The organism is Nitrosospira sp. Nsp11 (assembly GCF_900142705.1).
Lineage (GTDB): Bacteria > Pseudomonadota > Gammaproteobacteria > Burkholderiales > Nitrosomonadaceae > Nitrosospira.
In genome coordinates this window covers 1-57,671 of record NZ_FRBV01000002.1, presented here as the reverse complement: position 1 = coordinate 57,671, position 57,671 = coordinate 1, and the positions used below count along the sequence as shown (strand labels likewise).

At 52.5% G+C, this 57,671-nt stretch carries 55 protein-coding genes and 1 tRNA gene (1 of these 56 running past the window's edge); 17 read left to right on the top strand and 39 right to left on the bottom strand.

Annotation, left to right across the window (positions count from 1 at the left end; genetic code table 11):
* The 6 genes from mutL to BUA28_RS03320 form a co-directional block, all read left to right on the top strand.
* A protein-coding gene (gene mutL / locus BUA28_RS03345) for a DNA mismatch repair endonuclease MutL (RefSeq protein ID WP_072766737.1) crosses the window boundary here: on the top strand, positions 1-1,043 show its 3' portion. 775 nt of this gene lie to the left of the window's left edge; only the last 1,043 of its 1,818 coding nucleotides appear in the window; its start codon lies beyond the left edge, outside the window; it ends in the stop codon at positions 1,041-1,043.
* Positions 1,044-1,190: 147 nt separating this feature from the next.
* The gene (locus tag BUA28_RS03340) at positions 1,191-2,330 is read left to right on the top strand and encodes a cupin domain-containing protein (protein WP_072766736.1); all 1,140 of its coding nucleotides are present in this window, start codon (positions 1,191-1,193) and stop codon (positions 2,328-2,330) included.
* Between the two features lie 339 nt (positions 2,331-2,669).
* On the top strand, positions 2,670-2,894 hold the full coding sequence (locus BUA28_RS03335; protein ID WP_072766735.1) for a hypothetical protein: 225 nt from the start codon (positions 2,670-2,672) through the stop codon (positions 2,892-2,894).
* Positions 2,895-3,363: 469 nt separating this feature from the next.
* A complete protein-coding gene (locus BUA28_RS03330) occupies positions 3,364-3,582 on the top strand; it encodes a hypothetical protein (RefSeq protein ID WP_072766734.1) in 219 nt (72 codons plus the stop codon).
* 176 nt (positions 3,583-3,758) lie between these two features.
* The gene (locus BUA28_RS03325; RefSeq protein ID WP_072766733.1) at positions 3,759-4,046 is read left to right on the top strand and encodes a hypothetical protein; all 288 of its coding nucleotides are present in this window, start codon (positions 3,759-3,761) and stop codon (positions 4,044-4,046) included.
* A gap of 189 nt (positions 4,047-4,235) precedes the next feature.
* Entirely contained in the window at positions 4,236-4,442 is a 207-nt protein-coding gene (locus tag BUA28_RS03320) for a hypothetical protein (protein WP_072766732.1), read from the top strand.
* A 187-nt stretch (positions 4,443-4,629) separates the two neighbouring features.
* Here the strand turns inward: BUA28_RS03320 and BUA28_RS03315 are convergent, their stop codons facing one another.
* On the bottom strand, positions 4,630-5,397 hold the full coding sequence (locus BUA28_RS03315; RefSeq protein WP_072766731.1) for an MBL fold metallo-hydrolase: 768 nt from the start codon (positions 5,395-5,397) through the stop codon (positions 4,630-4,632).
* Positions 5,398-5,628: 231 nt separating this feature from the next.
* A complete protein-coding gene (locus BUA28_RS03310) occupies positions 5,629-7,884 on the bottom strand; it encodes an EAL domain-containing response regulator (RefSeq protein ID WP_072766730.1) in 2,256 nt (751 codons plus the stop codon).
* 650 nt (positions 7,885-8,534) lie between these two features.
* Here BUA28_RS03310 and BUA28_RS03300 point away from each other — a divergent pair.
* On the top strand, positions 8,535-8,945 hold the full coding sequence (locus tag BUA28_RS03300; RefSeq protein WP_072766728.1) for a phage holin family protein: 411 nt from the start codon (positions 8,535-8,537) through the stop codon (positions 8,943-8,945).
* A 233-nt stretch (positions 8,946-9,178) separates the two neighbouring features.
* On the opposite strand, the gene bioD is transcribed toward BUA28_RS03300, so the two are convergent.
* The 5 genes from bioD to bioB are packed head-to-tail and all read right to left on the bottom strand — an operon-like array spanning position 9,179 to position 13,871.
* Positions 9,179-9,853: a dethiobiotin synthase gene (gene bioD, locus BUA28_RS03295; RefSeq protein ID WP_072766727.1), complete on the bottom strand. Its 675-nt coding sequence runs from the start codon at positions 9,851-9,853 to the stop codon at positions 9,179-9,181.
* 13 nt (positions 9,854-9,866) lie between these two features.
* Positions 9,867-10,757: a malonyl-ACP O-methyltransferase BioC gene (gene bioC / locus BUA28_RS03290; protein ID WP_083569880.1), complete on the bottom strand. Its 891-nt coding sequence runs from the start codon at positions 10,755-10,757 to the stop codon at positions 9,867-9,869.
* 7 nt (positions 10,758-10,764) lie between these two features.
* The gene (gene bioH / locus BUA28_RS03285) at positions 10,765-11,571 is read right to left on the bottom strand and encodes a pimeloyl-ACP methyl ester esterase BioH (RefSeq protein WP_072766725.1); all 807 of its coding nucleotides are present in this window, start codon (positions 11,569-11,571) and stop codon (positions 10,765-10,767) included.
* Between the two features lie 43 nt (positions 11,572-11,614).
* Positions 11,615-12,784, bottom strand: a complete 1,170-nt coding sequence (bioF, locus tag BUA28_RS03280) for an 8-amino-7-oxononanoate synthase (protein ID WP_072766724.1) — start codon at positions 12,782-12,784, stop codon at positions 11,615-11,617.
* 55 nt (positions 12,785-12,839) lie between these two features.
* On the bottom strand, positions 12,840-13,871 hold the full coding sequence (bioB, locus tag BUA28_RS03275) for a biotin synthase BioB (protein WP_072766723.1): 1,032 nt from the start codon (positions 13,869-13,871) through the stop codon (positions 12,840-12,842).
* 189 nt (positions 13,872-14,060) lie between these two features.
* Between bioB and BUA28_RS03270 the strand changes: the two genes are divergently transcribed.
* Entirely contained in the window at positions 14,061-14,741 is a 681-nt protein-coding gene (locus BUA28_RS03270) for a ComF family protein (protein ID WP_072766722.1), read from the top strand.
* A 13-nt stretch (positions 14,742-14,754) separates the two neighbouring features.
* Positions 14,755-15,219, top strand: coding sequence for a tRNA (uridine(34)/cytosine(34)/5-carboxymethylaminomethyluridine(34)-2'-O)-methyltransferase TrmL (gene trmL, locus BUA28_RS03265; RefSeq protein WP_072766721.1), 465 nt, complete (start codon positions 14,755-14,757; stop codon positions 15,217-15,219).
* A 40-nt stretch (positions 15,220-15,259) separates the two neighbouring features.
* Here trmL and BUA28_RS03260 read toward each other — a convergent pair whose 3' ends face one another.
* The 5 genes from BUA28_RS03260 to BUA28_RS03240 form a co-directional block, all read right to left on the bottom strand.
* On the bottom strand, positions 15,260-16,261 hold the full coding sequence (locus BUA28_RS03260; protein WP_072766720.1) for an NAD(P)H-dependent glycerol-3-phosphate dehydrogenase: 1,002 nt from the start codon (positions 16,259-16,261) through the stop codon (positions 15,260-15,262).
* On the bottom strand, positions 16,258-16,743 hold the full coding sequence (locus BUA28_RS03255) for an SH3 domain-containing protein (protein ID WP_072766719.1): 486 nt from the start codon (positions 16,741-16,743) through the stop codon (positions 16,258-16,260). Before BUA28_RS03255 ends, BUA28_RS03260 begins: the two co-directional genes overlap by 4 nt.
* A gap of 2 nt (positions 16,744-16,745) precedes the next feature.
* Complete coding sequence (gene secB, locus BUA28_RS03250; protein WP_072766718.1) at positions 16,746-17,237, bottom strand: protein-export chaperone SecB; 492 nt, start codon at positions 17,235-17,237, stop codon at positions 16,746-16,748.
* 174 nt (positions 17,238-17,411) lie between these two features.
* Positions 17,412-17,669, bottom strand: a complete 258-nt coding sequence (gene grxC, locus BUA28_RS03245) for a glutaredoxin 3 (RefSeq protein ID WP_072766717.1) — start codon at positions 17,667-17,669, stop codon at positions 17,412-17,414.
* 10 nt (positions 17,670-17,679) lie between these two features.
* Entirely contained in the window at positions 17,680-18,096 is a 417-nt protein-coding gene (locus BUA28_RS03240; protein ID WP_072766716.1) for a rhodanese-like domain-containing protein, read from the bottom strand.
* A 333-nt stretch (positions 18,097-18,429) separates the two neighbouring features.
* Here BUA28_RS03240 and gpmA point away from each other — a divergent pair, with 333 nt between their 5' ends.
* From gpmA to BUA28_RS03220, 4 genes are all read left to right on the top strand, one after another.
* Entirely contained in the window at positions 18,430-19,179 is a 750-nt protein-coding gene (gene gpmA, locus BUA28_RS03235) for a 2,3-diphosphoglycerate-dependent phosphoglycerate mutase (protein WP_072766715.1), read from the top strand.
* A 120-nt stretch (positions 19,180-19,299) separates the two neighbouring features.
* Positions 19,300-20,532, top strand: coding sequence for a murein hydrolase activator EnvC family protein (locus BUA28_RS03230; RefSeq protein ID WP_256325394.1), 1,233 nt, complete (start codon positions 19,300-19,302; stop codon positions 20,530-20,532).
* Positions 20,533-20,569: 37 nt separating this feature from the next.
* Positions 20,570-22,000: a S41 family peptidase gene (locus BUA28_RS03225; RefSeq protein WP_072766714.1), complete on the top strand. Its 1,431-nt coding sequence runs from the start codon at positions 20,570-20,572 to the stop codon at positions 21,998-22,000.
* A 313-nt stretch (positions 22,001-22,313) separates the two neighbouring features.
* Positions 22,314-23,102 carry a HesA/MoeB/ThiF family protein gene (locus BUA28_RS03220; protein ID WP_072767049.1) on the top strand — a complete coding sequence of 263 codons (789 nt, stop codon included), beginning with the start codon at positions 22,314-22,316 and terminating at the stop codon, positions 23,100-23,102.
* Between the two features lie 423 nt (positions 23,103-23,525).
* Here the strand turns inward: BUA28_RS03220 and slmA are convergent, their stop codons facing one another.
* The 5 genes from slmA to BUA28_RS03190 form a co-directional block, all read right to left on the bottom strand.
* Positions 23,526-24,137, bottom strand: coding sequence for a nucleoid occlusion factor SlmA (gene slmA, locus BUA28_RS03210; RefSeq protein WP_072766712.1), 612 nt, complete (start codon positions 24,135-24,137; stop codon positions 23,526-23,528).
* Positions 24,138-24,329: 192 nt separating this feature from the next.
* A complete protein-coding gene (argB, locus tag BUA28_RS03205) occupies positions 24,330-25,214 on the bottom strand; it encodes an acetylglutamate kinase (protein ID WP_072766711.1) in 885 nt (294 codons plus the stop codon).
* A gap of 762 nt (positions 25,215-25,976) precedes the next feature.
* Positions 25,977-29,111: an efflux RND transporter permease subunit gene (locus tag BUA28_RS03200; protein ID WP_072766710.1), complete on the bottom strand. Its 3,135-nt coding sequence runs from the start codon at positions 29,109-29,111 to the stop codon at positions 25,977-25,979.
* Positions 29,112-29,115: 4 nt separating this feature from the next.
* Positions 29,116-30,279, bottom strand: a complete 1,164-nt coding sequence (locus BUA28_RS03195) for an efflux RND transporter periplasmic adaptor subunit (protein WP_072766709.1) — start codon at positions 30,277-30,279, stop codon at positions 29,116-29,118.
* Positions 30,276-31,466: a TolC family protein gene (locus tag BUA28_RS03190; protein ID WP_256598220.1), complete on the bottom strand. Its 1,191-nt coding sequence runs from the start codon at positions 31,464-31,466 to the stop codon at positions 30,276-30,278. The genes BUA28_RS03195 and BUA28_RS03190 overlap by 4 nt, the downstream gene beginning before the upstream one ends.
* Between BUA28_RS03190 and BUA28_RS16180 the strand changes: the two genes are divergently transcribed.
* Both BUA28_RS16180 and nhaR read left to right on the top strand, forming a co-directional pair.
* Entirely contained in the window at positions 31,444-31,752 is a 309-nt protein-coding gene (locus BUA28_RS16180; protein ID WP_256598219.1) for a hypothetical protein, read from the top strand. The two genes, BUA28_RS03190 and BUA28_RS16180, sit on opposite strands and share 23 nt — an antisense overlap.
* Positions 31,753-32,060: 308 nt before the next feature.
* Positions 32,061-32,996, top strand: a complete 936-nt coding sequence (gene nhaR / locus BUA28_RS03185; RefSeq protein WP_072766707.1) for a transcriptional activator NhaR — start codon at positions 32,061-32,063, stop codon at positions 32,994-32,996.
* Between the two features lie 37 nt (positions 32,997-33,033).
* Here nhaR and htpG read toward each other — a convergent pair whose 3' ends face one another.
* Positions 33,034-34,953, bottom strand: a complete 1,920-nt coding sequence (gene htpG / locus BUA28_RS03180) for a molecular chaperone HtpG (protein ID WP_072766706.1) — start codon at positions 34,951-34,953, stop codon at positions 33,034-33,036.
* A 169-nt stretch (positions 34,954-35,122) separates the two neighbouring features.
* On the opposite strand from htpG, the gene BUA28_RS03175 reads away from it, so the two are divergent.
* Both BUA28_RS03175 and BUA28_RS16040 read left to right on the top strand, forming a co-directional pair.
* Positions 35,123-36,238 (top strand): PQQ-dependent sugar dehydrogenase, encoded by a 1,116-nt coding sequence (locus tag BUA28_RS03175; RefSeq protein WP_072767048.1) that lies wholly within the window; start codon positions 35,123-35,125, stop codon positions 36,236-36,238.
* 207 nt (positions 36,239-36,445) lie between these two features.
* On the top strand, positions 36,446-36,733 hold the full coding sequence (locus BUA28_RS16040) for a hypothetical protein (protein WP_218587217.1): 288 nt from the start codon (positions 36,446-36,448) through the stop codon (positions 36,731-36,733).
* Here the strand turns inward: BUA28_RS16040 and BUA28_RS03165 are convergent.
* The 21 genes from BUA28_RS03165 to pstC all read right to left on the bottom strand — a co-directional run bounded on the left by BUA28_RS03165 (position 36,726) and on the right by pstC (position 57,213).
* Positions 36,726-37,622, bottom strand: a complete 897-nt coding sequence (locus BUA28_RS03165) for an EipA family protein (RefSeq protein WP_178297872.1) — start codon at positions 37,620-37,622, stop codon at positions 36,726-36,728. The two genes, BUA28_RS16040 and BUA28_RS03165, sit on opposite strands and share 8 nt — an antisense overlap.
* Positions 37,623-37,977: 355 nt before the next feature.
* Positions 37,978-39,423, bottom strand: coding sequence for an NADH-quinone oxidoreductase subunit NuoN (nuoN, locus tag BUA28_RS03160; protein WP_072766704.1), 1,446 nt, complete (start codon positions 39,421-39,423; stop codon positions 37,978-37,980).
* A 35-nt stretch (positions 39,424-39,458) separates the two neighbouring features.
* Positions 39,459-40,943, bottom strand: a complete 1,485-nt coding sequence (locus BUA28_RS03155) for an NADH-quinone oxidoreductase subunit M (protein WP_072766703.1) — start codon at positions 40,941-40,943, stop codon at positions 39,459-39,461.
* A gap of 71 nt (positions 40,944-41,014) precedes the next feature.
* Positions 41,015-42,970, bottom strand: coding sequence for an NADH-quinone oxidoreductase subunit L (nuoL, locus tag BUA28_RS03150; protein ID WP_072766702.1), 1,956 nt, complete (start codon positions 42,968-42,970; stop codon positions 41,015-41,017).
* Between the two features lie 60 nt (positions 42,971-43,030).
* Positions 43,031-43,336 (bottom strand): NADH-quinone oxidoreductase subunit NuoK, encoded by a 306-nt coding sequence (gene nuoK / locus BUA28_RS03145; RefSeq protein ID WP_025042016.1) that lies wholly within the window; start codon positions 43,334-43,336, stop codon positions 43,031-43,033.
* A 50-nt stretch (positions 43,337-43,386) separates the two neighbouring features.
* The gene (locus tag BUA28_RS03140; RefSeq protein WP_072766701.1) at positions 43,387-43,992 is read right to left on the bottom strand and encodes an NADH-quinone oxidoreductase subunit J; all 606 of its coding nucleotides are present in this window, start codon (positions 43,990-43,992) and stop codon (positions 43,387-43,389) included.
* A 156-nt stretch (positions 43,993-44,148) separates the two neighbouring features.
* Complete coding sequence (gene nuoI, locus BUA28_RS03135) at positions 44,149-44,637, bottom strand: NADH-quinone oxidoreductase subunit NuoI (RefSeq protein WP_025042019.1); 489 nt, start codon at positions 44,635-44,637, stop codon at positions 44,149-44,151.
* Positions 44,638-44,651: 14 nt separating this feature from the next.
* Positions 44,652-45,752 carry an NADH-quinone oxidoreductase subunit NuoH gene (nuoH, locus tag BUA28_RS03130; RefSeq protein ID WP_072766700.1) on the bottom strand — a complete coding sequence of 367 codons (1,101 nt, stop codon included), beginning with the start codon at positions 45,750-45,752 and terminating at the stop codon, positions 44,652-44,654.
* A gap of 22 nt (positions 45,753-45,774) precedes the next feature.
* Positions 45,775-48,219, bottom strand: a complete 2,445-nt coding sequence (gene nuoG / locus BUA28_RS03125; RefSeq protein ID WP_072766699.1) for an NADH-quinone oxidoreductase subunit NuoG — start codon at positions 48,217-48,219, stop codon at positions 45,775-45,777.
* A gap of 94 nt (positions 48,220-48,313) precedes the next feature.
* Complete coding sequence (gene nuoF / locus BUA28_RS03120; RefSeq protein WP_072766698.1) at positions 48,314-49,591, bottom strand: NADH-quinone oxidoreductase subunit NuoF; 1,278 nt, start codon at positions 49,589-49,591, stop codon at positions 48,314-48,316.
* The gene (gene nuoE / locus BUA28_RS03115; protein WP_072766697.1) at positions 49,588-50,064 is read right to left on the bottom strand and encodes an NADH-quinone oxidoreductase subunit NuoE; all 477 of its coding nucleotides are present in this window, start codon (positions 50,062-50,064) and stop codon (positions 49,588-49,590) included. Before nuoE ends, nuoF begins: the two co-directional genes overlap by 4 nt.
* A 28-nt stretch (positions 50,065-50,092) precedes the next feature.
* A complete protein-coding gene (locus BUA28_RS03110) occupies positions 50,093-51,346 on the bottom strand; it encodes an NADH-quinone oxidoreductase subunit D (protein WP_072766696.1) in 1,254 nt (417 codons plus the stop codon).
* A 3-nt stretch (positions 51,347-51,349) separates the two neighbouring features.
* Entirely contained in the window at positions 51,350-51,967 is a 618-nt protein-coding gene (locus BUA28_RS03105) for an NADH-quinone oxidoreductase subunit C (RefSeq protein WP_072766695.1), read from the bottom strand.
* 7 nt (positions 51,968-51,974) lie between these two features.
* The gene (locus BUA28_RS03100; RefSeq protein ID WP_025042026.1) at positions 51,975-52,454 is read right to left on the bottom strand and encodes a NuoB/complex I 20 kDa subunit family protein; all 480 of its coding nucleotides are present in this window, start codon (positions 52,452-52,454) and stop codon (positions 51,975-51,977) included.
* Between the two features lie 3 nt (positions 52,455-52,457).
* Entirely contained in the window at positions 52,458-52,814 is a 357-nt protein-coding gene (locus BUA28_RS03095; protein ID WP_025042027.1) for an NADH-quinone oxidoreductase subunit A, read from the bottom strand.
* A gap of 74 nt (positions 52,815-52,888) precedes the next feature.
* Positions 52,889-52,973, bottom strand: a tRNA-Leu gene (locus BUA28_RS03090).
* 81 nt (positions 52,974-53,054) lie between these two features.
* On the bottom strand, positions 53,055-53,408 hold the full coding sequence (secG, locus tag BUA28_RS03085; protein ID WP_072766694.1) for a preprotein translocase subunit SecG: 354 nt from the start codon (positions 53,406-53,408) through the stop codon (positions 53,055-53,057).
* 18 nt (positions 53,409-53,426) lie between these two features.
* Entirely contained in the window at positions 53,427-54,188 is a 762-nt protein-coding gene (gene tpiA, locus BUA28_RS03080; RefSeq protein ID WP_072766693.1) for a triose-phosphate isomerase, read from the bottom strand.
* Positions 54,189-54,419: 231 nt separating this feature from the next.
* Complete coding sequence (gene pstB, locus BUA28_RS03075; RefSeq protein WP_072766692.1) at positions 54,420-55,229, bottom strand: phosphate ABC transporter ATP-binding protein PstB; 810 nt, start codon at positions 55,227-55,229, stop codon at positions 54,420-54,422.
* On the bottom strand, positions 55,223-56,149 hold the full coding sequence (pstA, locus tag BUA28_RS03070) for a phosphate ABC transporter permease PstA (RefSeq protein WP_072766691.1): 927 nt from the start codon (positions 56,147-56,149) through the stop codon (positions 55,223-55,225). The genes pstB and pstA overlap by 7 nt, the downstream gene beginning before the upstream one ends.
* 119 nt (positions 56,150-56,268) lie before the next feature.
* Positions 56,269-57,213, bottom strand: coding sequence for a phosphate ABC transporter permease subunit PstC (gene pstC, locus BUA28_RS03065; RefSeq protein ID WP_072766690.1), 945 nt, complete (start codon positions 57,211-57,213; stop codon positions 56,269-56,271).
* Between the last annotated feature and the right edge of the window lie 458 nt (positions 57,214-57,671).

Below are 57,671 nucleotides of genomic sequence, written 5' to 3'. Positions count from 1 at the left end.
GTGACAAATTGATCGCGCATGCGCTACGTGAAGCCTACCGGGATATACTCCATCTGGATCGGCACCCGGCTTTTGTCCTATTCCTCGAAATGAATGCCGAGGGCGTGGATGTGAATGTGCATCCCACCAAGATCGAGGTAAGGTTCCGCGATCCGCGCGCGCTGCATCAATTTATCTTTCATGCAATCGATAAAGCGCTGGCATCGCCGCAGCCCCTATCCGCCGCGTCTTTCCCCGCGGGCGGAAGACGGCAGGAAAGCAGTGACCACAGTGAGACTGGCGCTGGCGCTCCAACCGCCGCGTTTTCCGCTTATTCGCGACAAAATACCATACCGCTTGCTCCGCCTTTAGGCATAGCCCAATCACAGGCGTTCTACCCTGCGCTGTTCGGTGCCGATAGCCGCAACCCAGAATCGGCGGAAACTCCGACAGCACTTCCCGGTACCGGGAAGTGCGACGTTCCGCCATTGGGTTTCGTCTTGGGGCAACTCCTCGGCATTTACATTCTTTCGCAGAATGAACGCGGGTTGCTTATCGTGGATATGCATGCCGCACACGAGCGGATTCTGTATGAGAAACTCAAATCAGCGCTGGATAACCATACGCTCTCGATGCAGCCCTTGCTGATCCCGGCGATATTTCACTCGGATAGCCTGGACGTTGCCGCGGCTGAAGAAAATAGCGCGACTTTACGAGAGCTTGGGTTTGAAATCTCCGCACTTTCGCCAACCATGCTGGTGGTGCGGTCGGTACCGGCCACGCTCAAGGATGCTGACGTAGTGAAGCTTGCACGTGACTTATTGACCGAAATCCGCGAGTTCGGCGCCAGCCGGGTACTGACCAGCAAACGTAACGAGATTCTTTCCACCATGGCTTGTCACGGCGCAGTTCGCGCCAACCGTATATTGACCGTCACGGAAATGAATGCTTTGCTGCGTGAAATGGAAGCAACCGAACGCGCGGGCCAATGCAATCACGGCAGGCCCACCTGGTTCGAAATCAGTCTTGCCGATCTCGATAAGATGTTCATGCGCGGCAGATGAGCCTGATGCCGGCGCTCAGACCGCGTCTCCGCATGGCGCCTCGCCTGGAAAGGCTGGATTGCCAAATTTGCCGGCAGGATGGGGTGCGTAAAGAACAGGAAAACCAGGCCATTTTTATGGAAAGCCTATATCGGATTGTGACCGGTAATGAAAAGTAAGCTGCTGGGGGATATTTCGGTGGGAAATTTTCTCCGGGATTACTGGCAAAAGAAACCTTTGCTCGTGCGCGGAGCCCTGCCAGAATTTCAGGGTCTTCTGACTCGCGAGGACCTTATCAATCTCGCCTGCCATGACGACGCGCAGTCGCGTCTGATAACCCGGAAGAAGGGAAAATGGGGGGTTAGGCATGGGCCTTTCACATCTCGCGTTTTTTCACGTATGCCGGCAAAAGACTGGACGCTGCTGGTGCAGGACATCAACCACTTCTTACCGTCAGCCCGTGAATTGCTACTGAAATTCAATTTCATCCCGCACGCTCGTCTTGATGATTTGATGGTCAGTTATGCCCCTGAGGAAGGGAGCGTCGGGCCTCATTTCGATTCATACGATGTCTTTTTGCTCCAGGGCATGGGGCGCAGAAACTGGCAGATCTCAGCCCAGCAGGATAAAAGGCTGGTGACGAACGCACCGCTAAAAATCCTGCGGGAATTCAGACCTGAACAGGAATGGATGCTGGAACCCGGCGATATGCTGTATCTGCCCCCCAACTATGCACATCATGGGGTCGCTAAAGGCCATTGCATGACCTATTCCATCGGTTTCCGAGCGCCAACCTATCAGGAGCTCGTTATTCAATTTCTCGTTTACCTGCAGGATCACACCGAAGTTGAGGGAATTTATCATGACCCGAATCTTGACTTCCAATCGCACCCGGGACGCATCAGCCCGGATATGTTGCAACAGGTGGAAGCAGTGCTCAGCAAGATCACCTGGGGCTCGACTGATATAGAACGTTTCCTGGGAATCTACCTGACCGAGCCTAAACATCATGTTTTTTTTACGCCACCGTCGAATCCCGTAACTCAACAGGAATTCGCGTATCAAGTTAAAGAAGGAAAGCTGCAACTGAATCTGAAAAGCCGAATGTTATGCAGAGGCAAAAATATTTTTTTGAATGGAGACGCGTATACTGCAGGCGCCGCGGCATGCAGGCTGCTTGGAAAATTAGCCGATCACCTTGCGCTGCCAATGCTGGAAGAGCTCGACGATGAGGCTCTTGCCCTGCTTTACCCGTGGTACCTCTATGGTTATGTCGAAATAGTAAAGGTACCGGCAGACGTGGCATAATTTCACTAGCTTATAGGCTAGCGGAGGAACGGACGAGCTTATCCGGACTACAAATTTTGTAACGGCTGGAGCGTAGTCTGGGCCATCAAAATTTACCGCGCTGTAGAGATAAAAACTGTTGGCCGGCATTCCGCCAAATGCCTGTAAGGCTCGCCCATCGACGATTTGCCGCTATTTCTTGGAGCTCTGAGAGGCAACGACTAGACAACATTTCTGAATTCTGCTATTAAGATAGTGGCTATTAAAAATGGTCGTTTCTCAGATTTATGGTCGTTTCTCAGATATGGCCGAAACGCTCGTATAATTTATTCGTCTAAACCTATAAAGGAGATTAAAACAATGAAATACTCGCTCCTCGCCGCCGCCTTGGTGACACTGACCTTTAGCGCTTGTGATCAAATGAGAGAGAAAACCCCGGGGGAAGGAAAACCGGGGCAATATCCACCCAGCCTTTGGGATAAACGTGAAGGGCAACTTAGTGATGCGGAAATTGATGCGGCACAGAAAGAAAGCGCTGCTGAAGCCGAATCAAAAAAATCCACTGACGACAAGCCCGCAAATTAATCGTAATGGGGCAGAATTGATAATGCCGTCCTCCGGGGCGGCATTTTTCATGTGCGCTAGCATGGGCACACTCTTGTGGGTGGAAGTCCCAGCGTAAGTTGATCACAGCGAACGAGGCGAAGCGCAACCGCGTGAGGGTGACTAAGCGTAGGGAGGAAGGGTGAAGCGAAGCTGCGATCCGATGAAAAAGAACCGGATGGAAGACGCAACCGCCCCAGGCGAACGGGCATGAACCGCGCATCCCCGACGCTGGAGTGATCCGGCTGATCCGGGCGTATCTGAACAGCCGCATCAGGAGTGATGGCGTGGTACAGGAACGGTATCACGGGACGCAGACTGATTTGGCTGCCCCCTACGCCGATCGGTAAATGATTTCCGGAAAACGACCTACTTCGGTATGGCTAGTTTGAATGATCCGGAAGCTTTTGTTACACTACGGTTTCTCTTTGAAACTATAGGATGAATTAATATGAAATACATGCTCCTCGCCGCTGCCGTAACGGCATTGACGCTGACCGCTTGTGACGGCAAAAAACATCCTATGGATAAGCCGCCTCCCTCCGCTTCGGTTGAACGTGACTCAGCGCCCAATTTTGACGAACTTGATAAACCTTCGGCCGACGTTGCGGCGGGCGGTCAGGGCGCGACAAGTGATGGTGATGCAAAAAAAGAAGAACCCGCCAAATAAAAAACTGATGTGATTATTCATCAATAGGGTCTACAAGATCTATGACTCATTCGAAAGCTCGCGGATACCAAACTCAGCCACAGTTTTGAGGTAATTTCGACTTGTTTGGGGGTATTTTTGCTATATAATATGATCCGCGACAACCTATTTCTATTTTTATTAAGGACTCCCCGATAATGAAACTATCACTTCTTGCCGCTGCTTTGATGGCACTTGCTCTCACAGCGTGCGACAGACCAAAACAAGCCTTGCCTGAGAATTCCACTACATATGGAACCAGAACAGAAGAAGGCACGACGATGGATCAAGAACGTGCCGCTGCCGGTACCCCAACTGAACAAACTGCCGCTGCTCCGGATGGCGAGGACGAATTCTCAGGCCAAGCCGTTCTCCCCGGGCACGCGCTTGATGGCAATGGCAACCCCATAAAGGAAGGTCAAAGCGCCATCCCAGCCGCTCACTAATAAAGTGCGCAGGCAAAAAAAAGCCATCCTCAGGATGGCTTTTTTATTGATCAGAAAGCGCACTGGATAACCTCGCATCAACCTCCATATCATCCATTTGCGGAACTTGTTGTCCGGCCTGCGCTTGAGAAGCAAAACGTTTTGCCACATTAAGTTTAAGTTTTAAATCAACTTGGAGAGAATTAGATAATGAGACTCACATTCCTTGCTGTAACCTTTGCGGCACTCGCCATGACCGCCTGTGGCAAGCCAAACCAGGCGCTTCCCGAACAGGAAAAAGATAATTTCGCCAAGATTATATCGCAATCCGCCGCCCCTGCTGAGCCGGATTCCGCTGCTGGAGAAAGCACAGGCGATTCTGCTGACAGCGACCCTTCGTCCACCGAAGCCAAATAGATACCAGGGTCGAGTCCGCCCAAGAAAGATAGCGTTATGTTGGCGGCACCGGCGAAGCAAAAAAGATGGTTTTGAATGTGCTGAAGTAAGCAATATCACACCGAAAAAAGCCGCCCTCCACTTGAGATGGGGCGGCTTTTTTCGTTCCACAGGTTGTATCTACAAACTGAACCATGCAATGAGTCTTTCAGATCAGCTGGCGCCAGCTAAAGCCATCGCTTTGATCCGCGACGCCAATCCAGTCTACTTCACAGTTCAAGGCGCGGCTCAGCATTGTTTGCGCAAGCAGCGGAGTATTGTTTTTTTGGCTCAAATGCGCCGCGATCACGTGTTGAAGGCGGCTGCAGTCAAGACTTGCCAGAAGATTCGCTGAGGCAGTGTTCTCGAGGTGGCCCAGACGCCCCCCTACGCGTCGCTTGAGACTTTGCGGATAGTTGCCGTTTGCGAGCATCTGCGCGTCGTGATTGCATTCCAGCACCAGTGCATGACAGTGGCTCAAGGTCGCCTCGATGTGGGGGGTGGAACACCCGGTATCGGTCAGAACGCCCAGCCGCGATGCGCCATCTCCAAATACAAACTGCGCGGGTTCCTGAGCATCGTGTGGAACCGGATAAGGCTCGATCTCGATGTCCCCGATGGAGAAACGCTGGTAGTCCTCTATAACATTAACTCGTGGCAATAACGCAAACGCCTTCTCTGCACTGCGCAGGGTACCGTGCGTAAGCCATACCGGAGTACCAAATTTGCGCGCAAACCGCGCGACTCCACCGATATGATCGTCGTGCTCGTGAGTGACGACAATTGCATCGATCATGCCGGGCTCGAGGCCGAGCCGTGTAAGCCGAATGACGGTTTCCTTCAATGTAAAACCGCAATCCAGCAGCAATCGGGTATCCGCTACTTCGACTACAAGACCGTTACCTTGTGAACCGCTACCTAAACAGGCAAAACGCATGTTTGATCAGAAAGAAAAAGTTTTGAAAAAAAACAATACAGAGACATGAGAGAGCCGTTCGGTCTTTTCGGCATACAGGTCGACCTCCGGATTTGTGCCACCCATTGAACCTGAATCCAGTCGGCCCACTGTTTTCCCCGGGCTGGCAACGAGGCCCGATGATCGAAAGGGATTTTTTGTACCCCGTGAGTTTCGTTTTGTTGGGGTTAGCTTGCTCAGGAGGATTCAGGATTATACGTTAACGGGGGGCCCTGGCTTGAGAACCCTGTTACTACCTGAAAGTAATTCGAATATTTTATCCGGGGGAAGCGGCCGCGCAAAATAATAACCCTGGATTTCGTCGCACCCGCGCTCACGCAAGAAATCGAGTTGTTCCACCGTTTCCACACCTTCGGCTACCACCCTGACATTAAGGCTGTGGGCCATGTCGATAATTGCAGTTGTGATTGCAGCGTCCGCCGAATTTGTAGTAATTTCCATAATAAAGGAACGGTCGATTTTCAACACATCGATAGGGAATCGTTTTACGTAGGCGAGGCTCGAATAGCCGGTCCCGAAGTCATCAATCGAAATCTGGACCCCCAGTATTTTCAATCTCTTGAGAATACCGGTTGTTTTTCTGGCGTGCGTCATCAGCGAACTCTCGGTCAGCTCTAATTCCAGCAAATCGGAATCGATACTGTTCTCCCTCAGCGCTCTTTCTGTTTGCAATTCAAATTCAAGCAATTCCGGATGCACATCGTTCTCCTGCGTCGCCCGAATGACGTCCTCGTTGAGCGTACTCTGAAGGAATTGCCTGCCGGACACATTGACCGATATCGGAATCTCCCCTGCTCCCGCGCGCCGCCACTCCGCGATCTGCCTGCATGCACTATCGATAACCCAGGCGCCCACCCGGTTGATCAATCCGGTTTGCTCGAGATCTGGTATGAATTCCGCAGGCGCGACGAAACCGTACCCTGGACGCTTCCATCTTATCAGTGCTTCCACCCCCGTGATCCGGCCCATCGAGAGCTCGACTTTCGGCTGATAATGTAAAACGAATTCATTTCGGTCGAGGGCCTCCCGCAGCGCATTTTCCTTATCCAGCTTCTCGATTGCCCGTGCGTTCATTTCTGCCGTAAAGAAACGATAAGTATCTCTGCCAGCCCTTTTTGACCGATACATCGCGGCATCGCCATTTTTGATAAGGGTGTCCGCATCCATTGAATCCGACGGATAAATGCTGATTCCGATGCTTGCTGTTACTGTGATTTGATGTCCCTGCAAGGTGAAAGGTTGGCGTAATGCTTCCCGGATCTTGCTCGCAACCATGCCCGCATCCCCTGAACCGTCAGGAGTAACGAGTATGCAGCCAAACTCATCGCCACCCAGCCGCGCAACCATGTCGGTGATACGCAAGCACTCCAGTAGACGATGGCTGAACTGACGCAGCAATTCGTCCCCCAACGCATGCCCCAGCGCGTCGTTTATACTTTTGAAATTATCGATACCGATAAATAGCAGGGAGATGATACGGTGATTCATTTCGGCTTGTTTGATGATGTTCTGGACCGATTCATCAAACAGAATACGGTTGGGGAGGCTGGTAAGAGCGTCATAATGCGCAAGCTGCGGTAGCTGTTGGTCAGCCTCCCTGCGAAGCGTAATGTCTTCCATCATCCCTACAACTCGATATACCCCCATCGAATCCTTTATCGGAAAGGTGCGGGAATGCATCCAGCGTATCGTATTATCCGGTAGGAGCAGCCGATAATCATGATCGGCTCCGCCGTGCGGCAACTCGGCCGCTTCACGAATGACTCGTTCCATATCTTCCGGATGAATCGCCTCGAGAAATTTTTCCGGCGTGTCGGAGCGCGCGATACGCCGGCCCGTCATCTTCTCCCAAGCGGGGTTGACGTAACGAAACGTTTTATCATGGATATCCCATATCCAGAAGATTTGAGGGAGGTTGGCGGCAAGCTGATCGACCAGCTCTCCCGTTTCGTTCTGGGCAGCCGTCCGCACGTTTTGCGTGGCGTCAAGGCCCGAAATAAATCGTTGCAGCTCTTTCTGCAGCAATTTGATTTCCAGCACATCATGGATATGAGTCAATACGTTGAGGCGGTCAAAGGGCTTGGTGATAAAGCCTTTCGCACCGGCACGCAATGCCCGCTCCTTATGCTCCGGCTGGGCAGTGATCACCAGAACAGGGAGACGTCCGTCCGATTCAAGCCGGGGCCCGGCCTCGCGATCTATTTCTGATTCGACCAGCCTCAGGCCTTCCATTACCTGGAATCCATCCATTTTTGGCATCATCAGGTCGAGCAGAATGAGATCATATCGATTAGCGCGATGGAGATCACAAACTTCGAGCGGATCCACTGTCGAAGCAATTGATGTGTAGCCAGCGGCAGAGAGCATGGCACGGATCAGTTCGACATTAACTCTCCTGTCGTCCACGATCAGGATGCTGGCATTGAGAATATCGGAAGAAGTCGTCATGGAGCTCTACTTAATGTTTTGTCAAAACCATTAGCAATGGTTTATCCGTATTGGTTGCCCATCTTTGGCCCATCTTAACGCTTGATAATTCGATTTATGCTTGTCACCTGTCGCTCGTCACCTGTCTTCCCTTCGCTCGCACCTAGGACGCATCATTCGCTTAATGGATCAAGAAAACGCCCATTTCGAGTGCGGCGCAATAGCTACGCGAACGCATCATAGTCCTGTTCATCGTAAGCAACAATACTGGATGAGAAACATCGAACCATTGAACATGAACGGGGACTGGAACCGGCCTTTAGCCAGAGGATGCACTATTGAACATAAGCAGAATTCGTGCCAAATTCTTAAAGGCACTGTTTCCGGGCATGAAGGGGTTTTTACAGGGGACAGTAATATCTATTGTAAAATTTGCCGATAAGCAATCAGGCCAACGTGGAAATGACATCCTCGTGCAAGTAGCGCCGTCCTGGCCGGTAACCTTCCAATGGAGGACATCTTCTTCCATGTTTGGAGTAGCAAAAAATCAGTATAAACCGAAAAGGTGATAATTGTAATCTCGTCCAAGCGAATATCGGCACTCTCGCTCATCCTCATCCGCCAGCAAAGCGTACGATATACTACCCGTCGAATAAATTCCGGACCGACCCATGCTACACAACATAACTGTATTTCTGGCACACTGGGCAATAATCGCGATCTCGCTATGGCTAACGAGCTTTCTCTTTCACGGCATTTCGTTTACAAGTAAAAAATCCCTACTCATATCGGCGCTGCTGTTAGGTTTTGCTAATGCTGTCATCAGACCTGCCGTCATCGTTTTAACAATTCCATTGACACTGATCACATTTGGTTTTTTTTTGCTGGTCATCAATGCCCTCATGATGCTTCTGGTATCGACGCTCGTCCCGGGGTTCAAGATTTCCGGCTTTTGGACCGCATTTTTTGCGAGTATCGTCGTAACGATCATTAGCATATTCGCAGGTATGATTATTTTCCCATCAGAAGATACGCTGCTCAATGTCCCCGCGGTCCCCGCCCCTCAAGGCATAATGATCTGAGACAGCAGAATGTGAGTGGATGGGTATGTGTACATTATCCATCCACTCCGAATAAAGTATGAACGAGAGTTCTGGCAGCCTGTCGGACTAAAGAATGGCAGCGAAAAAGTGACTGGATGAGGGCAGATTTTGAGGATTTTGAAGGCCAATAGTTATTCTATTGGCTGAAAAAGCGGCAGAATATAAAACCAGCCAGACGCTTTTGCAGCCGATTTCTTAAGTCAGACAGGCTGCTAGGCTTCCGCCTCCATCTCCGCAACGTTCAGCAACATCGACAATTTTTCGGTATCGGCATTGGGCTCAAATGGCAGAACGCCCAAAAGTGGGCAGCCCAGCCGCTGCGTTAAGGCGGACACATTCTCATCGAGCGCGGTCATTTGGAAGTCGATCTGGTTCGCCACCCATCCAACGAGCGGCAGCCCAGTCGCTCGCACAGCCTGGGCGCTCAGCAGCGCATGGTTAAGGCAGCCAAGCTGCATCCCTACGACCAGAATCACCGGTAAACCCAATGCTTTCGCCATGTCGGCACTGTCTTGATGGTCATTGAGCGGTACGAGAAAACCGCCGACGCCCTCGACAATCACTACATCGGCAATTTTTTCCAGTTCCAGGCAGGCTTGAAGAATGATATCGATGTCGATGTCGATGCCCGCCCGGCTCGCCGCAATATGCGGTGCAATCGGTGGGACTAATGCGTAAGGGTTTATCTGTTCGCGTGATGCGGTGACATTGCTTGCGGCTGCAAGTAATTCCACATCCACCCATTTACCGTTCTCACAACCCGCCGCCACCGGTTTCATGCCTATAGCAGTTTTGCCCTGTGCCGCAAAAGCATGCAGCAACGCGCAACTAACCAGGGTTTTGCCCACACCCGTCCCGGTACCGGTAATGAAATAACCTTTTGACATAAGAAGTCGCCGCTCAGGCAAGGCCGAGTTGCCGTCTGAGCTCAGGTGTAACGATGGTTGTTCGCGGCTGGGGTTTCCAGGCATGGCCATAAACTACTTCAAAGGTCGCGGGTAATTTTCCTTCTTTCCGCAAAATCTCGTACTGGCTTATCGCTTTTTGCCACGCGTTTTTCCCGGTTAACCCCCTCCGCCTTCCCTGGGTGACATTATGGGCGCCGATGGCTTTGAGATCGCGCATTACGCCGATCACGTCATCATAGGTCAACGTAATATATTCCATATCCATGACAGGCGTAGCGAAACCGTTATGTACCAGCATGTCGCCGATATCGTGCATGTCCGTGAAGCGATTGACATGATTGTAGTCATCCATGTGGCGGAATGCCTGGCGCAACTCTTTCAACGTATCTGGACCAAAGGTGCTGAACATGAATAAACCGCCGGTTTGCAGGACTCGACGTACCTCGGCAAATGTCTGCTTGAGGTCATTGCACCATTGCAGCGCCAAGTTGGACCAAACAAGACCCGCACACGAATCCGCCAACGGTATCTGTTCTATGTCGCCCACGATATAGTTGGCATGATGCCCACGCTTGTCTCCAACAGACTTCAATAATTGCCGCCACCAGGGTATCGCAGGCCGGGCCTGCAAATGCATTGCCGGGGCAATGTCGATCGCCAACAGGCGGGCCGCCGGATAGCGCATGAGTAATTCGCGTGTGCCGTAACCCGTGCCGCTGCCGGCATCGAGGATGACATCCGGTTTGTATTTAATGTATTCGAGACGCGCCAGCATACGATGGCAAATTTCGCGCTGCAACACCGCCGCCTGGTCGTAATGCGGAGCTGCCCGTCCAAAAGCGTTGCGCATCTGGCGCTTATCGATGGTATGGTCGTAGTTCACTTGGTTTTCAATGCCCATACGTTAGCGGATGAGCCAGCCGAAGCATGGCGGTCACAAATCGATCGGGATAAGATAAGAACGGGGCATGGCCGCAGCCTGGCAGCATGATCAGCTCCGAATTTTTCAGTTGCTGGTTCATCCATCTTGCTGCATCAGGATGCGTAATGACATCATTCTCACCCTGAAAAAGTAAAACCGGCTGCCTGATATTTCTGATTTTGTCACGCAAATCGCTCGATAACAGAATCTGTAATCCCGCCTCCAACGCGGCATCATCCGGTTTACTGCGTTCGAACAGGCTCTCGCGCAACTGCACCAATGCTGAGGCTGTGCCGCTGCCGCCGCCACTTATCTGCAACGTCAGGAATCTTTTCATGGTAACGGAATAATCCCGTTTCAAATTTTCCGTGAATAATTGCAACGTGGCGGCCTCCATTCCCCATTGCCAGTCGCTATGTCTGACAAAGCAGGGAGTGGTGGAAATCAACGCCAGTTTTCTGACACGTAATGGTTCTCGCAATGCAAGTTCGATGGCTACCTGTCCGCCCAGCGACCATCCGCAAACAATAAAGCTTGCGGGCAAAACATCCGCGAGCATCTCAGCCATGCCTTCAAGCGTAGCACTTTGCGAACCCGGTGCATGAGCCGGACTGGAGTTCCGGCTGAAGCCGTGCCCCGGCAAATCTACCAGATGCAGCCGGAAATGCTGGGCCAGATGATCGGATACGTCCCGCCACATACCGCTGTGCATGGCCCATCCGTGCAGCAGAACAATATCGGGACCCGATCCGATCGATTCAATATGAAGGTTCATTGACCACGGAACCCCCGACCATCGGGAATCATTATTCGACGCTTCACGAGTTGCTATCCAGTTCTCTTAGCGCTTTCCCCAGCCGTGCAACGTCTTCCATTCCATGTGTAGCGGACAATGAGATCCGCAGCCGGGCCGCGCCTTGCGGAACGGTAGGCGGACGAATTGCCGGAACCAGGATTCCGTACGCACGTAGCGCCGCGCTGATTTGCGAGGCCTTTTCGCTTTCGCCGATGAGCAGGGGCTGGATGGCAGTATCCGACGGCAATAGTTTCCAGCGCAACGATTGCATTTCTCGTTTAAGCGCTGCGGTAAGTTGCACGAGGTTCTCGCGCCGCCACTCTTCTCGCTCGATCAACTCCAGGCTCGTGAGCAAGGCGTGGGACAATAACGGGGGAGCCGCCGTGGTATAGATGTAGCTTCGCGCATACTGAACCAGGGTTTCGATAACCTCCGCTTCTGCGGCGACGAAAGCGCCGAATACACCTGCCGCCTTGCCGAGAGTCGCCATATAGATAATGCGCGGCGAACGGATATTGAAGTGTGCCGACACTCCCCTCCCCTGCGGGCCAAGCACGCCAAACCCATGCGCATCGTCGAGCAACAGCCAGGCATTGTATTTTTCGCACAACGCCAACAGATTGGCCATCGGGGCAATATCTCCATCCATGCTGAACACCGCATCGGTCAACACAAGTTTATGTTTCGCCTGAGATGCAGCGAGTTGGCGTTCCAGCACAGCCAGATCAAGGTGCGGGTAGCGGATAAACTTCGCGCGAGAAAGCAGTGCGGCATCGTTGAGCGAAGCGTGATTGAGCTTGTCGGCAAATATCGTATCGCCACGCCCCGCCAATGCTGTGATCACCCCTGCATTAGCCATATATCCAGTGGAAAATAGTAATGCCCGGGAAAAGCCGGTGAAGTGCGCCAGCGCTTCCTCCAGCGCATGGTGTGCCGAGAAATGCCCACTGATCAGGTGGGAAGCGCCTGCGCCGACCCCATATTTCCGGGCTCCTTCGCAGACCGCTGCAATCAACTGTGGATGATTGGCGAGGCCGAGGTAATCATTGCTGCAAAACGAGAGATATTCTCGTCCTTCCACACAGACGTGCGTGTTTTGCGGGCCCTCCAGCGTCAGGCGGCGACGGTACAGCTTTTCCCTCTCCCGGCCGCGTAGTTGTTCGCGCAGGTGTTCAGCGAGGTTGTTGCGCATCTGGGAGGCTTCGCAGCTAAGCGGCAGGAGATCTGCTATTTTAGGGTTGAGGAACCTATATCGCGCTCAACCCCAATTTGTCAAATAACGCCTTGTCGCGTTCGGCTTCCGGGTTGCCGGTAGTGAGTAATTTGTCGCCATAGAAAATCGAGTTGGCGCCGGCAAGAAAACATAGCGCCTGCACGGCATCCGACATCTCCTGCCTACCGGCGGATAACCTTACCATTGCGGTAGGCATGGTAATACGCGCAGCCGCGATGGTACGTACAAATTCCAGGGGATCGAGGGCCGCGGTACCATGAAGCGGTGTACCTTCCACTTGCACCAGATGATTGATGGGAACGGATTCCGGGTAAGGATCGAGGTTGGCCAGTTGAGCTAACAGACCAGCGCGGGCATGACGCGACTCGCCCATGCCGACAATGCCGCCACAGCATACATTTATGCCCGCACGGCGCACTTTTTGCAAAGTGTCCAGCCTATCCTCGTAATGACGGGTCGTGATGACTTCCCCATAAAATTCTGGAGCCGTGTCGAGATTATGGTTATAGTAATCCAGTCCGGCTTGCCTGAGCTGCTCTGCCTGCCCCGGCTTCAGCATGCCAAGCGTGGCACAGGTTTCGAGCCCCAGCGCTTTGACAGCGCTAACCATTTGCGTCATTTTCTCGATGTCTCGCTGCTTGGGCCCGCGCCATGCGGCACCCATGCAAAAGCGGGAGGCCCCCTGTGCCTTCGCCGCCGTCGCTGTTGCCACCACCTCGTCAAGACCCAACATTTCCTGATTCTTGACATCCGTGTGATAGCGCGCTGCCTGAGGGCAATAACCGCAGTCTTCGGGACAGCCACCGGTCTTGACCGAAATCAATGTCGAGAGTTGCACTGCGTTGGCATCGTGATGTTGGCGATGAACCAACTGGGCTCGGTGAATCAAATCGTTGAAAGGTAAATCCAGTAATGCCTCGATCCGGGCAATATCCCATCGCGTTGATTCAGCTGCCGTGCCGGTAAGCTCGTCAGCGAATTTGCCCCCAGTGTTATCCGGACATCGTTCCAGATTAAAGATTACGTTGGAAGTAAGCTGGCTCATACCACATCCTTATCACGTTATATTTTCGTAAGCGTTTGTCCGACTCGCCTACGCTACAATGAACGAAGGAGCGGAAGCGCGGGGGAAGCGCCAAACCAATCCCATCATTCAGAATGACCTGTATCATTATGGATTGCGCTTTTCTTGTCAATTTTTTAATAGAAATTTTTGGACAACAGATTAAATATTATGCAGGCGTTATTCAAAAATAACTGCCTGCTCTGTGGCGCCAGCGCCACTGGCGACTTTTGTGCATCTTGCCGGGACAGTTTGCCTCATTCGCCACCCCATCAGTGTGCCGTGTGTGCATTACCCTTGGCGGAATCTCGTATCTGCGGTGCTTGCCTTGCAAAGCCGCCGGCATTCGATCATAGCGTGGCAGCGATGAGTTATGCCTTCCCGGTGGATGCGCTGCTACACTCGCTAAAATATCAGGCGAACCTTGCCATGGCCTCGGTGCTGGCAGATTTGCTGATAGCGCGGATTGATCCCGATGCACTACCGGACTTCATCGTACCGATGCCGCTGCATCCCGCCAGACTGCGCGAAAGAGGCTTTAATCAGGCACTCGAAATTGCCCGGCGCGTATCGAGAAAATCCGGTGTCGCGTTACTGCCGGATATCTGCCGTCGCATCAAGGATACGCCCTCCCAAACCGGGCTGCCATGGAAAGAACGCGAGAAAAATATTCGTAACGCATTCGCATGCGAGGCGGATCTCCGAGGCAAGCACGTTGCCATGCTGGACGATGTTATGACTACCGGTGCGACATTGAATGAACTGGCGAAGGCACTGCGTAAAAGCAGGGCTGCACATGTGAGTGGATGGGTGATAGCAAGAACGCTTTCCAGCCATGATAAATTTCCATGATTCCCGAACCCGAATGATCGACGTAATCCTGTACCAGCCTGAAATCCCGCCCAATACCGGCAACATTATCCGGCTGTGCGCCAATACAGGTTCGAAGCTGCATCTCATCCAGCCCCTGGGCTTTACTCTGGAAGATAAGCAGTTACTGCGCGCCGGGCTGGACTATCACGAGTTTGCCAGCATGACGGTTCATGCAAGCTGGAAAGCGTGCGCGGAGCAACTAGAGGGTCGCCGCGTTTTTGCTGCCTCTACGAAGGGAAAACATCGCTATGACCTGGCTTCATTCGAGAGCGGAGATGCATTTCTTTTCGGCGCGGAGAGCCGGGGACTGCCGGCTGAGATATTGGAAAGTTTTCCCGAGCAACGCCGCATCCGCGTGCCCATGGTGTCCGGTAGCCGCAGCCTCAATTTGTCCAATACGGTTGCGGTGGTCGTTTATGAAGCCTGGCGCCAGATGGGCTTCGGGAAAGCCAAATAAAACCTGGGTCAAGAAGGGCTTCTACCCACCCTCCAGCGGTTCAATAATTTTCGGTCTTCGGCTCGCGGTTAAGCAGCGCTTCCACTGCTTCTCGTGCCGGCACCCCATCATGAAGTATGCTGCATACCGCTCTGGTGATCGGCATTTCGATTTTCAACTCCTGGCTCAGCCGCAATACTTCCCCCGCTGTATGAACTCCCTCGGCGGTATGTCCTAATTCCCGCAGTATTGCCGGCAACGGACGCCCTGCTGCAAGCGCGAGTCCCACTCGCCGGTTGCGTGACAGATCACCGGTGCAGGTCAGTATCAAATCGCCCAGGCCGGTCAATCCCATGAACGTTTCCATACACCCGCCGAGTTTGAGGCCCAGACGGGCAATCTCGGCCAGACCTCGCGTAATCAACGCCGCTCGGGCATTGTAGCCAAGTGCGAGGCCGTCGCAGATTCCTGTGGCAATCGATATCACGTTCTTGACTGCCCCACCCGTTTCCACGCCAACGATATCGCTGCATGAATAAACGCGCAATCTCGCGGTATGCAATTGGGCCGCAACCCTCCGTGAAAAGTCTACATCATGAGATGCCAGAGTCAAGGCGGCAGGAAGGTTCTGCGCGACTTCCTGCGCGAAACTGGGGCCCGACAAAACGCCGCAAGGCGCCATCCCATCGTATTCTTCCTCCGCAACCTGATGAGGAAGCTTCGCGGATCCTGCCTCGAATCCCTTGCATCCCCATATGATCGGTACGGGTTTTCCGCAGGCAACAATTCCACGTAATGTCGCGCGCAACCCTGAAACCGGAACAACGATCAGAGCGAGTTCCGCCGCTTCAACAGCCACATCGAGAGCTGACGTCAACCGCAGAGAGTCGGGCAAGGGAAAAGCGGGGAAATAACGCTTGTTGACACGCTCGGAAACAAGCTCGGCAACATGCTGCGGATCCCTGGACCATAAAGTGACTTGGTGAGCGGAGTTGGAATTCGCACTGAGACTGATCGCCAGGGAAGTTCCCCAGGCGCCCGCGCCCAAAACGGTTATTCTCATGAACCCCAGACCTGGTTTGCTCTGACGTAACCGCTTTGACCATCGCGATGGCGCACTCTGACCCAACCATTGGCTGCTGACTCGAGCCATTCCATGATGACGCCTTGCTGCGCCTGGAATACAAGCGGCGAACTTGTATTCTCAGCCTGATACACCTCTGCGAGAGGGGCAGTAACGATGACATGGCGTTTTTCGCTCAATGCTTTTGCTTCTACCCAGGCCAGGGTACCTTCGCTATCGCGAATCTTGACCCAGCCTTCGACTTTCACCACGGCCTCTACCGGTAGATCACGACTTGCGGCATATAGCTTAACGGCCTTGAGTGATGGCGCGTCGTACATAATGACGGCATCATCGTTTATCGAGAAAAACTCCAGCGCCGCAATGGCAGGCGCCGGAAACGTCAGCACCACAATCCACAATTGCGTCAGAGCCCGCTTCAGCAGGACCATTCTCAATAATCCGGCCCACGGATATTTCATATCTAATGCGTTATTTTTTGTGTTTCTTCCGTTTTTTCCACCTTCTCTGCCGTTGCTGAATTCTGCTCGGCTTGCTGTTTACCTTGATAGTAAAGCGCTTCAAAATTGACAGGGCTTAGAATCACGGCGTGAAATCCGGCACGGGTAACAATATCGGAAACCACTTCACGCAAGTAAGGGAAAAGAATATTAGGGCACGCAATGCCCAGCACGGCGTCCATTTCAGCTTCAGGCACATGGCGAATCTGAAAAATGCCCGCTTGCTGCACCTCTACCAGAAACATCGTCTTTTCCTTGACTTTCGCGGTGGCGGTTATCGTCAGCAATACTTCATACATGCCTTCATCAATGCGCTCACTCTTGGTATGCAACTGAATGTTGACCTCGGGCGTTTCGCGATCAAGAAAAATTCGTGGCGCATTAGGTATCTCAAGGGACAAATCCCGAACGTAGATTTTTTCAATGCTGAAAACCGGCTGCTGCTGGTCGCTCATATGGGGCCCATAGGATAATCAAAAGGATAATCAAGAAAGAGTAATCGAAAATATCGTGTTAGCGTAAAGCATGCTCGCCGTAGGGATACAGATTCTGGAATCTTGAGCTGGCATCGGCTCAATGTTCGCTTTACCAAGGCTAAGCTCACTTTATTTTTTCTATCGCAACGCCAATCAGATTGCAAGGAGCTTTACCAGTCCATCGGTGCGGTCAAGCTTTGCGAGGTCATCGTAGCCACCCACATGAGTGTCGCCTATGTAAATTTGCGGGACGGTGCGGCGTCCCGTTTTTTCCATCATCTCGGCACGCCGTGCGGGGTCCTGATCTATACGAATTTTTTCTATTTCCGTCACCCCTCGGGCACGCAACATTCGCTCCGCCATTATGCAGTACGGGCAGAAAGCCGTGGAATACATGACTACCCTCGTCATCGGCACCCCTTTATTTTTTTACTATCGGCAAGTTTGCCTGCCGCCACGCATCGATGCCGCCTGCAAGGTTATATACGTGCGTAAAACCATTGCTGCGCAAGATAGAACGAGATTTGCCCGACGAATTCGTTCCGGTGCGATGTATTAATACAATCGGCTTGTCCTTGAATTTTTCAAGCTCGGAGAGCCGTTGCTCAAGCTTATCCGCAGGGATATGCTTTGCATTGGGTAAATGGCCCGCTTCGTATTCACTACCTTCGCGCACGTCCAGCGCCAACCCGTCCTTGTAATTGATCATTTGAACCGCTACCAGTGTGTCCACCTCGCCGCCGGAGCGGCGCGTCAGCATCGGCCACAACAGCATGCCACCGCTGGCCAGAGCAGCCACGATAAGCGCTATATTGTTTTGCAAGAATGACACGTCCATACTCCTTGATATACTTGACCGTGGATTTTATCAGAGACGGGAACATTGAGGAATTCTCTTGTTCCGCGGATAAAGAAGTACACATTCCCATGACTGGTCGGCGCAGAGTCCGACTGGACCACCAGGTTATGGGCGCCATGTTATGGGCGCCATGTATTGGCAAATGTGGCGCCGGGCGGCAAAAATCAGTTCGTTTCGTCTTGGGAACCCTCTGGTATTCAGGGCATTCAGGCTTGAACCTCTCTCCCATGCTGCGGCCGTGCCCGAAATACATTAAAATACTATAGCATTTCAAACCGCTTTGCGGAAAATCTCATCCTTTCTATAAACAATATGAAAAAACTCATCCTCCTGCGGCATGGAGAAAGCACGTGGAACAAGGAGAACCGGTTCACTGGCTGGACCGATGTGGATTTATCTCCAAAAGGTGTGGAAGAAGCGCAAAATTCCGGGCGCTTGCTGCGGGAATGCGGGTTTACGTTCGATATTGCATATACTTCAGTATTGAAGCGTTCGATTCGCACCTTATGGATCGTGCTGGACGAACTGGATCAGATGTGGATTCCTGTTAACTTGACGTGGCGATTGAACGAGCGCCACTACGGTGCGCTGCAAGGCTTGAACAAGCTTGAGACAGCACTCAAGTATGGCGAAGAGCAGGTGCAGATCTGGCGGCGCAGCTATAACGTTCGACCACCCGCGCTCAGCCCGGAGGATGAACGCTATCCCGGCTTCGATCCCCGCTATCGTAATTTAAAGAGAGAAGATATTCCGCTGACAGAATGCCTGCAGGATACCGTTGCAAGGTTTCTCCCCTACTGGAACGAAACCATCGCACCCCAGGTCAAAAACGGTCAGCGCATACTCATCGCTGCTCACGGCAATTCGCTACGAGCGCTGGTGATGTATCTCGACAATCTTTCCGAGCAAGATGTCATGCAACTCAATATCCCTACAGGAGTTCCGCTTGTGTACGAACTTGAGGAAGATCTGAAACCTATTCGAAGTTACTATCTCGGCGATCAGGCAGAGATCGAGCAAGCGATGCAGGTTGTAGCAAATCAGGGGAAAATATCACCTTAGCCATGAGTTCTACTCATCCGTTTCATTTGTACGTACGATAGTCTTCATCGTAGCTTGACAGTTTCCCCAGGTGAATCTGTATCGCGCCCGTGGCGTACGGCTTCTTCGGTAAAGATACGTTTGAAAATTTCATTCCTGCGCGATATCAATATATGGTTGAGTGTGATTTGCAAGCTTATTCTGGCTGGGGCACTGATACTGCCGCATTCGCTTCATGCAGCTCCCAAGGTTGAAAAGGAAGAGCTGAAGCAACTGCGCAGTCGAATTGAAAGCTTACAGGAAGAACTGGCGGATACGGAGGAGTCGAAATCGGGAGCGGCTGGTGCACTGCGCGAAGCAGAGCAGGCTATCAACGCCGCCAATCGTAAGTTGATAGCGCTTGCGCGGGAGCAACATGAAGCCAATGGAAAGCTAAGCCAATTAAAAACACAGTCCGGGCTGGTCGCGGAGGATATCCAGGCGCAACAGTTGCAATTGGGCAAATTGCTTTACCGGCAATATTTGGATGGAGGTAGTAAAAAAGAGTATCTGGGCCTCTTGCTCAATCAGCAAGACCCGAATGAAATTGCCCGTGATCTGCATTACTACGGCTATCTCTCCCGCGCACGCATGGAGGAAATAGATGCTCTCCGCGCAAATCTTCAACGGCTTGATGCGCTCGCCACCCAAAGCCGCGAAAAAACTGCGGAAATAACTGCGATCCAGGCTAAGCAGGCCGAGCATAAAAAACACCTTGAGAGAAAAAAAGCCGAGCGCGCAGAACTGCTCGCACAGATTTCGCTCCAGGCCGATCAGCAGCGGCTTGAAATCAGCAAGCTCAAGCGCGACGAAGATCGTCTGGCTCGGCTGGTAGACAAAATCGCTAAAATGCTCGCGCGGAAAAAACGGAGCTCCTCGCGCGGCCCCGGTTCCCTTAGCAACGAGAGATTGCCCGACGCTTCTACCCATGGAAGCCCGTTCTCGTCGTTGAAAGGCCGCTTGAGTTTGCCGGTACTGGGGGAACTTGCGAACCGCTTCGGTAGTCCACGTGCTGATGGGGGTATTACATGGAAAGGGTTATTCATTCGTTCGGCTATGGGTGGAGATGTGAAAGCCATTGCCGGTGGGCGCGTCGTATTTGCCGACTGGCTGAGAGGATTCGGCAATCTGATGATTGTAGATCACGGCAGCAGCTACATGAGCCTCTACGGTAATAACGAAACCGTCCATAAAAAGGTGGGGGATTCCGTTCGCGGAGGGGATACGATCGCTACGGTGGGAAACAGCGGTGGTAACCCCGAATCCGGTTTATACTTTGAATTGCGCCATCAAGGCAAACCGTTTGACCCTTTGAACTGGGTCAGAATAAAATGAGTAACGACACTGCGTGGACAAATGTGGAGAACGTTTAATGGGTAACAAGATGCGGCACTTTGGCTTGGTCATCTTCGGCGTGATCACCGGCGTGATGCTGAGCCTCAATTTTTCTGCCAATGCCGACAAGGAAACCCAGGGGGTGCTGCATCCTCTTCCAATCGAAGAACTCCGCGCATTCACTGAAGTATTCGGTCGCATCAAGAGCGATTACGTCGAGCCGGTAGAAGACAAAAAACTTATCACAGAGGCGATCAACGGAATGCTGACCGGCCTGGATCCACATTCAGCCTATCTGGACATGGATGCCTTCAAGGAACTGCAAATCGGTACGCAGGGTGAGTTTGGGGGACTGGGCATTGAAGTCAGCATGGAAGACGGATTCGTCAAGGTGATTTCGCCAATCGAAGACACGCCCGCGTTTCGGGCAGGCATCAAACCGGGTGACCTTATCATCAAGCTGGACGATACTGCAGTCAAAGGCCTCTCGCTTACCGACGCCATCAAGCGTATGCGGGGCAAACCCAACACCTCGATAACCCTCACCGTGTTGCGGAAGGGTGAGACCAAACCGCTGGTGTTCACGCTGGTACGGGCAGTCATCAAGATACAGAGCGTCAAGTCGAAGCTGATTGAACCGGGTTATGCATACATACGCATCACGCAGTTTCAAGAACAAACGGGCGAAAACCTGACCAAGGCCATCGATAAATTGTTCAAAGAGAGTACCGTGCCGATGAAGGGGCTGGTACTGGATCTGCGCAACGATCCCGGAGGCTTGCTGAACGGTGCCGTAGCAGTGTCTGCCGCCTTCCTGCCGGCCAATTCGCTGGTGGTGTATACCGATGGCCGTACTGAAGATGCCAAGATGAAGCTCAAAGCCAGCCCTGAATTCTACCTGCGCGATACAAAAAGCGACTATCTGAAGCGGCTACCAGCGGCGATCAAGACGGTGCCAATGATTACCCTGGTAAATGGCGGCTCGGCCTCTGCTTCGGAGATTGTCGCGGGCGCGCTTCAGGATCACAAACGGTCCGTCGTGATGGGCACGCAAACATTCGGGAAAGGGTCGGTGCAAACCATCCTGCCGTTGGGTAACAACACGGCCATAAAGCTCACCACTGCGCGTTACTACACGCCTAACGGACAATCCATCCAGGCTAAGGGGATTACACCCGATATCCTCGACGAATCCGCGAAAGATGAATTTGAGCGTTTGCGCGAAGCCGACCTGGACCGCCACCTGTCCAATGGAAAACCACAAGAGGCCAAACCTGCGACAGAAGCGATAAAGTTAGCACCCAAGCCCGAGGCCAAGATACTCAAACCGGAGAACGGAGAGGACAAAAACAAGAAACAGGAGCCCCCAGCGGAATTCGGCTCCAGCGGCGACCTGTTGCTGACCCAGGCGATGAATTATTTCAAAGCTAGCCCAGCGAACAAGAACTCGGCAAAAATAACGAATTGATTCTACCGGCGATTGTAGCAAAGCGGAGGAGTTAGAAAGCTATAGGTAATTCCTCCGTCGATCGGGTTACTGGCGTTACTGGCAATTTTTATAGCTCAGCCGGTCCTGCCTATGGCACACGTGCTTACACTGAGCAGTAGCATCAATAAGCACAGTGCATCGCATCGCATGAGAATTACATCCCCAATAATCCCGCCGCCATACTAGCGGGCGATGGGCATATATTGTCGTCCTGTAAGCCGTTTTGCCGTCCCCTCTCCCGGCAACAATGGATCTTGCTCCAGTGCCTCAACAACCGCTCGCCGTTGTGACCATGAATGACGACCAACTGCTGCGCTACAGCCGCCACATTCTATTGCCGCAAATTGGCATACAAGGGCAGGAAGCTTTAATTCGGTCACATGTACTTATTGTCGGTGCAGGCGGGCTAGGTTCGCCTGTGGCGATGTATCTCGCCGCAAGTGGTGTCGGCAAACTTACCATTTGCGACAGTGACGAAGTCGACCTGACCAATCTCCAGCGTCAAATCATTCACACCACTGGTCGTATCGGCACGGCCAAGACAAATTCCGCCAAAAAGACACTTGCCGGAATCAATCCCGAAGTCAACGTCATTGCGCTGAATGAGCGCATGGATGAGGAGAAATTGTTGAAAGTGGTTACGAATGCCGATGTCGTGGTAGATGCGAGCGATAATTTTTCCACCCGGCTTGCCATCAACCAGGCCTGTATCATTCGTAAAAAACCGCTTGTATCGGGCGCGGCAGTGCGCTTCGATGGACAGGTTGCCGTATTCGACCTACGTCAAAAGCACAGCCCCTGTTATCAATGCCTGTTTCCTGAAACCGGTGAAAACGAGGATATGCGTTGCGCTATTATGGGTGTGTTTGCGCCACTGGTAGGGATTATTGGTAGTGTGCAAGCAGCGGAAGCGCTAAAAATCCTGCTGAATATCGGCGAAACGCTGAATGGGCGTCTCCTGCTGCTCGATGGTTTGATGATGGAATGGCGTTCAGTCAAACTCAATAAGGATCCGGCATGCATGGCATGCCGTACGGATGAGCCTGCATGCAATACAACTGAGCCAGTTATGACCGAATAGGCACGCAATCGAGCGCCGCCTAACAAATCCTCACTGATCTCACGGTACATCGAGTCATCCCTATCTCACAAGCTTCTATATGAGGAAGACGATATTTATATTTTCTCAGCGGGTCTTAGGCTTGGGGATTATTATTCCCCCCGTTCGGTCGTTCCATATTACTGGGCTACAGCGATCTTCGTGTGCCATCCTTGTATTTTTCACAAGTAGGGCCACCTATTTCAGCCAACAGAGCGGACAGGGGCGGCGATTAGCATGAAATGGTTACGACCTGCTAGCTGGACTGTAACCTTCCTCGAAGCTGCGGTTCCGGATATCACGCCGGTGGTAGAGAACGCAGCCCTGGTTATCGCATTGCGTGCTTTGCCCTGGTTCAGCCCGGCGTACACGCGGCAGCGCAGTTCCCTGCCTGCCAGCAGCATTTCAATCATCGGCCGGAACAGCATGCTTGAATGCCTTACTTGAGAGTATTGCCCGGCGTTGCGCTTCCCAATACTCCATCGGATCTCGCTTGAAGCCGCTTTTGGCAAATTGATGCCAACGGCCTGTAATGTAGCACATCAGCATGTTTGCCTGGGCGGATATGTCCGAATCGGACGCGATTTCACGCTCACCGGCGGCGAAGCGCAGCGCCTGTTTCAGCGTCGCCTCCAACCGGTCGTGCAATTGATTGATGCGTGCTTGCAGGCGATCATTTTCATTTATCAGCGCATCGCCGATCAAGACTCTTGTCATACCGGGGTTCTTCTTCGCAAAACCAAGCAGTAGCGCTAAAATCCCTTCTACTTGCTTAACGCCACTTGACTCTTCCGTTGTCAACTTATTGATAAGGCTGAATAACGTTTTCTCGATGAACTCGATCAAGCCGTCGTACATCTGGGCCTTACTGGCGAAATGACGATAAAGTGCGGCCTCGGAAACATGCAGGTTGGCAGCCAGCGCCGCTGTAGTGATTTTCCCGGCACGGGGCTCTTCCAGCATCCCCGCCAGAACCTGCAGGATTTGATCTTTTTTTTCGCCGGGCTTGGCTGCCATGTATTCCTCAATTCGATAACTCTGTAATTCAAATTTTTTTAAGCCTGTGTCAAGCCATGACGGCTCAGGCGTAAATATTCACGAGATAAGTCGGAAAATATCGTTAGTGGCGATAACGCCATCTGGGTCAATGGAGCTGGAATGGAATTCGTACCCTGCCGTGGATCTCTGGTAAGGGCTCGCCTAATCCGCCTAGTTCGCCTTAATGAGCGTTCCCACGCCTTCATCCGTCATCACTTCAAGCAGCAATCCATGCTCGACACGCCCATCAATAATATGACATGATTTAACGCCACTTTTTACTGCGTCCAGCGCAGAACCAATTTTTGGTATCATGCCTCCCGAGATAGTCCCGTCGGCAAATAATTCATCTACTCTCTGCGCCGTCAACCCGGTTAGCAGGTTACCATCCTTGTCCAGCACGCCGGGGGTATTAGTAAGCAGTATCAGTTTTTCTGCATTCAGAACTCTAGCCAGCTCTCCCGCAACCAGATCGGCATTGATATTGTAGGATTCGCCATTTTTGCCCACGCCTACAGGCGCAATTACCGGAATAAAATCGCGTGTTTCCAGTAGCTCGATCAGAGTAGGATTTATGCTTTCTATCTCCCCTACCTGCCCGATATCGAGCCATGCGCCCGATTTCTCGCTATCCTGCATAAGCATTTTATTTGCGCGAATAAAGCTGCCATCTTTACCGGTCAAGCCAACTGCAAGACCTCCATGCTGGTTTATAAGGTTGACGATTTCCTTATTGATCAGTCCTAGCACCATTTCCACTACATCCATCGTTTCGGCATCGGTCACGCGCATTCCCTGGATAAACGCGCCTTGCTTGCCCACCCGCTTCAGCATATCGTTGATCTGGGGCCCGCCACCGTGAACGATTACAGGATTCATCCCTACTAGCTTCAGCAGCACAACATCGCGGGCGAAGCCTTGTTTGAGATGTTCCTCGATCATGGCATTACCGCCATATTTAACGACAATCGTTTTACCGTGAAAACGCCGAATATACGGCAAGGCCTCGGCCAGAATTTTAACTTTATCTTTTGCAGTAGTTTGGGATGATGACATGGCTCTTCTCGGTGGCGTGGCTTCTCGATAACTTTACGAGTATTTTTCAGGTTAAGTATTTTAACCTGGATGTTTCGTAAATTCGCGTGATGATTGCGCAGGATTTTGTTTTGTAGGGAGATTTTGTGAAAGAGTGGCGTAGTTATTCATACGCCCGACTGAACGAAATTTTCATACGAAACAAAAGACCAGCGAGGGCGCGCGTCAATTTATGAAACATCCGGGTTAGTATCAGCGCTTTGAGAAAAGAAGGAAATTCATCCTCGCTGTCCGATCACAGCCCAACCTTATGGAAGCGTTGGTTATAGCAGGCTGCCTCCCTGGATATGCCGAGCTGATCCATTAGGTGGTAACCAGACCGCCCCTTCCTATATTGCCGGTCTCACAATCATGCACAACCGCGAGAACGATCAGATGAAGCAATTATCCTGAATCCGACAGTTGAGCGCTCGATTTTTAGCTCATCTGTCAACTAAGCGCTATAGCCAAAAAAGATTTTTTGCATCCCTTGAGATTCACCTTTTTGGTGAGTTCACTCCACCCTGTCCAGCAGCCGGACTCAGGATAATTCGTAACAACGGCACAAATTGTGATCTTCTCAGCGAAAGCAGTGCGCTCTTCCTTCGGTTTGGGTTATTAATGAGGAGTGGCGAGAGAACTGCCTCCAGCACAGCCATCTTCGGGGGGTCAGGAATTTGACGTTATGCCTCGCATAGTGCCTATAGGAATAGTACAGATATCGTTTTGATCTTCGCTATTGTCTCACTCAGGCATGTATCTGGCGTGTACGGGCTTCTCGTCGAACCAGCGGTACAACGTGGGCAATACAACGAGTGTCAGCAAAGTCGAGGTGATCAGTCCGCCGATCACCACGACGGCCAGCGGACGTTGCACTTCGGAACCGGGGCCGGTAGCAAAAAGAAACGGTACCAGACCCAACATGGCAACGGTGGCCGTCATCAGCACGGGACGAAAGCGCTGCTCGCAGCCCTTGATGACCGCGTCGGCGACGCTGGCCCCTTCATCACGCAACTTCCGTATATAGGAAATCAGCACTACCCCGTTCAGTACCGCAATGCCCCATAAGGCGATAAAACCCACTGAGGCCGGAACCGAAAGATATTCGCCGGTGACGAAAAGCCCGATAACGCCCCCGATGGAAGCAAACGGCAGTACCAGAATGATGAGTCCCGCAAGCTTGATCGAGTTGAACAATACGAAGAGCAGGAAGAAGATCGCTACAATAGTAAGCGGAACTATCAGCGAAAGTGTCGCCATGGCACGTTCCATATTCTCGAACTGGCCGCCCCAGACAAAATAATAGCCGGTTGGCAGTTTGATTTCCTTGGCGACACGCTCCTGTACTTCTGCAACGAAACCGCCGAGATCGCGTTCATGTACATTGGCGCCGATCACCACGCGGCGTTTCGCGTATTCGCGGGACACCAGTGCCGGTCCATCGACGACCTGGATGTCCGCCACCGCGCGCAGCGGTACTAAAACGCCGCCTTGCGCCGAGGCGCCGTCCGGCCCGGTTTTTCCAGGCACTCGCAACACGAGATCGCGGATCGCCTCGACATCGTTGCGAAACCGTTCGGGAAAGCGCAGAAGGAGGACAATGCGGCGCTCGCCCTCAAACACGGTAGTAACCGCCTTTCCGCCGACAGCGGTTTCGATAAGCTCGTTCACGTCGGCGACGTTGAGACCGTGACGCGCAATAGCGCGGCGATTGATGTCGATGGTCAGAGATTGCTGGCCGGACAAACGTTCGATACGAATATCTCTGGCGCCGCGCACGGACTTGAGGATGCGCGCCACCTGCTCCGACAACTTGCGCAACTCTTCCAGATTGTCGCCAAAGATCTTGATCGCGACCTGCGAGCGCACGCCGGTGACCATCTCGTCCACCCGTTGTTCGATCGGTTGCGACAAGACGATGGATACGCCGGGTAGCACCGCCAATACCTTGCGGATATCCTCTTCCACTTCTTTCTGGGTGCGACCGGAATCCGGATCCAGCGCGGCAATGGGGTCCGATTCGTTCTGCGATGCCGGGTCCGCAGGGGAATCGCCACGACCGAGCTTGGATACTACGCTCTTGACCCCAGGCACTGCGGCAATCAGTCTCATTGCCTCTGATTCCATCTTGATGGCTTCATCTAGAGAAATTGAGGGTACACGGATGATAACCGGCGTTATCGAGCCCTCCTGCATTGTCGGGATGAAGGATTTACCCAGCAACGGGAACAGGGAAAAAGACAGCACGAGCAGGCCCAGGGATATGATGATAGTAACTTTCTCCCTGGCTAGCGCCGAATTGAGAAGGCGACGGTAGCCCGATTTGAGCAAAGCGATAATTCTGGTGTCATGGTCAGCGCCCCCCTTGAGCATGTACGCGCAGAGTACTGGCGAAAGTGTCAGGGAAACAATAAGCGATACCGCCAGTGCAATGGCGATAGTGAATGCAAGCGGACTGAACGTCTTGCCTTCCATGCCTTGCAGCGCCATCAGCGGCAGAAACACCAGAATAATGATCGAAATGCCAAAAATTACCGGCGTTCCCACCTCGACCACCGCTTCTACGATAATTTGCAGCCTGGATTCGCCGCTGGTAGCATGACCCAGGCGATGATAGACATTTTCCACCACAACCACCGTGGAATCGACCATCAGTCCGATTGCTATAGCCAATCCCCCTAGTGACATCAGGTTCGCGGAGATCTCCTGCTGGTTCATCACCATGAAGGTGATCAGCGGCGTAATAATGAGTGTCGCCACGACGATCAGGCTGGAGCGTACATCCCCGAGGAAGATGAACAATATCACTACCACGAGCAGTATGCCTTCGATCAGCACTTTGCTCACCGTCCACAGCGCGGAATCCACGAGATCGGTTCGGTCGTAAAAAGGTACGATCTGTAGTCCACCCGGCAGCAGCGCACGCTCATTGATTTCGGCCACCTTCTCCTTCACCCGCCCAACGATTTCCTTGGCGTTCCCGCCGCGCAACATCATTACTATGCCCGCGACAGACTCGGTGTAGCCGTTCTTGATGCTGGCGCCCTGGCGCACCTCGGTGCCAAACTCCACCCGCGCCACGTCACGAACAAATATTGGTATACCGTCCAGCTCTTTAAGAACGATATTTCGGATGTCATCCAGCGTCTGGATCAGGCCAACGCCACGGATCAGGTACTGTTCGGCATGCAGTGGAAGTATATTGCCGCTGGCGTTGGCATTATTACTGGCGATGGCCCTGTCAACCTGCGCCAATGTCAAGTCATAATGGCGTAATCGGTCGGGGTTGACCAACACATGATATTGCTTGACAAATCCTCCCATGGAATTGATCTCAGCCACGCCGGGAACAGAGCGCAGTAATGGACGCACCACCCAGTCCTGTATGGTGCGCCGTTCAGTCAACTCCTGCGTCGTGAGAGCACGTTCCCCATCGTCGGGATGTTCGATGGTGTATTGATATACCTCGCCCAGACCCGTCGATACGGGGCCGAGTACAGGTGTGATGCCCTTTGGCATCCTGTTGGATACTTCAATCAGCCTTTCCATTACCAGCTGACGCGCGAAGTAAACGTCGGTCTGGTCGGTAAATACAAGAGTGATAAGAGAAAGCCCGCTTTTGTTCAAGGAACGCATCTCTACCAAGCCGGGCAGACCGGTCATCGCGATTTCCACCGGTACCGTCACCAATCGTTCGATCTCCTCCGGGCTGCGACCAACTGCCTCAGTGGCGACCTGTACCTGTATGTTGGTTACGTCCGGAAACGCATCGACCGACAATTTCGTCGATGCGCGCAGTCCGACGCCGACCAGGGCCAGCGCGATCACCACTACAATCAGGCGTTGCTTGAGCATGGCGCGCACAATCGAGGCAAGCATGGGTTTATTCCAATTCAGCGAGCTTGCGCTCGTTATCCAAATGAAAGGCGCCATCCACCACGATAGGCTGCTCGGCCGTGAGCCCCTTCAGCACGGGACGCATATCGGCCACTTCAGGGCCCAGCTCGACGGGAACACGCAAAAACCGATTATTGCCTTGAGACAGGAAAACGTAGTCGCGATTGGCTTCCCGCACCACTGCGGTTTCCGGCACCACCATGCTTTTATGCGGATTATCCGTGATATGCATGGTAGCAAGCATGTCGGGCTTGAGCTTGCGCTTGGGATTCTCTACCATCGTCCGCACCATGACGGTGCGGGTCAAAGGATTTACGGTATCGGCAACAAAGATGATGAGCCCGTCGAAGTTTACATCGCCAAGTGCTGGTACGTGGATCTCCACGTGCTGACCGACCCGCACATTACGCGCTATCTGCTCCGGCACATCACCCACCACCCAGACAGCGGACAGATCGGCTACCTGAAATAGCTGATCGGCTGGCTGCACCACTTGCCCAATGATGACATGCCGACCGATAACGATGCCGTTTTTCGACGCTTTGATGGCAACGGAAGGCAGGATATGGCCCTTATCTACCAAGTCTTTCAGCGCACCGTTGTCCACGCCCAGCAGCCTCAATTGATCCTTCGCCGCCTCCAGCTCGGCACGTGAAACCTCCAACTCCGACTCACGCCGCTCCACCTCCGCAATAGCGATCACGTCGGCGGAAAGTAAATGGTGAGCACGCTCGGCCGCTTTCTGGGCCAGTACAGTCCGCGAAGACGCCCGTAAATAGGCCAGTTGTGCCTGAGTCAGTTCGGGGCTGGAAATACGCGCCAACGGCGCTCCGGCATCAACGCTTTCACCCAGCGTCACGTATAAATCGATGATGCGCCCTGTCACGTAGGACCCGATACTGACAAGCCTTTCCTCATCCACCTCGACCTGGCTTGGCACCTGCAACTTATCGGCAAGATCGACCATCATGGGATGGCCGATGGTGATGCGTTGCGCCAATTCCGGGCGAATCGTGATGCTGTTCACATCCTCCGGCTCTTGCAGCACGGCTTCTTTGCTGGGAGGTGCAGCCTCCTCGCTGCCACCACAACCCGCAGCGAGCAGAACGGTAAATACAATGGCGCCCGTTATCGGCAATGTAATTTTCATTCTTGGGCTTGCTCCCTTGGATAATAAGCCCGCAGCCGATCGATTTCGGCAGCAGCAGCCTGTAAATCAAAGCGCGCCTGCAATGACTCCGCTAATATCCCCCGAAGTACACGCTGGGTGTCGAGCACTTCAATCAGCGGACGCTCGCCAAAGCGGTAAGCTGCCTGGGCAATCTGCAATGCATTCTCGGCCTCCTTGATAATTCCGCCCTCGAACATCTCCACCCTGCGCTGCGCAATCTGCAGGCCTTGCCATGCAGATTCGAGCAACTGGCCGATCTCGAAGCGGCGGTAATCCAGCGTTTCCCGCACGCGTGCGGAATCGGCGACAGCGGCGTTGATTTCCCCACGCCGCTGGTACAACAGGGGGATAGTCACTTTCAGACCGCCCCTGTTGTCGGTGTACTGAGCATCCTGATAATTACTGTACACGACGTCCACCGAGGGCAGTACCGAAGCGCGCTCCTGATCGATTCGCAGACGTGCCTGTTCCGATTCGGCCTCCAGGCGCAACACGTCGGGGTTGACAGCGGGCACTTCCAGGCGCAGTTGCTCCAGTGGAGGCAGGTTGACCGGATCGAAGAGGGACGCATTTATTGCGAAATCAGGTTTCAAGGCACCCGCTGTAAATTGCATCAGGGCGACCCGCGCCCGCTGCGCATTCAATAGCGCTGCTTCTTTGCGGCTCGCGGCATTCAGCACCTCGGCGTCAGCTCTGATCAACTCGAAACGCGCTGTTTCGCCCACGCCTACTCCCACTTGAATGCGCCGCCGCACCTCTTCCATGAGGTTGAAAACGCCGGCCTCCATACGCGCTATTTCCTGACGCAACAGCAGTTCATATGCGCGTACCCGCAACTGCGCCGCCAGATCCGCGCGAACCTGATGGAAACTGGCGCGGCTAGCCTCTACGCCAGCCTCGGCTGAACCGATGCGGGCGCTCCGTACGAATGGATTCTCAATAGTTTGACTGACAGTTACCTGACGCGTGTTCGTTGCTGGATTTGCGGCCGGGATTCGGGGATGTTGAGGTCCGCCTATGACGCTCACTGTCGGATTAGGATAGGCTGTCGCTCGCACCACACCTGCTTGCGCTACCTCCACTTGCGATCCAGCCGCACGCACCAGTCCGTTGGCTTCCAGCCCCAGCCTTTGCAAGGCTTCGATGGAGAGTGCCCCGGCACGCACGGGTGGAGATGCGGCAGCGGAAGGCAGGGTGACAGACGGTATGGCGGAAGGTGATCCCCCAGACGGCACGGTCGGCGGTACTGAAGTAGAAGGTATCGTAGAAGGCACGTTAACAGGCGGTACTGCGCCGGATATGGGGGGAGCAGTAGTAGGTGCAGTCGTAGGTGCAGTCGTAGGTGCAGGGGCAAAAGCAGGTGCAGTGAGCTCAGGCATGGTTGCCGACCCTTGCGCTGAGGCGGGCGTAAGCGGCGAAACTACAAGGATCAGGCTGGGCAATATACGATAAAGGAGTGAGATATGCATGTACTACCTTGAGTTTTTCTAAAGCAATGCCCGGCTCCAACGAAAGTGGGTAAGCTGAATTCCAGGCATGATGGCCGGGGTCGGCCGGAAGTATTTTGGCATAACCATAAAATTCAATTGCTAAAAAAGAAACGTAATTCGTCCTCTGCTGGTAGAAAGATAAAAATGCTGGTGGAGAGATAGAAAATCAGTCTAATTGAGAATTTGCATCAAGAAAAGTAGTATCTTACTGATGATATAATCGGTTTTTACGAATTTCCGTCTTCTCAGGCTACGGCAAGACGCATCTCGATGCTCAACTATAAGCAGTTACATCATTTTTGGGCAGTCGCAAAGGCCGGCAGCATTGTCCGGGCGAGCGAACGCCTGAATCTCACGCCACAAACCCTGAGCGGCCAGATCGGATTATTGGAGGAGTCGCTTGGCGTAGCGCTCTTTCTGCGCGTTGGACGACGCCTGGAATTGACGGAGACAGGCCGCCTCACGCTTTCCTATGCCGATGAAATCTTTCAGGTCGGGAACGAGCTGGAAGAGGCGCTGCGCAGCCACCCGGAAAGCCATTTCATTTCATTTCGAGTGGGCGTTGATGATGCTGTCCCGAAGTCCATCGCCTACAGATTGCTTACCCCGGCGATGGCGCTCGCCGAGCCGGTGCGCATCGTCTGCCGTGAAGACAAGCTTGTCCGCTTGCTGGTGGAGCTGGCGATCCAGCGCCTGGATCTGGTACTCGCGGACCGGCCCATGCCAGCCGAGACCAATGTAAAAGGCTATAGCCATAAACTCGGTGACTGCGGCATCACCTTCTTTGCCGAGCCACAGCTTGCCGCACAGTTCAAGCAAGCCTGGCCCCGTATTCTTGATTCGGCTCCCATGCTCATTCCGGGAAAGGAAGCCGCTGTGCGAATACCGTTAATGCGATGGTTCGATGCGCAACAGGTTCGCCCGCGTATTATGGGAGAATTTGACGACAGTGCGCTGATGCAGGCCTTCGGCCAGGCCGGCATCGGTATTTTCATCGCGCCGTCGGTGATAGCCGACGAAGTGCAGCGCGAGCACGGCGTTACAATTATAGGTCAGACCGACGACGTCACCGAGCAGTTTTACGCCATCTCCATGGAACGCCGCCTGACTCATCCCGCCGTCGTTGCTATCAATGATACTGCGCACCGGAAACTATTCGCAAATCTGTATCCCGGTAGCGCTCATAAAGCCGGCAGGCAAAATTGACTTCGTTGGAAAAATTGCTGCCTGTGCCTCGACTGCACTATTTCTCACTTTCGGTCGCCAAAAATAGCTCATTGATTCTTTTCACGAAGCTGGCAGGATCTTCAAGCTGACCGCCTTCAGCCAACAATGCCTGGTCGAACAGGATGTGGCTCCAGTCATCGAAATGAGCCTCGTCCGATTTCAGGCGTTGAATCATGGGATGGTGAGGATTGATCTCCAGGATGGGCTTGGCATGTTCCACTTTCTGCCCCGCTGACTTAAGCAGACGCTCCAGATTCCCGCTCATGTCGTGGCTATCGGCAACCAGGCAGGCGGGAGATGCCGTAAGGCGTAACGTCACGCGTACATCCTTCACCTGCTCGCCGAGAACGCTCTTTATTTTTTCGGTAAGCTCCTTGTATTCGTCTGCTTCTTTCTCTTGCTCCTTTTTCTCCGCCTCGTCCTCCAGTTTTCCCAGATCAAGGCTACCTTTAGCCACAGACTGCAGGTGTTTACCCTCAAACTCTGTCAGATTTGCAACCAGCCATTCATCCACGCGATCCGACAGTAATAATACTTCGATCCCTTTCTTGAGGAAGACCTCCAGGTGGGGACTGCTTCGGGCCGCCCTGAGGCTATCGGCGGTAACATAATAAATTTTCTCCTGGCCTTCCTTCATGCGCGCGATGTAATCGCTGAACGACACAGTTTGCTCGTCGGAATCGGCATGGGTTGAAACGAAACGTAATAGCTTGGCGATACGTTCACGATTAGTGAAATCTTCTGCCACTCCCTCTTTGATTACCTGCCCAAATTCCTTCCAGAAGGTTCTGAATTTGGCTTTGTCATTTTCCTGATCGCTTTGAGCCAGGTCTTCGAGCAGGCCCAATACTTTTTTTGCGGCGCCAGCACGTATGGCTTCTATATCTTTCGATTCCTGTAATATCTCGCGCGAAACGTTTAGGGGTAGGTCGTTCGAGTCGATTACACCACGCACAAAACGCAAATAGTTCGGTAGCAGCTGCTTGGCGTCATCCATGATAAAGACCCGCCGGACATAAAGCTTGATGCCGTGACGGGATTCACGATCGAACAGGTCGAAGGGCGCGCGCGATGGAATATAAAGCAGCTGCGTATATTCCTGCTTACCCTCTACCCTTGCGTGAAGATAGGCCAGCGGCGGCTCGAAATCATGCGCCACGTGCTTGTAGAATTCGTCATATTGCTCAGTTGTTATTTCGCTCTTGGCTCGCGCCCAAAGCGCACTTGCCTGGTTAACCGTCTCGTCTTCATCAGTAATCGCGTTTTCGTTTTTTTCCTGAGACCACTCCTCTTTTTTCATCACGATGGGAAGAGTAATATGGTCTGAATACTTTCGTATAATAGAGCGGAGCCGCCAGCCATTGAGCAAGTCATCCTCGCCTTCGCGCAAATGCAGCGTGATCTCGGTGCCGCGATCTGTCTTCTCCACTGTCTCCAGCGTATAATCTCCTTCACCACCGGATTCCCAGCGGATCCCATGCTCAGGCGTCATGCCGGCACGACGCGTAACGAGCGCCACCTTGTCCGCAACAATGAAGGCCGAATAAAAACCGACGCCAAACTGGCCAATCAAGTGCGCATCCTTGGCCTGATCGCCAGTTAGCGAACTGAAGAATTCACGAGTACCGGACTTCGCGATTGTGCCTATATGGTCAATGACCTCCTGCCGCGACATGCCGATACCGTTATCGGAAATCGTAAGAGTGCGAGCCGCGGCATCATAGCCGACACGGATCTTCAGGTCTGAGTCGGACTCATACAGCGCTCCATCGGAGAGGCCCTCGAAGCGTAGCTTATCGGCGGCATCCGATGCGTTGGAAATCAGTTCGCGCAAAAAAATTTCCTTGTTACTATATAAGGAATGAATCATCAGCTTGAGTAACTGTTTGACTTCAGTCTGGAAACTTAGATGTTCTTTTGTAGCTGTGTCTTGCATGGTTTTATCTCCTGAAATAACGCAATAGGATAATTAGGGCGCATTGGAAGTTTTCAAGCCGCCCAGCGCTAATAAACCGCCAAATCTTACTTCAATGCATGATTTGCTTCCTGTTAATCCATTAATCAATTTTGATTTACCGACATTCCATATAGTCCGGGGTCCAGCCATGTGCATCATAAAAGCTTTCGTTCGTCGTATTGCCCTTTGCCTGTTCTGTTGCAGTTTACCTGCCGCCGCGCAAGATCAGGCTCGCCCGCTTCCGCTGGATAAAGTTAAACTACCGGCCGGCTTTTCAATCGAGCTATGGGCAGAGGTACCCAATGCGCGAGGGTTGACACTGGGGAAAAAGGGCACCGTATTCGCCGGCTCCACATCGGAGGGCAAGGTCTATGCCATCAGGGAAGCAGACGGTAAACGCAAGGTGACAACCCTCGCCAGCGGGCTTGACCTTCCCTTAGGGGTTGCGTTTCGGGATGGCGCCCTATATGCCTCCGCCATCGACCGGATTTTACGGTTCGATGACATCGAGGAAAACCTGGATAAACCGGGGAAGCCGACGGTGATAACAGACAGCTTTCCGAATGAGAAGCACCATGGAGGCAAATTCATCGCTTTCGGTCCCGATAACCTGCTTTATGTCGCAGTCGGCGCACCGTGCAATGCGTGCGAACCCGATCCGGAACGCTTCGCGTTGATCTCGCGCATCAGGCCCGACGGCTCAGGCTATGAGGTCTTCGCCAGCGGCGTGAGGAATACAGTGGGTTTCGACTGGCATCCCGAAACAAAGGACTTATGGTTCACGGATAACGGTCGCGACTGGTTGGGCGACAATCTGCCGCCCGACGAACTCAACCGCGCGCCCGCGAAAGGCATGCATTTTGGTTACCCATACTGTTATGGAAGCGATATTCCAGATCCAAAATACGGTGCAAAGCGCGATTGTAGCAAGGTTACTCCGCCTGCAGCCAACTTCGAACCGCATGTCGCGGCGCTAGGCATGCGTTTTTATACCGGCAAAATGTTTCCGTCGGAATACAGGAATAATATTTTTGTTGCGGAACACGGCTCCTGGAATCGCCGCAACAAAATTGGCTACCGCCTCAGATTAGTGAAACTGAAGAACAATAAGGTAGTGAAACAGGAAGTGTTTGCCGAGGGTTGGCTGGAAAAGGAAAATGCCTGGGGAAGACCGGTGGATGTACTGGTTATGCCAGACGGAGCACTACTGGTTTCAGATGATTTTGCCGGCGTAATTTATCGCATCAGTTATAAGAAACCGTAAGGGCAAAGAGCAAATTGCGCCAAGCGATTTGCCGTACATTGGAGGCGCTCCGAGATGAGTAGCCGCGGCTTGTTTACCGGAAAGTGCCAGAACGCAGATTGACCGCTACGGTGGCTTTGCAGGCGTGCGCGAACGCGGCCTGCTCGAAGCGGCTCTGTATCGTCCCCAGACCGGATATCGCGACCTGATCGAGGAGGCTGCCGCGTTGTGGGAAAGCCTCGCGCAGAACCATCCTTTCATCGACGGAATAAGCGCACAGCTTTTGCCGTCACTTATACCTTTCTCGCCATCGGCGGTACGCGCATCACGGCGAAAGCCGACGCGACCTATGCTTTTATCATCGGACTTCATGAGACCGGTACATTTGAGTTTGGACGATTGACTGATTGGCTCCGCGCCCGACGTAACACTCGCGCCGACGGACTAAGGGTGGAACGCAAGAAGTCGACTGCAGGCAGCGGAGCGCTTCATTCTGCCCAGCTCGGATCTATTTGACTTGCCGTATGCCGCTCACCTGGACTTCGACGCGGCGATCGGGCTGCAGGCATTCGATCAACGCCGGGGTTCTCTCGCTGCCCTTACACTTGTTGCCGGTTATTGGATCGGCTTCGCCCCTGCCTTCCGCCCGGATTTTTTCAGAAACCACTCCTTTCGTTACCAGATAGTTCTTGACCACTTCGGCGCGAATCCGGGAAAGGTGATTGTTATATACTTCAGAACCGATGCGGTCGGTATAACCGACAATTTTGATCGAATCATAATGAAGCGTTCTTAGCTTGGCCGCAAATTCATCCAGTTGGTAGCGCGATGAGCCAGGTTTCAGGACGGCTTTATCGAAATCGAACAACTCATCCGTGGCAAAGCGCACCTTGGCTGGCATTTCTGCTGGAGCGGGGACTGGGGCGGGGGCAGGAGCAGGTGGTGGGGCCGCTGCGACTATTTCAGGCGCGTTCACCTTCATGATCACGCTGCTGAAACCAAAGGCGAACTCCAAGCCCCTTGATGTAGAAACAAACACAACATTTACACCGTTCTGATTTCTCAATGCGGCGGCGTTCGCGCCGCCCGCTATCGTCAATCCGCCGTCAACACCTGCATAATTACCGTTAAAGTCGTCAAGGTTGTTCAGGTTATATACCCTGCCTACCGCGTCGATCCTGGAAGCGCCAATGTCAATAAGCGAAAACCCCTGTATTTCGACCGGGTAGTCCTTCCCCTTATAGGTTAGCGTACCGTTGCCCCAACTGAAACCAAAACCGAGTGCGAATGAATTTGCACGTAGTTTTATGGTTGCGTCAGGGTATCCCTCCTCGGCCTGGGCCCCGGTCAGCCCCAAACTAAAAATAGCTGCTGTTACGAATCCCAAGATCCACTTCATTTTCATTTGAAAGCTCCTCTGTACCAGGGTTTTGCCAATATGGGCATTCTGGATGAGTCTCACCATTCTGGAAAAATCAAACATTCGCAATACAATCCATATATATCTGCTGCCGAGATATTGTCAAGTCGAATCTGGGGATCTGGTAGAGGGAAAGCGAACTGGGTTGCCCCTGCCCGGATGCTCTTGCGACTTTGCCTTCAGCTGATAGGGCCTCTTCCTGACACACATGCCGATTCTTTCAGGTACGCGTCAGCTCAGCCTGGGAGATCCAACACTTCAGGTAATGGCGCCCGGTTGGCCCCCGTGCCATTACCTGACACATCGAAAAACGAACTGCGTGGACCCAACCTTTGGCGCACTACATTGATTGTTGAATGGCGTAAGCACACAATGCGATCAGCACTTGGGGGAAGAGCCCAAACCCGAGCATTGCCAGTCCATTCGCGCTTATCAGCACCTTGACATCGTTTTGCGGCACAATGAGGGCATCGGTTTCTGGTTCATCAAAGTACATCAGTTTGACGATGCGCAAATAATAAAACACCCCGACTAGCGAAAGAAGTACTGCCACTACCGCCAGCCAAATATAACCGGCGCTTAATACCGCCTGCAAAACCGACAGCTTGGCATAAATGCCCACGGTCGGGGGAATGCCGGCCATCGAGAACATCAACAGCAGCATCATAAACGCATACCATGGATTGCGCCGGTTGAGTCCCTTGAAATCATCGAGCTTTTCAGCTTCGAATCCTTCGCGTGACAGAAGCATGATGATACCAAATGTACCCAACGTCATCAGCACATACACCACGACATAGAACATCGCCGCACTGTAACCGTTCTCGTCTGCAGCGAGGATGCCAAGCAGCACGAACCCCATATGCGAAATGGTTGAATATGCCAGCATACGTTTGATGTTGGTCTGGGCAATGGCGGCAAAATTTCCGACAACCATGGACATAACGGCGAGAATAATGAGCATTCCCTGCCAATCCGCTGACATTCCCCCCATTCCGTCCGCCAGCAGACGCATGACGAAGCCAAACCCGGCCAATTTGGGCGCCGAACCGATAAACAGCACCACGGCCGTTGGTGCGCCCTCGTAGACATCCGGAACCCACATATGAAACGGCACCGCGCTCAGCTTGAAACTGATGCCGGCAACGATGAATACAAGCCCCACCACCAGGACCGCATGATTGGTTACGCCTGACTGTATTACTTCAGTTACGCGGATAATATCCAGGGAGCCGGTCGAGCCATATATCATGGACATGCCATACAGCAGAAAACCCGAAGCCAGCGCTCCCAGGACGAAAAATTTGATTGCCGCCTCGGTAGATCCTGGCGAATTACGTCTCAACGCCACCATGGCATAAAGCGATAATGACTGGAGCTCCAACCCCAGATAAAGGGTCAGGAAATGACTGGCGGAAATCATGACCATCATGCCCAGCGTTGCAAATAGCGCCAGACTGAAAAATTCCCCGCTGAGCATGCCGCGTACGAAAATATAACTTCTCGAATATACCAGCACAGCGGATACGGTGATATACACCAGTATCTTCAGAATATCCGCCATCGGATCGTCGACAAACATACCAGAGAAGGTATACACGACGCCGGGAGCGGAAGTAACGAACGAGATAAGCACGCAACCAAGCAACGCAACCTGCGCAAGCAAGTATGCGATATAGGGTTTTTTTTCGCCCCACGCAAGATCGGCCAGTAGCACCACGCATACCATACCCAACAGAAAAATCTCTGGATAGGCGGGCGCGAAATCAGGCTGCGTAAAATTCATTATCATCCTCAAACAAGCAGGCCACTTTATTTACACTACAATTTGCTGCGTCCGACATGCACAAGCAAATCATCGACCGTGGTATGCATCACTTCCATCAATGGCAATGGATAGAGACCCATTCCCAGTACCGCAACAGCTAGAATTGCCAGTATCAGAATCTCCCGGCCACCAATATCCTTCATCTCTTCAACAGCGGGATGTATGACTGCGCCGAATATGACGCGCTTGTACATCCAGAGCGTATAAGCCGCACCGGTGATCAGTGTGGTGGCCGCGAAAAATGCATACCAGAAGTTCACCTTCATGGCGGCCATGATGACTATAAATTCCCCTACGAAACCGCTGGTGCCGGGCAATCCCGTATTAGCCATCGCAAAGAGCATGAAAAATGCGGCGAATACGGGCATCCTCTTGGCCAACCCGCCGTAGTCGGCTATCTGGCGCGAATGCAGCCGATCGTACATAACACCTATGCATAAAAACATCGCGGCGGAAATAAAACCGTGCGAAATCATCTGCACCATCGCGCCTTCCAATCCATAAGCGTTGAATAGGAAAAAGCCCAGCGTGACAAATCCCATATGCGCGACAGATGAATAAGCGATGAGCTTTTTCATGTCCGCCTGTATCAGTGCGACGAGGCCGATATAGACGATTGCAATCAGCGATAATGTGATCATCATGCCGGCGAGATATTGGCTTGCGTCCGGCACGATCGGCAGCGAAAAACGCAGGAAACCATATCCGCCCATTTTCAGCAGTATTGCCGCCAGTACAACCGACCCCCCTGTGGGCGCCTCCACGTGGGCATCTGGTAGCCAAGTGTGAACCGGCCACATCGGCACCTTTACCGCAAACGCCAGCGTGAAAGCGATAAATATCAGGATTTGCGGCGTAAGCGACAATGGCAGCCTGTGATAATCAAGTATTGAAAAGCTGCCTCCGGAAATCTGGTAGAGGTAAATGAATGCCACCAGCATCAACAGCGAACCCAGAAGCGTATAAAGAAAAAACTTGATGGATGCATAGACGCGGTTGGGTCCGCCCCAGACGCCGATGATCAGAAACATGGGGATCAGCGACGCTTCCCAGAAGACATAGAACAGGATCGCATCAAGCGACGAGAACACGCCGTTGACGATGCCTGACATGATAAGAAACGCGGCCATATATTGAGACACGCGTTTACTTATCACTTGCCAACCAGCCATTACTACCAGTGGAGTCGTAAAGCAGTTGAGCAGGATCAACGGCATGGCGATGCCATCCACACCGAGATGATAATGAATATTGAAGCGCTCGATCCAGAGGCTATATTCGACGAACTGCATGCCGTTCGACAGCGAATCAAACTGCGTATAAAGCGGTATCGCAACCAGCAGGCCCGCGATTGATCCGATGAGAGCAATCCATCTTGCCAGTTGGGCATTACGGTCGCCGCCGGTGGCGAGCACACCAACGCCGGCAAAAATAGGCAGCCAAATGATCAAGCTTAACAGGGGAAGACCGAACAGCATGTTTATTCCATTTTATCCATTAGCGTGCAGCGGATGAAGGGGCCGAATACCCGCAATAATATTTTGTTATTTTATGACCCGGACAACCACAAACTCATCAATACAAATACGCCAACGATCATGGTGAATGCGTAATGGTAGATATAGCCGGACTGGAAGCGACGCATCAGCACGGCGGTTCCGGCCACCACCCGTGCCGTGCCATTGATGAAAAATCCGTCAATGACTTTAACATCGCCGAATTTCCATAATCCCTTGCCGAGCCCGCGTGCGCCGCCCGCAAAGAACCAGGAATAGAATTCGTCAATGAAATATTTACGCTCAAGGAGTATGGAAAATGGCCCTGCAGCTCTTTTTATTTTCCCTGGCAAATCGGTTCTTACCAGATAAAAATACCATGCCGTCACAATTCCGCCGACAGAAAACCAGAATGGTATGGTCGTTAAAGAATGGGTCATCATTGCCAATATGCCATGATATTCCAGAGACATCCTGGCCATTGCCTCGTGCTGAGGCATGATTTGTATGGTACTGCCAAAATAATTCCCAAACAGGATGGGACCGATAAGCCAGCCGGCTCCGATGGAAGGTATGGCAAGCACGATGAGTGGCAGCGTTACGACCCAGGGCGATTCATGTAGATGCTCTTCGGTGTGATGATCCATTCGCGGCTTTCCATGGAACGTCATGAAAAGCAAACGGAAGGTGTAAAACGCGGTAACGAATACCGTTGTTACCCCACAGAAATAGGCGAAGCCGGCACCGGGGATCGTGGCGAAGTGTAATGCTTCAATGATGGCATCCTTGGAGAAAAAGCCGGATAAACCAGGTACGCCTGCGCTTGCCAGCGCAGCGATGAACATGGTCCAGTACGTAATGGGCATATATTTCTTCAGGCCCCCCATTTTCCGCATGTCCTGCTCGTGATGCATGGCAATAATTACGGAGCCCGCACCCAAAAATAATACGGCCTTGAAAAAAGCATGGGTCATCAGGTGAAAAATTCCTGCCGAGTAAGCCGATGCGCCGAGCGCCATGGTCATGTAACCCAATTGTGAAAGGGTCGAATACGCCACCACACGCTTGATGTCGGTCTGCACGATGGCCACCAACGCCATGAATAGCGTCGTGATGCCGCCAATCACCAACATCACTGACAATGCCGTTTCAGTTAACTCAAAGAGCGGCGACATGCGCGCCACCATGAAAATACCTGCTGTCACCATGGTCGCCGCATGGATCAATGCGGAAATAGGTGTTGGGCCTTCCATTGAATCCGGCAGCCACACATGTAATGGAAACTGTGCGGATTTACCCATTGCGCCGACAAATAGCAAAATACAGATGGCGGACAATAGCTCCCATGATGTGCCGGGAATGATCTCTATTGTCTGCGTCGCGGCCTGCGGCGCCTGGGCGAAAACAGCTGCATAGTCCAGGGTGCCGAAATACATCAGTACCAGAGCAATGCCGAGAAGAAAGCCAAAATCCCCAACGCGATTAACCATGAAAGCTTTCAGGTTGGCATAAATTGCCGTTGGACGTGTATACCAGAACCCGATAAGCAGATAAGAAACGAGCCCTACCGCTTCCCAGCCAAAGAAAAGCTGGAGAAAGTTATTGGACATCACCAGCATCAGCATGGAGAACGTGAAGAGCGAGATATAGCTGAAAAAACGCTGATAACCGGGATCCTCGTGCATATAGCCAATGGTGTAAATATGCACCATTAAAGAAACAAAACTCACCACAATCATCATTGTGGCGGAGAGTTGATCGATCAGGAACCCGATTTCAAAGCGCGTATCGCCGGCTGTCGCCCAGGTATAAACGGCTCCGTCATAGATATTTCCCTTCAATACATCCATGAAGATGGTGACGGATGCAGCCACGCAGACGAGCATCAGGGCGATGGTAATTCGATGACTCCAGGTTGGCCCAATCAGACGACCGAACAACCCGGCGATAAGAGCCCCCGCCAGAGGCGCTAAAGGCGCCAATAGATATAGTTTTTGCATCTCAGTCATGAAATTCAGTTTTTATTTTTTGAACCACTAAATACCTGAACCGGTTTCCCACTCTCAAAATTACCCTTTAAGTTTGTCCAGATCGTCCACATTGATGGTGTGCAGACTACGAAACAGCACCACCAGAATCGCCAGTCCAATGGCGGATTCTGCCGCGGCCACTGTAAGTATGAAAAACACGAAAATCTGCCCTGCTGTGTCCTGGAGATAATACGAGAACGCGACAAAATTCATGTTTACGGCCAGCAACATCAGTTCAATCGCCATCAACAGGATAATTACATTTTTCCTGTTGAGGAAAATACCGACAATGCTGATTGCAAACAGAATCGCACCGAGAACCAGGTAATGGGATAACGAAACCAAACTACGCCCCCTTTCAGGACAACATCAGAACACAACCATGTAAATTAATTTTATTCTTTCTTTTCGGATGGCATCGATACCATACGGATCCGGTCTTCACGCTTGACGGCTACCTGCTTCGCCACGTCCATCGATTTAGTGCCGATACGCTGCCTCAGCGTCAGCGCAATAGCCGCCACTATCGCCACCAGCAGAATGACAGCCGCCAGTTCGAACGCATAAACATATTCCGTGTAAATCAAGCGTCCCAGCTCTTTGGTATTACTATAATCAGCCGCGCGCGCTGGGGGAGCCGGCATTTGATCGGCGCCGAACTGCTTGCCCATCAATACTGCGGCCATCTCGGTCGCCATCACCAATGCGAGGAACGCGCCAAACGGAAACCATTTCCAGAATCCTTCCCGCAGGTAATCAAGATTGATATCCAGCATCATTACTACAAACAGGAACAGCACCATTACAGCCCCGACATAGACCAACACGAGCGTAATGGCGAGAAATTCCGCCTCCAGCAACAACCATAACCCCGCGGAAGTAAAAAAGGCCAGCACCAATAATAATGCGGAATGTACGGGGTTGCGGGCGGTGATAACGCCAAGGGCGGATGCCACCAGTACCGTCGAAAAAAAATAAAAAATTATATCCGGAAAACTCATATGGGCATTTCTGTCAATTCGAAGCTATGGAGCGAGCTCACGCAGGTTACCTGGACGAAGCCCCTCATTTTTATTGGGGGTGTTGAAATGAAGCGGGTAATTCCCATCTTCAAAACATGGTTTATAAAAGTGTCCCGCTGCATGTAACGATGAGATTTACCGGTATCCCGCATCCGCCGCCCTATCCTTCGCTATCTGTTCCTCATACCGGTCCCCAACCGCCAGGAGCATCTGCTTGGTATAAATCAAATCTCCGCGTTTCTCTCCGTGATACTCCAGAATACGAGTCTCGACAATGGAATCCACCGGGCAGGATTCCTCGCAAAAACCGCAAAATATGCATTTTGTCAGATCGATGTCGTACCGCGTAGTTCGCCGCGTGCCGTCATCGCGCTGCTCGGATTCTATCGTAATCGCCAGCGCTGGGCACACCGCCTCACAAAGTTTGCAGGCGATACAACGCTCTTCTCCATTTGGATATCGCCTGAGTGCATGCAACCCCCTGAACCGGGGAGACTGGGGTGTTTTCTCTTCGGGGAAGTGCACGGTGATCTTACGCGCGAACATATATCTCCCCGTTAGCATCATCCCCTTCAGCAGTTCGAACAACAGGAAGGTACGGAAAAAATCCTTGATACGATTCATGGCTTTTTCCTCTCTCAGTGGAACCACAAATTAAGGGGAAACGCATTCCGGATCGACGGCGGGAATTGCATCACCAACCCTATCACCAGTATCCAGACAAGCGTGATCGGAATGAATACTTTCCAGCCCAGGCGCATAATCTGATCATAGCGGTAGCGGGGAAACGTGGCGCGAAACCAGAGAAAACAAAACAATAAAAATCCAATTTTTAATATGAGCCATATGAAGCCGGGGATCAGCGTAAATGGCGCGATATTGATCGGCGGCAGCCAGCCACCCAAAAATATGATGGTGGCAAGGGTGGCCACCAGAATCATGTTGGAATATTCCGCCAGGAAGAATACCGTGAAAGCCATGCCGGAATACTCTACGTGGAACCCTGCTACGATTTCAGATTCACCCTCAGCCACATCAAAAGGTGCGCGATTGGTTTCCGCGACACCGGAAATAAAGTACACCAAAAACATGGGAAACAAGGGAAGGACGTACCAATTAAGTAAACTGCCACCCTGCTGACCCTTGACGATATCCCCGAGATTCAGGCTCTGCGACATCATCAACACACAGACCAATGCAAAACCCATTGCCAGCTCATACGATACTACTTGCGCTGCGGAGCGCATCGCGCCGAGGAACGCATATTTGGAGTTCGATGCCCAACCCGCAATGATAACCCCATAAACGCCCATGGAAGTCATGGCCAGAATATAAAGCAGCCCTGCATTGATGTCCGCAAGCACCACTTCGGGAGAAAATGGCACTACCGCCCAGGCTGCCAATGCAGGTGCGAATGTCAATACCGGCGCGAGCACAAACAGAACCTTGTTTGCACCGCTGGGAATGATGATTTCCTTCATCACTGCCTTAACCGCATCAGCGATTGGCTGCGCCCAGCCGCCCAGCCAGGGAATGCCAAAGAACGTCACCCGGTTAGGGCCGACACGCATCTGCATGAACGCGATAATCTTGCGCTCGGCGAACGTGAGGTAAGCCACGGCGAGCATTAATGGCAGCACGATGGCGAAAATCAACAGCACATCCTTCGCCACGACGTACAAGACAGGGCCCCACTCAGGACCGAAAAAATTCCCGAATAATTGTTGTGCGTATTCCATCAAATAACCCTGATTTCTTCCATCACAATTTTTCCACCACGATTTCACCGAACATCCCGCCTAGCGTCGCGGTCAAGGGATGAGCGGAAGCCAGGCGCACGCAATTGGCAGGCAACTTATCGTCCCGGGCTGCAGGCAACTGGAGCTCACCTTCTCCTTGCCTCAGCCTGACGCTGTCTCCAGCTTGTATGCCAAGCCTGCCCATGAGATCACCCGGCATCCATGCCACCGGCGCAGCTGCGTCGCGCGTGCGCTGCAGCGACTCGGCACGCCGCACGATGGGATCGGCCTGGTATATCGGTACCTCTCCGATACGCTGTATTCCGCTGCCCATCGGTTCGCCTTGCGGCCCAACGTCATCCAGGGAGAACCCCCCCAGATGATTATTCAGGCGGGCGCTGACGTCGCTTGAGCCGGGCAGGATCTCCGCACGCACCTGCTCGGGTGTTTCATAATCAAAGCCGTCAATCTCCAGCAGATTGCCCAACACGCGCAAAATCTTCCAGGCCGGACGCGTTTCCCCGAGCGGCGCCACAACGCCATTAAAGCTTTGCACCCGACCCTCGATATTGATGAATGTACCCGACGTCTCAGTGAACGGCGCGCCGGGAAGTAATACATCGGCATAACCCCCTTGAAGGATGGCATGGCTTTTGTATGCGGTTATCATCACAACCAGTTCGGCCGCTTCCAGCGTTTTCACGGCTTGCCGAGGGTCGTAGCTATCCAGTTCCGGCTCCAGGTTCATCAGGATGTAAGCCCGGCATGGTTCGGCCCCGGCGTCCGCAATCCCGCCAGCGCTCATCCCGAGCATTTGCGAAGCATTCAGGCTTTGCATTCCCGGTTGAGCCGATTGAGTGCCGACGGGTTCTGCCGAGCCGTCATTGCCCGGAATCGCGCCGGCAATATAAGCACCGACGCTGTTGGCGGCCTCGCCTAATATACCGAATCGCGCGTCGGTAATTTGCGCGAGTTGCTGTGCCAGCATATGAATATTCGTATATTGCGGATGATGTTGAGCCAGATTGCCAAGGAATATTGCCGCTGGCTTGTTATTGATGAGGCTTGCTGCTATCGCACGCGCAGTATCGCTGACGCTGATTGCCGCCAGCGCATTTTTTACATCGGCAGGAATTTGCTTTCCCGTGGACTCGGCGGCAGCTTTCAGGACCTGCGCCAGTATCGCTGCCATTGCAGCGGGCGCGACGATAGCGCGATTCGCTATGGTGGTAAATAGATCATCGTCCACCGGATTGATCAGGTTCAATTGCGCGCCCTGCTTTACCGATTGGCGCAAACGCTGCGCGAGCAGCGGGTGATCCTTGCGCAGGGTGCTGCCAATGATAAGCGCTGATTTCAGCCGGGAAACTTCCGCGATGCTCATCCCGAGCCAGGGAATCCCTTGCGACCGATCCGCGCGAAAGTCGGATTGGCGCAGACGGTGATCCACATTCCCGCTGCCCAGTCCTCGAGCGATCTTCTGTAGCAGGTAGAGTTCCTCCAGCGTACTGTGAGGAGAACCCAGTGCACCGATACTCTGCGCTCCATATTTTTCTTTTGCCGCTTTCAACCCATTAGCCGCAAATTCAAGGGCGGTCTGCCAGTCGCATTCCTGCCAATGGCCACCACGTCTTATCATCGGCTTGCGTAGACGCTCTTCCGAGTTTAATCCTTCGTAGGAAAAGCGATCTTTATCTGATAGCCAACACTCGTTGATTGCCTCATTTTCGCGCGGCAACACCCGCATCACACGGTTCTGTTTCACCTGGACCACGAGATTGGCGCCAAGTCCGCAGTGCGGACTTACGGATTTCCTGCGTGATAGCTCCCAAGTGCGTGCCGAATAGCGGAATGGCTTACTGACGAGCGCCCCTACCGGGCAAAGATCGATCATGTTGCCCGACAACTCCGAATCCACCGTGCTTCCGACAAACGACAGGATCTCAGCGTGTTCGCCGCGACCCGCCATGCCTAACTCCATGATGCCTGCTATTTCCTGGCCGAAACGTACGCAACGGGTGCAATGGATACAGCGGGTCATATCTGTGGAAATCAGCGGACCCAGATTTTTATTCGCCACTACCCGCTTGGCCTCGGTGTAGCGTGACGAACTCGCGCCATAACCCACCGCCAGGTCTTGTAATTGGCATTCACCACCCTGATCGCAAATGGGGCAATCCAGCGGATGATTGATAAGCAGGAACTCCATCACGCCTTTTTGCGCTGTTACCGCCTGTCCGGAGTGGGTTGAAACCTTCATACCTTCCATTGCGGGAGTCGCACAGGCAGGCAAGGGCTTGGGCGCTTTCTCCACTTGCACCAGGCACATGCGGCAATTGGCAGCAATGGAAAGCTTCTTGTGATAGCAGAAATGAGGAATGTATATACCCAGCTGATTGGCGCCGTCCATGACGGTGCCATTCTTGGGCACGGACACCGGTTTACCGTCGATTTCGAAATTAATCATGGGATAAATACTCTCGGCTTAACGAATCGGCTTAGCGAGTAAACGCAGACAAGAAAAAACTCATTGGCTTCATCCATGCCATTCGCCACCTTGGCTATACCAGACATTTCTTGTGCTCGATATGGTAGGCAAACTCGTCGCGAAAATGCTGAATCATTGCTCGCACCGGCATGGCGGCGGCATCACCTAATGCGCAAATGGTGCGTCCCTGAATATTATCGGCAACATTATTGAGCAGATCGAGATCCTCAATCCGCCCCTTGCCGGTTTCGATCCGATGCACAACACGATAGAGCCAGCCAGTACCTTCGCGGCAAGGCGTGCATTGGCCGCAGGATTCTTCAAAATAGAAGTATGACAGGCGCTCCAGCGCCTTCACCATGCAGGTCGTGTCATCCATGATGATGACCGCACCCGAGCCCAGCATGGATCCTGCTTTGGCAATGGAATCATAATCCATGTCCGTCTGCATCATGATATCGCCCGGTAACACTGGCATGGACGAACCACCGGGAATACAACCCTTCAGTTTCCGCCCGCCCCGCATACCGCCCGCCATCTCCAGCAATGTTGCGAATGGCGTACCCATAGGCACCTCATAATTGCCCGGTTTGTTGACATGCCCGGAAACGGAGAAAATCTTGGTGCCGCCGTTATTGGGTTTACCCAGCTGTAAAAACTTTTCGCCCCCGTTGCGAATGATCCAGGGTACCGAGGCAAATGTCTCGGTGTTGTTGATGGTGGTGGGTTTGCCATAGAGGCCGAAGCTTGCTGGAAATGGCGGCTTGAAGCGCGGCTGGCCTTTCTTGCCCTCCAAGGACTCTAGCAGCGCCGTTTCCTCGCCGCAGATATAGGCGCCGTAACCATGATGGTTGTATAACTGGAAACTGAAATCGGAACCCAGAATATTATCCCCCAGCAATCCTGCCTCTCGCGCTTCATCCACTGCCTCTTCCATGCGTTCGTAGGTATCCCATATTTCGCCATGGATATAGTTGTAACCGGTCTTGATGCCCATCGCATAGGCGCCGATCATCATGCCTTCGATCAGAATGTGCGGGTTGTGACGCATGATGTCGCGGTCTTTGAAGGTGCCCGGTTCACCTTCATCTGAATTGCATACCAGGTACTTGTCGCCCTCGTACTGCTTGGGCATGAAGCTCCATTTCAGTCCGGTCGGAAAACCCGCACCGCCACGGCCGCGCAAGGCCGATTTCTTGACTTCCTCTATGACTTTTTCAGGCGGTATTTTTTCGCTCAGAATTTTTCTCAGCGCGGCATACCCCTCGCGCTGCTCATAGTTTCGGAGCCGCCAGTTGTCAGGATCGGATGGATTCACCCCGGCCAGCAGTATCTGCGTAGTCTGGGTCATTTGCTCAACTCCTCCAGCAATTGATCGATCATATCGTCGGACATGAAACTGCACATGCGTTTGTTATTGACCAGCAGCACGGGCGCATCGCCGCACGCCCCCATACATTCGCCTTCTTTCAGCGTGAATTTTCCGTCGGCACTCGTTTCATTGAAACCAATGCCCAGTTTTTTCTGGATATGAGCTACAGCTTCATTGGCGCCGGACAGAGCGCAAGGAAGGTTCGTGCAAATGGTTATCTTGCATTTTCCCAGCGGCTGCAAATTGTACATGTTGTAAAACGTCGCCACTTCATATACCGCAATCGGCGGCATCCCAAGATAACGAGCGACAAAATCCATTGTTTCAGTAGCGAGCCACCCTTTCTCATCCTGGGCGATGGCGAGCGCCGACATCACTGCCGATTGTTTTTGATCGGAGGGATATTTGGTAAGCTCGTGGTCGATTTTTTTTATGGACTCGACGCTTAACATCTTGATATCTGCTTAAAGGTCAGTGATGTCATCTGTCTATTTCGCCAAATACAATGTCCTGCGTTCCAATGATCGCCACTACGTCTGCGATCATGTGCCCGCGAGCCATTTCATCCAGCGCTGCCAGATGGGCAAAGCCCGGTGCGCGAATTTTCAGGCGATAGGGCATATTGGCGCCATCGGAAACCAGATAAATGCCAAATTCGCCTTTAGGATGTTCGATCGCCGCGTAGGTTTCGCCGGGCGGCACGTGGAAGCCCTCGGTAAAAAGCTTGAAATGATGGATCAATTCTTCCATATTCTGTTTCATTTCAACGCGGGCAGGCGGCGCAACCTTATGGTTATCGGTTATTACCGGACCCGGGTTTTTGCGCAGCCAATCGACACATTGCTTGATGATGCGATTGGACTGGCGGAATTCCTCGATTCGGACCAGGTAGCGATCATAGCAATCGCCGTTGACCCCTACCGGTATATCAAAATCGATGCGGTCATAAACTTCATAAGGCTGTTTCTTCCGCAAATCCCATTCCACACCCGAACCACGCAGCATCGGGCCGGTAAAGCCCAGCGCTTTGGCACGTTCCGGGGAGACTACGCCAATTCCAACAAGTCGCTGCTTCCAGATCCGGTTGTCGGTAAGCAAAGTTTCATACTCATCCACATAGGTAGGAAACCGGTTGGTAAAGTCTTCGATAAAATCCAGCAACGAACCCCTACGATTTTCATTGAGCACCCTGGTGCTTTTTTCGTCATGGATTTTCGATGCCTTGTATTGCGGCATGGATTCCGGAAGATCTCGATAAACGCCACCGGGACGGTAATAAGCCGCGTGCAATCGGGCGCCCGAAACCGCCTCGTAACAATCCATCAGGTCTTCCCGGTCGCGGAAAGCATAGAGAAACACGGTCATCGCACCCACGTCCAGCGCGTGGGCACCCAGCCATAAAAGGTGGTTGAGTATTCGGGTAATTTCATCGAACATCACGCGAATATATTGCGCACGCAAGGGCACCTCGAGCTGAAGCAGTTTCTCGATCGCCATCACGTAGGCGTGTTCATTGCACATCATGGAGACGTAATCCAGGCGATCCATGTACGGCACTGATTGAATATAAGTCTTATACTCAGCCAGCTTTTCGGTCGCCCGATGAAGAAGCCCGATATGCGGATCCGCCCGTTGAACGACCTCGCCGTCCAACTCCAGCACCAGGCGCAACACGCCATGCGCTGCAGGATGCTGGGGGCCGAAGTTCATGGTGTAGTTACGTATTTCAGCCATGCTTCACTCGCTCTCTCCGTAATGCTCTTCGCGGATGACGCGCGGTATTATCTGGCGCGGCTCTATGCTGACCGGCTGATAGATTACGCGTTGCTGGTCGGGGTCGTAACGCATCTCGACATTTCCACTCAGGGGAAAATCCTTGCGAAACGGACTGCCGATAAAACCGTAGTCGGTGAGAATACGTCGCAAATCCGGATGACCCGTGAAAACGATGCCGTACAGATCGAATGCCTCACGCTCGAACCAGTTTACCGATGGCCATATATTTATTACCGAATCCAATACCGGAAATTCATCGTCATCGGCGAATATCCTGATTCTCAATCTGTGGTTATGCCTGATGGAAAGCAAGTGATAGATGGCAGCAAACCGTTTATTCGTTCGGTCGCTTGTTGAGCCAAATTCCGCACCATAGGTTGAATAATCCATGCCACACAGATCAATAAGCATTTCAAAATCCAGCTCGGGATGATCGCGCAGCGTTTCCATCGTCCACAGCAAATCTGCCTGACGCACCGAAATTGTGAGCTCGCCCAATCGTTCACTGGTGGTGACAAGCTTATCGGCCAACACATTTTGAAGACAAAAGGAAAGCGTTTCCAGACGAGAGGACGACATATATAACTCAGCGCGCGATGGTATTGGTACGGTGTATTTTATTCTGCAACTGAATAATACCGTAGAGCAGAGCTTCCGCTGTCGGCGGGCAGCCGGGAACATAGATATCGACCGGCACAATCCGGTCGCAACCGCGAACGACGGAGTAGGAGTAATGATAATAACCACCGCCGTTGGCGCAGGAACCCATGGAGATTACCCAGCGGGGCTCCGCCATCTGATCGTACACTTTACGCAGCGCAGGCGCCATTTTATTGCATAACGTGCCCGCAACAATCATCACGTCCGATTGGCGAGGACTTGGACGGAAGACGATACCGAAACGGTCCAGATCGTAACGCGAGGCGCCAGCCTGCATCATTTCCACCGCACAGCACGCAAGGCCAAAGGTCATCGGCCACATCGACCCAGTACGGCCCCAGTTGATAACCGAGTCCAGGCTCGTGGTAACAAAACCCTTTTCCATCGCACCGTTGTTAGCGCTCATAATCTAATCCCACTCCAACGCACCCTTGTTCCATTCGTAAATAAAACCAACAACAAGAATACCGAGAAAAACCATCATGGCGATAAAACCGAACAGCCCAATCTCATTCAATACCACCGCCCATGGAAACAGAAATGCGATCTCCAGATCGAACAGAATGAACAGAATGGCCACGAGATAATAACGCACGTCGAATTTCATGCGTGCATCTTCAAATGCTTCGAAGCCACATTCATACGGAGACAGTTTCTCGCTGTCCGGACGATTTGGCGCAAACAACCAGCCAAGCGTCATCGCCAGAATGCCGACTACAAGGCCAATCAGAATAAATAGCAGAATGGGAAAGTAATTTTCGAGCATGTGTAATCAAAAGTTAGGACCGGAACAGGTAGCGTTCATATGCCTGGCCTGACTCTCGGTCTTATTACATCAGATGGTGCCGACGGCGAGACTCGAACTCGCACAGCTTTCGCCACCGCCCCCTCAAGACGGCGTGTCTACCAATTTCACCACGTCGGCAGCTTGCTTGGGCGCTAATCTAAAGCTTAACCTGATTAGAACCCAATTTTAGCTAATTGTTCAATTAGCTCATCATAAAAATTATTCCGGGATTTCGGTCGCCTTGGAAGACGTCCCTTCATCCACGGGCTTTACCGGAATCTCCTCAGCCGGTTTGACCGACTGAGCCGGTATCGCTTTATCCATAACACCACCCGTTTCAGTCTTGTGGCTGGAAAGATAGGTAAGCCCGAGGCTGGTAATAAAAAAAACCGCGGCCAGCACACCCGTCGTCCTGCTAAGAAAATTTGCTGAACCGCTGGCGCCAAACAAACTTCCAGATGAGCCGCTGCCAAACGCAGCACCCATATCGGCGCCCTTCCCGTGTTGCAACAGAACCAGCACAACTACGCTAATAGCCGACAAGAGGTGTAGTATCCAGATGAGTGTTTCCAAAGCCTACTCCAAAATGAGTTAATTTTTTGCCGCGTGGCAGATGGCGATGAATTCATCGGCAACAAGTGACGCGCCGCCGATCAGCCCGCCATCAATGTCCGGCATGGCGAACAGCTCAGCCGCATTGTTCGCCTTTGCACTGCCGCCATAAAGAATCTGTAAATCAACGGCCATTTCGGAATTGCTGGCGGCGATTCTATCGCGAATAAACGAATGTACGTCCTGAGCCTGTCCCGGCGTAGCCGTTTTACCCGTACCGATAGCCCATACCGGCTCATAAGCAAGCACCGACTTGGCAAGCGCATCGATACCCACCAATTCGATCACCGCATCCAATTGCTCTGCAACCACTCGCTCGGTAATGGCAGCCTCGCGCTGATCAAGGGTTTCGCCAACACATAAGACAGGTGTCAAGCCAACCGACTGAGCCGCTTGAAACTTAAGCGCCACGGTATGGTTATCCTCGCCATACAAGGCACGCCGTTCGGAGTGACCTACGATTACGTAGCGGCAGCCGAAATCCATCAACATCGCCGCTGAAACCTCACCTGTGTAAGCGCCCTTATCATACTGGCTCACGTTCTGAGCGCCCCAGAAAACATGTGTCGCCTGCAATACTGATTGTGCCTGCGACAGATAAGGATAAGGTACGCACACGGCCAAACCGGTCCCGCTCATCCCTGCCGTTCCAGCGATCACAGCATTCAGCAAATTCCGGTTTTGCACCGTTCCACCATGCATTTTCCAGTTGCCAACAACCAACTTTGAACGCCTAGCCATAGGAAACCGCCTTTGAACTGGAAAGCTGCGAATGTTACCCGTGAATGAATACGGGGTCAATCACGAGGCAAACAATATCATAGGGTACAAAAGCGCGAAATTTGGGAAAACGGTACGGATGAGGCAGAAAGAATAAGATAAGGGGACGCCGTGGCCGTCGCTCACCTGTATGCGCCAAGACTGCAGATTATCTGTCATACGGCAAAAGCGCCTGACAGAATCATTCCCAATCTATCCGAAACGTCCGGTAATGTAATCTTCCGTCTGTTTGTTTTTTGGTTTGATGAAAATTGTGTCAGTGACGTCGAACTCGATGAGTTCACCCAAATACATATAAGCAGTGTAATCCGATACGCGTGCCGCCTGCTGCATATTGTGAGTCACGATCAGGATCGTAACCTTATCCTTCAGATCGGCAATGAGCTCTTCTATGTTGGCCGTGGCAATTGGGTCAAGTGCAGAAGTGGGTTCGTCGAACAACAGGATTTCGGGATCGGTCGCAAGCGCTCGGGCAATACACAAACGTTGCTGCTGACCGCCCGAGAGGTTGTAGGCAAGCTGATTCAAACGATCTTTTACTTCCTCCCAAAGCGCGGCGCCGCGCAGCGCTTCTTCAACCTTCTCGTCCAGTATGGCGCGCTGCCGGACACCTCGTACGCGCAAGCCATACGCAACATTTTCATAGATGGATTTTGGAAATGGATTGGGTTTCTGAAATACCATGCTGATGCGCATCCGTACTTCAATCGGATCCACGCTACGTGAAAGAATATTGACATTATCCGGATGCAGAATAATATCGCCCACATAACGATTGCCGGGGTAGAGATCGTGCATACGGTTGAAGCAGCGCAGAAAGGTGGATTTACCGCATCCTGATGGGCCGATCAACGCAGTTACCTGTTTTTCATGCAACACCATGTTAATATTTTTAAGCGCGGAGAATGCGCCATAATAAAAACTCAAGTTTTTGACTTCAGACTTGTACGGAACAGGGGCCGCATCCAATCCGAGATTTTCGACCGTTGAATTTTCTACCATTTGAGGTTCTTGCGCATACGATAGCGCAGATAAATGGCTATCGCATTCATGGCAAGTGTCATCACTACCAGCACCAACCCCGCAGCCGCAGCGTTGGCCTGAAACTCTTCTTCGGGCCGGGAGACCCAATTGAACATCTGGATGGGCATCACTGTGAATGGGGCCATCAGCCACTCGAAAGATAGAAAAGGGAATTCAGCTTTAATGGGAGACGGCGGCAAAAACGCAATAAAAGTCAGCGCGCCAATGGTGATGATCGGCGCGGTTTCCCCAATAGCACGAGCCAAGCCGATAATAACGCCAGTTAAAATACCGGCAGCGGAATAAGGAAGCAGATGATCGGATACAGTCTGCCATTTGGTCGCCCCGAGCGCATAAGCGCCCTCCCGGATGACCAATGGGATTGCGCGTATAGCCTCCCTCGTCGCCACGATGACTACCGGCAAGATCAATAACGCCAGCGCGAGGCCAGCTGAAAGAATGCTTTGGCCAAACCCGAATTGATGTACAAACAAGCTTAACGCCAGCAAGCCGTAAATAATGGAAGGAACGCCCGCAAGGTTGGTAACGTTGATTTCGATGATCTCGGTAATGATATTTTTAGACGCATACTCTTCCAGATAAATTCCGGCTCCAATGCCCATCGGCACCGCTGCCATCGCGGTCACCAGCATGACCAGAATGGTGCCGACCCAGGCGGAAAGTATGCCCGCTGATCCGGGGCGGCGCGATGGGAAAGAAGTAAAAAAATCCCACGACAAGCGCGGCATTCCCTCTATCAGCATATGAGCGAATAACGCCATGAATGTGAGTACCGCAATCATCAGTGCCAACACGCCGACAATCATGAAAATCAAATCCCAGAGCTTATGGCGCGCAATGATCGTGCGGATCTCGCTCAGATCTTTATCGTCTCTCATCCAGGGCTTCCAGGAAAGAGCAAAGCGTGCTCATCAGAAAGCCCCGTGACCGAACAGCTAGAAAGATAGGTAAAAGTCATTTTGTCAAATAGCAATAGGATCAGCAATCGCGTTTGATTTTAATATACTTCGCGATAACGCTTGCGCAGAACATGCCCGATGATATTGAATGCCAATGTCAATAGCAGTAATGTAAGCCCAGCGGCAAAAATAGTTTGATAACCAATGCTACCATGGGGCAGGTCGCCCAGGCTCACCTGTACGATGTAGGCGGTAATGGTAGCTGCGGGTTCCATCGGGTTCCAGGTGAGATTTGGTTGCATCCCGGCAGCGATCGCCACCACCATCGTTTCCCCCACAGCGCGGGAGATACCAAGTATATAAGCAGCGGCTATGCCCGAAAACGCGGCTGGCATCACGACCCTTATGGCGGTCTGGAATTTCGTAGCCCCCATCGCGTAAGAGCCTTCCCGCAAATGCATGGGCACGGCTCGCATCGCATCTTCAGCCATGGAGCTCACATAGGGAATAATCATGATGCCCATCACCAACCCTGCTGAAAGAAGACTGAAACCAGGTAAATCCGGAAAAATTTTCTGCAGCAGGGGCGTTACGAATAGTAATGCGAAATAACCATACACGACAGTTGGAACCCCGCCCAGCAACTCGAGAAATGGTTTGGCGACTTCACGCACGGCAAAAGGCGCAAATTCTGAAAGATATATGGCCGTGATAGTGCCTAGCGGGATGGCGACCAGGAGCGCTACGGCGGAACTTACCACAGTACCGGATATGAGCGGGAGGATGCCATAGTGCGCATCGTCGAACAGTGGTGTCCATTGGGTATCGGTCAGAAATTGCCAAAGCGGAACATGTTCGAAAAACACGAACGACTCTTTCACCAGCATCACCACAATGGCAATGGTAATCGCGACAGAGACAAATGCCATCAGGAACAGCAGCGCTTCAATAAACCGCTCACCCAGATGACGGCGATAGCTATACCCGAGTCTTTTGGAATGGGTGATTTCGTCGGGAGGATGTGCTGTCGCAGGCAACTGCATTTTAAAAGGAACGTTCTTGGGCAGGGCTATATATTACGGCGGGTATATTACAGTTTCGTGACACATCGGAACAGTGCCGGAAGGATGCGGCAATCCTTTCCGCCATTCAACCTGCATCCGTGGTTGACCGCTCATTTTTCAGCTATTTGTCAGCTCATTTGTCACTAGCGCTATAACGATCCAAACGGGAGATGGAATCAAACCTCTCCATTGAATTCCTGTCTCGGTATGTGGAAATACCGGGACGATTGCTTGATGTAAGTAAAACCGCTGCTCCCCGCGTGAATACGGGAAGCAGCGGTTCGGGTGAATAGATGAGGTGTGTCAAGTGCTGTAGCCGAAGCGATCCGGCTTACTCACTCACTCCTCATCCTCCTCCTCGTCGTCCTCATCCTTTTTCTCGGGCTTGAGGACCAGTTTGCCCTGCTTCTTGCTCTCGTTCAGGTCGGTCTCGGGGG

What these genes read in the sequence shown, in the direction of transcription:
- BUA28_RS03340 (WP_072766736.1), top strand. Translation starts at nt 1,191, where the DNA reads ATGAAAAGTAAGCTGCTGGGGGATATTTCGGTGGGAAATTTTCTCCGG.
- BUA28_RS03335 (WP_072766735.1), top strand. Translation starts at nt 2,670, where the DNA reads ATGAAATACTCGCTCCTCGCCGCCGCCTTGGTGACACTGACCTTTAGC.
- BUA28_RS03330 (WP_072766734.1), top strand. Translation starts at nt 3,364, where the DNA reads ATGAAATACATGCTCCTCGCCGCTGCCGTAACGGCATTGACGCTGACC.
- BUA28_RS03325 (WP_072766733.1), top strand. Translation starts at nt 3,759, where the DNA reads ATGAAACTATCACTTCTTGCCGCTGCTTTGATGGCACTTGCTCTCACA.
- BUA28_RS03320 (WP_072766732.1), top strand. Translation starts at nt 4,236, where the DNA reads ATGAGACTCACATTCCTTGCTGTAACCTTTGCGGCACTCGCCATGACC.
- BUA28_RS03315 (WP_072766731.1), bottom strand. Translation starts at nt 5,397, where the DNA reads ATGCGTTTTGCCTGTTTAGGTAGCGGTTCACAAGGTAACGGTCTTGTA.
- BUA28_RS03310 (WP_072766730.1), bottom strand. Translation starts at nt 7,884, where the DNA reads ATGACGACTTCTTCCGATATTCTCAATGCCAGCATCCTGATCGTGGAC.
- BUA28_RS03300 (WP_072766728.1), top strand. Translation starts at nt 8,535, where the DNA reads ATGCTACACAACATAACTGTATTTCTGGCACACTGGGCAATAATCGCG.
- bioD (WP_072766727.1), bottom strand. Translation starts at nt 9,853, where the DNA reads ATGTCAAAAGGTTATTTCATTACCGGTACCGGGACGGGTGTGGGCAAA.
- bioH (WP_072766725.1), bottom strand. Translation starts at nt 11,571, where the DNA reads ATGAACCTTCATATTGAATCGATCGGATCGGGTCCCGATATTGTTCTG.
- bioF (WP_072766724.1), bottom strand. Translation starts at nt 12,784, where the DNA reads ATGCGCAACAACCTCGCTGAACACCTGCGCGAACAACTACGCGGCCGG.
- bioB (WP_072766723.1), bottom strand. Translation starts at nt 13,871, where the DNA reads ATGAGCCAGCTTACTTCCAACGTAATCTTTAATCTGGAACGATGTCCG.
- BUA28_RS03270 (WP_072766722.1), top strand. Translation starts at nt 14,061, where the DNA reads ATGCAGGCGTTATTCAAAAATAACTGCCTGCTCTGTGGCGCCAGCGCC.
- trmL (WP_072766721.1), top strand. Translation starts at nt 14,755, where the DNA reads ATGATCGACGTAATCCTGTACCAGCCTGAAATCCCGCCCAATACCGGC.
- BUA28_RS03260 (WP_072766720.1), bottom strand. Translation starts at nt 16,261, where the DNA reads ATGAGAATAACCGTTTTGGGCGCGGGCGCCTGGGGAACTTCCCTGGCG.
- BUA28_RS03255 (WP_072766719.1), bottom strand. Translation starts at nt 16,743, where the DNA reads ATGAAATATCCGTGGGCCGGATTATTGAGAATGGTCCTGCTGAAGCGG.
- secB (WP_072766718.1), bottom strand. Translation starts at nt 17,237, where the DNA reads ATGAGCGACCAGCAGCAGCCGGTTTTCAGCATTGAAAAAATCTACGTT.
- grxC (WP_072766717.1), bottom strand. Translation starts at nt 17,669, where the DNA reads ATGACGAGGGTAGTCATGTATTCCACGGCTTTCTGCCCGTACTGCATA.
- BUA28_RS03240 (WP_072766716.1), bottom strand. Translation starts at nt 18,096, where the DNA reads ATGGACGTGTCATTCTTGCAAAACAATATAGCGCTTATCGTGGCTGCT.
- gpmA (WP_072766715.1), top strand. Translation starts at nt 18,430, where the DNA reads ATGAAAAAACTCATCCTCCTGCGGCATGGAGAAAGCACGTGGAACAAG.
- BUA28_RS03225 (WP_072766714.1), top strand. Translation starts at nt 20,570, where the DNA reads ATGGGTAACAAGATGCGGCACTTTGGCTTGGTCATCTTCGGCGTGATC.
- BUA28_RS03220 (WP_072767049.1), top strand. Translation starts at nt 22,314, where the DNA reads ATGAATGACGACCAACTGCTGCGCTACAGCCGCCACATTCTATTGCCG.
- slmA (WP_072766712.1), bottom strand. Translation starts at nt 24,137, where the DNA reads ATGGCAGCCAAGCCCGGCGAAAAAAAAGATCAAATCCTGCAGGTTCTG.
- argB (WP_072766711.1), bottom strand. Translation starts at nt 25,214, where the DNA reads ATGTCATCATCCCAAACTACTGCAAAAGATAAAGTTAAAATTCTGGCC.
- BUA28_RS03200 (WP_072766710.1), bottom strand. Translation starts at nt 29,111, where the DNA reads ATGCTTGCCTCGATTGTGCGCGCCATGCTCAAGCAACGCCTGATTGTA.
- BUA28_RS03195 (WP_072766709.1), bottom strand. Translation starts at nt 30,279, where the DNA reads ATGAAAATTACATTGCCGATAACGGGCGCCATTGTATTTACCGTTCTG.
- BUA28_RS16180 (WP_256598219.1), top strand. Translation starts at nt 31,444, where the DNA reads ATGGAGAGTGCCCCGGCACGCACGGGTGGAGATGCGGCAGCGGAAGGC.
- nhaR (WP_072766707.1), top strand. Translation starts at nt 32,061, where the DNA reads ATGCTCAACTATAAGCAGTTACATCATTTTTGGGCAGTCGCAAAGGCC.
- htpG (WP_072766706.1), bottom strand. Translation starts at nt 34,953, where the DNA reads ATGCAAGACACAGCTACAAAAGAACATCTAAGTTTCCAGACTGAAGTC.
- BUA28_RS03175 (WP_072767048.1), top strand. Translation starts at nt 35,123, where the DNA reads ATGTGCATCATAAAAGCTTTCGTTCGTCGTATTGCCCTTTGCCTGTTC.
- BUA28_RS03165 (WP_178297872.1), bottom strand. Translation starts at nt 37,622, where the DNA reads ATGAAAATGAAGTGGATCTTGGGATTCGTAACAGCAGCTATTTTTAGT.
- nuoN (WP_072766704.1), bottom strand. Translation starts at nt 39,423, where the DNA reads ATGAATTTTACGCAGCCTGATTTCGCGCCCGCCTATCCAGAGATTTTT.
- BUA28_RS03155 (WP_072766703.1), bottom strand. Translation starts at nt 40,943, where the DNA reads ATGCTGTTCGGTCTTCCCCTGTTAAGCTTGATCATTTGGCTGCCTATT.
- nuoL (WP_072766702.1), bottom strand. Translation starts at nt 42,970, where the DNA reads ATGACTGAGATGCAAAAACTATATCTATTGGCGCCTTTAGCGCCTCTG.
- BUA28_RS03140 (WP_072766701.1), bottom strand. Translation starts at nt 43,992, where the DNA reads ATGAGTTTTCCGGATATAATTTTTTATTTTTTTTCGACGGTACTGGTG.
- nuoI (WP_025042019.1), bottom strand. Translation starts at nt 44,637, where the DNA reads ATGAATCGTATCAAGGATTTTTTCCGTACCTTCCTGTTGTTCGAACTG.
- nuoH (WP_072766700.1), bottom strand. Translation starts at nt 45,752, where the DNA reads ATGGAATACGCACAACAATTATTCGGGAATTTTTTCGGTCCTGAGTGG.
- nuoG (WP_072766699.1), bottom strand. Translation starts at nt 48,219, where the DNA reads ATGATTAATTTCGAAATCGACGGTAAACCGGTGTCCGTGCCCAAGAAT.
- nuoF (WP_072766698.1), bottom strand. Translation starts at nt 49,591, where the DNA reads ATGACCCAGACTACGCAGATACTGCTGGCCGGGGTGAATCCATCCGAT.
- nuoE (WP_072766697.1), bottom strand. Translation starts at nt 50,064, where the DNA reads ATGTTAAGCGTCGAGTCCATAAAAAAAATCGACCACGAGCTTACCAAA.
- BUA28_RS03110 (WP_072766696.1), bottom strand. Translation starts at nt 51,346, where the DNA reads ATGGCTGAAATACGTAACTACACCATGAACTTCGGCCCCCAGCATCCT.
- BUA28_RS03105 (WP_072766695.1), bottom strand. Translation starts at nt 51,967, where the DNA reads ATGTCGTCCTCTCGTCTGGAAACGCTTTCCTTTTGTCTTCAAAATGTG.
- BUA28_RS03100 (WP_025042026.1), bottom strand. Translation starts at nt 52,454, where the DNA reads ATGAGCGCTAACAACGGTGCGATGGAAAAGGGTTTTGTTACCACGAGC.
- BUA28_RS03095 (WP_025042027.1), bottom strand. Translation starts at nt 52,814, where the DNA reads ATGCTCGAAAATTACTTTCCCATTCTGCTATTTATTCTGATTGGCCTT.
- tpiA (WP_072766693.1), bottom strand. Translation starts at nt 54,188, where the DNA reads ATGGCTAGGCGTTCAAAGTTGGTTGTTGGCAACTGGAAAATGCATGGT.
- pstB (WP_072766692.1), bottom strand. Translation starts at nt 55,229, where the DNA reads ATGGTAGAAAATTCAACGGTCGAAAATCTCGGATTGGATGCGGCCCCT.
- pstA (WP_072766691.1), bottom strand. Translation starts at nt 56,149, where the DNA reads ATGAGAGACGATAAAGATCTGAGCGAGATCCGCACGATCATTGCGCGC.
- pstC (WP_072766690.1), bottom strand. Translation starts at nt 57,213, where the DNA reads ATGCAGTTGCCTGCGACAGCACATCCTCCCGACGAAATCACCCATTCC.